73 protein-coding genes, 1 tRNA gene, 1 other RNA gene and 1 pseudogene (1 of these 76 only partly in view) are annotated in these 54,267 nt (G+C 63.7%); 55 read left to right on the top strand and 21 right to left on the bottom strand.

Translation table 11 applies throughout. The features are described 5' to 3' along the window. The 10 genes from BLQ10_RS05575 to BLQ10_RS05525 all read left to right on the top strand — a co-directional run. Positions 1-93, top strand: partial view of an AAA family ATPase gene (locus BLQ10_RS05575; protein ID WP_091559358.1) — the 3' portion only. 1,125 nt of this gene lie to the left of the window's left edge; the window shows 93 of its 1,218 coding nt (coding positions 1,126-1,218); its start codon lies beyond the left edge, outside the window; it ends in the stop codon at positions 91-93. Then, on the top strand, positions 71-583 hold the full coding sequence (locus BLQ10_RS22940; RefSeq protein WP_302847290.1) for an NUMOD4 motif-containing HNH endonuclease: 513 nt from the start codon (positions 71-73) through the stop codon (positions 581-583). The genes BLQ10_RS05575 and BLQ10_RS22940 overlap by 23 nt, the downstream gene beginning before the upstream one ends. 190 nt (positions 584-773) lie before the next feature. Continuing rightward, positions 774-1,259: a single-stranded DNA-binding protein gene (ssb, locus tag BLQ10_RS05560; RefSeq protein WP_091559355.1), complete on the top strand. Its 486-nt coding sequence runs from the start codon at positions 774-776 to the stop codon at positions 1,257-1,259. 41 nt (positions 1,260-1,300) lie between these two features. Then, the gene (locus BLQ10_RS05555) at positions 1,301-1,534 is read left to right on the top strand and encodes a hypothetical protein (protein WP_091559353.1); all 234 of its coding nucleotides are present in this window, start codon (positions 1,301-1,303) and stop codon (positions 1,532-1,534) included. Positions 1,535-1,639: 105 nt separating this feature from the next. Then, positions 1,640-1,939 carry a glutaredoxin family protein gene (locus BLQ10_RS05550; protein ID WP_091559349.1) on the top strand — a complete coding sequence of 100 codons (300 nt, stop codon included), beginning with the start codon at positions 1,640-1,642 and terminating at the stop codon, positions 1,937-1,939. Beyond that, on the top strand, positions 1,936-2,232 hold the full coding sequence (locus BLQ10_RS05545) for a hypothetical protein (protein ID WP_091559347.1): 297 nt from the start codon (positions 1,936-1,938) through the stop codon (positions 2,230-2,232). Before BLQ10_RS05550 ends, BLQ10_RS05545 begins: the two co-directional genes overlap by 4 nt. Further along, entirely contained in the window at positions 2,229-2,426 is a 198-nt protein-coding gene (locus tag BLQ10_RS05540; protein WP_091559344.1) for a hypothetical protein, read from the top strand. Before BLQ10_RS05545 ends, BLQ10_RS05540 begins: the two co-directional genes overlap by 4 nt. A gap of 48 nt (positions 2,427-2,474) precedes the next feature. After that, positions 2,475-3,611, top strand: coding sequence for a DNA polymerase III subunit beta (dnaN, locus tag BLQ10_RS05535; RefSeq protein WP_091559342.1), 1,137 nt, complete (start codon positions 2,475-2,477; stop codon positions 3,609-3,611). After that, on the top strand, positions 3,608-3,907 hold the full coding sequence (locus tag BLQ10_RS05530) for a hypothetical protein (protein ID WP_091559340.1): 300 nt from the start codon (positions 3,608-3,610) through the stop codon (positions 3,905-3,907). The genes dnaN and BLQ10_RS05530 overlap by 4 nt, the downstream gene beginning before the upstream one ends. Before the next feature lie 124 nt (positions 3,908-4,031). After that, positions 4,032-5,690: a DNA cytosine methyltransferase gene (locus BLQ10_RS05525; protein WP_254785407.1), complete on the top strand. Its 1,659-nt coding sequence runs from the start codon at positions 4,032-4,034 to the stop codon at positions 5,688-5,690. Positions 5,691-5,733: 43 nt separating this feature from the next. Here the strand turns inward: BLQ10_RS05525 and BLQ10_RS05520 are convergent, their stop codons facing one another. Both BLQ10_RS05520 and BLQ10_RS05515 read right to left on the bottom strand, forming a co-directional pair. Next, positions 5,734-6,441 (bottom strand): hypothetical protein, encoded by a 708-nt coding sequence (locus tag BLQ10_RS05520; RefSeq protein ID WP_091559338.1) that lies wholly within the window; start codon positions 6,439-6,441, stop codon positions 5,734-5,736. 104 nt (positions 6,442-6,545) lie between these two features. After that, complete coding sequence (locus tag BLQ10_RS05515; protein WP_175558485.1) at positions 6,546-7,157, bottom strand: DUF4145 domain-containing protein; 612 nt, start codon at positions 7,155-7,157, stop codon at positions 6,546-6,548. A 139-nt stretch (positions 7,158-7,296) separates the two neighbouring features. Between BLQ10_RS05515 and BLQ10_RS05510 the strand changes: the two genes are divergently transcribed. The 13 genes from BLQ10_RS05510 (at position 7,297) to BLQ10_RS05455 (ending at position 12,596) form a co-directional block, all read left to right on the top strand. Next, entirely contained in the window at positions 7,297-7,641 is a 345-nt protein-coding gene (locus BLQ10_RS05510) for a hypothetical protein (protein WP_175558484.1), read from the top strand. A gap of 211 nt (positions 7,642-7,852) precedes the next feature. After that, positions 7,853-8,230 carry a hypothetical protein gene (locus BLQ10_RS05505; RefSeq protein ID WP_091559331.1) on the top strand — a complete coding sequence of 126 codons (378 nt, stop codon included), beginning with the start codon at positions 7,853-7,855 and terminating at the stop codon, positions 8,228-8,230. 12 nt (positions 8,231-8,242) lie between these two features. Further along, positions 8,243-8,683 (top strand): hypothetical protein, encoded by a 441-nt coding sequence (locus BLQ10_RS05500; RefSeq protein ID WP_217635783.1) that lies wholly within the window; start codon positions 8,243-8,245, stop codon positions 8,681-8,683. Next, positions 8,680-8,835 (top strand): hypothetical protein, encoded by a 156-nt coding sequence (locus BLQ10_RS22285; protein WP_175558483.1) that lies wholly within the window; start codon positions 8,680-8,682, stop codon positions 8,833-8,835. Before BLQ10_RS05500 ends, BLQ10_RS22285 begins: the two co-directional genes overlap by 4 nt. 7 nt (positions 8,836-8,842) lie before the next feature. Next, entirely contained in the window at positions 8,843-9,301 is a 459-nt protein-coding gene (locus BLQ10_RS05495) for a nucleoside triphosphate pyrophosphohydrolase family protein (RefSeq protein ID WP_091559329.1), read from the top strand. A 2-nt stretch (positions 9,302-9,303) separates the two neighbouring features. Then, positions 9,304-9,501 carry a hypothetical protein gene (locus tag BLQ10_RS05490; protein WP_091559327.1) on the top strand — a complete coding sequence of 66 codons (198 nt, stop codon included), beginning with the start codon at positions 9,304-9,306 and terminating at the stop codon, positions 9,499-9,501. A gap of 154 nt (positions 9,502-9,655) precedes the next feature. Then, positions 9,656-10,072 carry a RusA family crossover junction endodeoxyribonuclease gene (locus BLQ10_RS05485; RefSeq protein ID WP_175558482.1) on the top strand — a complete coding sequence of 139 codons (417 nt, stop codon included), beginning with the start codon at positions 9,656-9,658 and terminating at the stop codon, positions 10,070-10,072. Then, positions 10,069-10,407 (top strand): hypothetical protein, encoded by a 339-nt coding sequence (locus tag BLQ10_RS05480; protein WP_091559323.1) that lies wholly within the window; start codon positions 10,069-10,071, stop codon positions 10,405-10,407. Before BLQ10_RS05485 ends, BLQ10_RS05480 begins: the two co-directional genes overlap by 4 nt. Next, positions 10,404-10,667, top strand: a complete 264-nt coding sequence (locus tag BLQ10_RS05475; RefSeq protein ID WP_091559320.1) for a hypothetical protein — start codon at positions 10,404-10,406, stop codon at positions 10,665-10,667. Before BLQ10_RS05480 ends, BLQ10_RS05475 begins: the two co-directional genes overlap by 4 nt. Continuing rightward, positions 10,664-11,176 (top strand): 3'-5' exoribonuclease domain-containing protein, encoded by a 513-nt coding sequence (locus BLQ10_RS05470; RefSeq protein WP_091559319.1) that lies wholly within the window; start codon positions 10,664-10,666, stop codon positions 11,174-11,176. The genes BLQ10_RS05475 and BLQ10_RS05470 overlap by 4 nt, the downstream gene beginning before the upstream one ends. After that, the gene (locus BLQ10_RS05465) at positions 11,173-11,391 is read left to right on the top strand and encodes a hypothetical protein (protein ID WP_091559316.1); all 219 of its coding nucleotides are present in this window, start codon (positions 11,173-11,175) and stop codon (positions 11,389-11,391) included. The genes BLQ10_RS05470 and BLQ10_RS05465 overlap by 4 nt, the downstream gene beginning before the upstream one ends. After that, positions 11,388-11,984 (top strand): hypothetical protein, encoded by a 597-nt coding sequence (locus BLQ10_RS05460; protein ID WP_091559314.1) that lies wholly within the window; start codon positions 11,388-11,390, stop codon positions 11,982-11,984. Before BLQ10_RS05465 ends, BLQ10_RS05460 begins: the two co-directional genes overlap by 4 nt. Before the next feature lie 540 nt (positions 11,985-12,524). Continuing rightward, positions 12,525-12,596, top strand: a tRNA-Asn gene (locus BLQ10_RS05455). Positions 12,597-12,819: 223 nt separating this feature from the next. On the opposite strand, the gene BLQ10_RS22280 is transcribed toward BLQ10_RS05455, so the two are convergent. Together BLQ10_RS22280 and BLQ10_RS05445 are read right to left on the bottom strand one after the other, a co-directional pair. Then, positions 12,820-12,957: a hypothetical protein gene (locus BLQ10_RS22280; protein ID WP_175558481.1), complete on the bottom strand. Its 138-nt coding sequence runs from the start codon at positions 12,955-12,957 to the stop codon at positions 12,820-12,822. A 310-nt stretch (positions 12,958-13,267) separates the two neighbouring features. Next, on the bottom strand, positions 13,268-13,579 hold the full coding sequence (locus tag BLQ10_RS05445; RefSeq protein WP_091559309.1) for a hypothetical protein: 312 nt from the start codon (positions 13,577-13,579) through the stop codon (positions 13,268-13,270). A gap of 63 nt (positions 13,580-13,642) precedes the next feature. Here BLQ10_RS05445 and BLQ10_RS23030 point away from each other — a divergent pair, with 63 nt between their 5' ends. The 29 genes and pseudogenes from BLQ10_RS23030 to BLQ10_RS05300 all read left to right on the top strand — a co-directional run bounded on the left by BLQ10_RS23030 (position 13,643) and on the right by BLQ10_RS05300 (position 37,298). Beyond that, entirely contained in the window at positions 13,643-13,948 is a 306-nt protein-coding gene (locus BLQ10_RS23030; protein ID WP_091559306.1) for an HNH endonuclease, read from the top strand. Between the two features lie 325 nt (positions 13,949-14,273). Further along, positions 14,274-14,798: a bifunctional DNA primase/polymerase gene (locus BLQ10_RS05435; RefSeq protein WP_091559304.1), complete on the top strand. Its 525-nt coding sequence runs from the start codon at positions 14,274-14,276 to the stop codon at positions 14,796-14,798. A 117-nt stretch (positions 14,799-14,915) separates the two neighbouring features. Beyond that, the gene (locus tag BLQ10_RS05430) at positions 14,916-15,314 is read left to right on the top strand and encodes a hypothetical protein (RefSeq protein ID WP_139164181.1); all 399 of its coding nucleotides are present in this window, start codon (positions 14,916-14,918) and stop codon (positions 15,312-15,314) included. A 10-nt stretch (positions 15,315-15,324) separates the two neighbouring features. After that, on the top strand, positions 15,325-16,833 hold the full coding sequence (locus tag BLQ10_RS05425) for a hypothetical protein (RefSeq protein ID WP_091559300.1): 1,509 nt from the start codon (positions 15,325-15,327) through the stop codon (positions 16,831-16,833). A 12-nt stretch (positions 16,834-16,845) separates the two neighbouring features. After that, positions 16,846-18,291 carry a hypothetical protein gene (locus BLQ10_RS05420; protein ID WP_139164180.1) on the top strand — a complete coding sequence of 482 codons (1,446 nt, stop codon included), beginning with the start codon at positions 16,846-16,848 and terminating at the stop codon, positions 18,289-18,291. A gap of 62 nt (positions 18,292-18,353) precedes the next feature. After that, positions 18,354-19,037 (top strand): VG15 protein, encoded by a 684-nt coding sequence (locus BLQ10_RS05415; protein WP_139164179.1) that lies wholly within the window; start codon positions 18,354-18,356, stop codon positions 19,035-19,037. A gap of 69 nt (positions 19,038-19,106) precedes the next feature. Continuing rightward, positions 19,107-19,736 (top strand): hypothetical protein, encoded by a 630-nt coding sequence (locus BLQ10_RS05410; protein WP_091559292.1) that lies wholly within the window; start codon positions 19,107-19,109, stop codon positions 19,734-19,736. Between the two features lie 12 nt (positions 19,737-19,748). After that, positions 19,749-20,135, top strand: coding sequence for a hypothetical protein (locus tag BLQ10_RS05405; protein ID WP_217635782.1), 387 nt, complete (start codon positions 19,749-19,751; stop codon positions 20,133-20,135). A 17-nt stretch (positions 20,136-20,152) separates the two neighbouring features. After that, positions 20,153-21,172 (top strand): major capsid protein, encoded by a 1,020-nt coding sequence (locus tag BLQ10_RS05400; RefSeq protein WP_091559288.1) that lies wholly within the window; start codon positions 20,153-20,155, stop codon positions 21,170-21,172. 66 nt (positions 21,173-21,238) lie between these two features. Then, entirely contained in the window at positions 21,239-21,547 is a 309-nt protein-coding gene (locus BLQ10_RS05395; protein WP_091559287.1) for a hypothetical protein, read from the top strand. Between the two features lie 2 nt (positions 21,548-21,549). Continuing rightward, positions 21,550-21,954 (top strand): Gp19/Gp15/Gp42 family protein, encoded by a 405-nt coding sequence (locus tag BLQ10_RS05390; RefSeq protein ID WP_091559284.1) that lies wholly within the window; start codon positions 21,550-21,552, stop codon positions 21,952-21,954. Positions 21,955-22,299: 345 nt separating this feature from the next. Further along, entirely contained in the window at positions 22,300-22,599 is a 300-nt protein-coding gene (locus BLQ10_RS05380; protein WP_091559280.1) for a hypothetical protein, read from the top strand. Next, entirely contained in the window at positions 22,596-23,000 is a 405-nt protein-coding gene (locus tag BLQ10_RS05375) for a hypothetical protein (RefSeq protein ID WP_091559278.1), read from the top strand. Before BLQ10_RS05380 ends, BLQ10_RS05375 begins: the two co-directional genes overlap by 4 nt. Positions 23,001-23,052: 52 nt before the next feature. Next, positions 23,053-23,718 carry a hypothetical protein gene (locus BLQ10_RS05370; protein WP_091559276.1) on the top strand — a complete coding sequence of 222 codons (666 nt, stop codon included), beginning with the start codon at positions 23,053-23,055 and terminating at the stop codon, positions 23,716-23,718. A gap of 84 nt (positions 23,719-23,802) precedes the next feature. After that, positions 23,803-23,967: a hypothetical protein gene (locus BLQ10_RS22275; protein WP_175558479.1), complete on the top strand. Its 165-nt coding sequence runs from the start codon at positions 23,803-23,805 to the stop codon at positions 23,965-23,967. 31 nt (positions 23,968-23,998) lie between these two features. Beyond that, complete coding sequence (locus tag BLQ10_RS05365) at positions 23,999-24,346, top strand: hypothetical protein (protein ID WP_091559274.1); 348 nt, start codon at positions 23,999-24,001, stop codon at positions 24,344-24,346. A 47-nt stretch (positions 24,347-24,393) separates the two neighbouring features. Beyond that, positions 24,394-24,777, top strand: a complete 384-nt coding sequence (locus BLQ10_RS05360) for a hypothetical protein (protein WP_091559272.1) — start codon at positions 24,394-24,396, stop codon at positions 24,775-24,777. A gap of 232 nt (positions 24,778-25,009) precedes the next feature. Continuing rightward, positions 25,010-27,757 (top strand): annotated as a pseudogene (locus BLQ10_RS23025) (tape measure protein); the annotation flags it as partial. Positions 27,758-27,810: 53 nt separating this feature from the next. After that, entirely contained in the window at positions 27,811-28,587 is a 777-nt protein-coding gene (locus tag BLQ10_RS05350) for a hypothetical protein (RefSeq protein WP_139164178.1), read from the top strand. An 8-nt stretch (positions 28,588-28,595) separates the two neighbouring features. After that, positions 28,596-29,903 (top strand): hypothetical protein, encoded by a 1,308-nt coding sequence (locus BLQ10_RS05345; RefSeq protein ID WP_091559264.1) that lies wholly within the window; start codon positions 28,596-28,598, stop codon positions 29,901-29,903. A gap of 9 nt (positions 29,904-29,912) precedes the next feature. Continuing rightward, on the top strand, positions 29,913-30,857 hold the full coding sequence (locus tag BLQ10_RS05340; protein ID WP_091559262.1) for a hypothetical protein: 945 nt from the start codon (positions 29,913-29,915) through the stop codon (positions 30,855-30,857). Next, positions 30,857-31,441, top strand: a complete 585-nt coding sequence (locus tag BLQ10_RS05335; protein WP_091559259.1) for a hypothetical protein — start codon at positions 30,857-30,859, stop codon at positions 31,439-31,441. The genes BLQ10_RS05340 and BLQ10_RS05335 overlap by 1 nt, the downstream gene beginning before the upstream one ends. A 7-nt stretch (positions 31,442-31,448) precedes the next feature. Next, on the top strand, positions 31,449-31,940 hold the full coding sequence (locus tag BLQ10_RS05330) for a SlyX family protein (RefSeq protein ID WP_139164177.1): 492 nt from the start codon (positions 31,449-31,451) through the stop codon (positions 31,938-31,940). Further along, positions 31,940-32,233, top strand: coding sequence for a hypothetical protein (locus BLQ10_RS05325; protein WP_091559255.1), 294 nt, complete (start codon positions 31,940-31,942; stop codon positions 32,231-32,233). Before BLQ10_RS05330 ends, BLQ10_RS05325 begins: the two co-directional genes overlap by 1 nt. Positions 32,234-32,241: 8 nt before the next feature. Then, positions 32,242-33,171, top strand: coding sequence for a peptidoglycan recognition protein family protein (locus BLQ10_RS05320; RefSeq protein ID WP_091559252.1), 930 nt, complete (start codon positions 32,242-32,244; stop codon positions 33,169-33,171). Next, positions 33,172-33,405, top strand: a complete 234-nt coding sequence (locus BLQ10_RS05315) for a holin (protein WP_091559250.1) — start codon at positions 33,172-33,174, stop codon at positions 33,403-33,405. A gap of 63 nt (positions 33,406-33,468) precedes the next feature. After that, positions 33,469-33,750, top strand: a complete 282-nt coding sequence (locus BLQ10_RS05310; protein WP_091559248.1) for a hypothetical protein — start codon at positions 33,469-33,471, stop codon at positions 33,748-33,750. 4 nt (positions 33,751-33,754) lie between these two features. Continuing rightward, positions 33,755-35,512: a glycosyl hydrolase family 28-related protein gene (locus BLQ10_RS05305; RefSeq protein WP_091559246.1), complete on the top strand. Its 1,758-nt coding sequence runs from the start codon at positions 33,755-33,757 to the stop codon at positions 35,510-35,512. A gap of 25 nt (positions 35,513-35,537) precedes the next feature. Then, the gene (locus tag BLQ10_RS05300; protein ID WP_091559244.1) at positions 35,538-37,298 is read left to right on the top strand and encodes a glycosyl hydrolase family 28-related protein; all 1,761 of its coding nucleotides are present in this window, start codon (positions 35,538-35,540) and stop codon (positions 37,296-37,298) included. Here the strand turns inward: BLQ10_RS05300 and BLQ10_RS05295 are convergent. After that, on the bottom strand, positions 37,268-38,170 hold the full coding sequence (locus tag BLQ10_RS05295; RefSeq protein WP_091559241.1) for a hypothetical protein: 903 nt from the start codon (positions 38,168-38,170) through the stop codon (positions 37,268-37,270). The genes BLQ10_RS05300 and BLQ10_RS05295 overlap by 31 nt on opposite strands. Before the next feature lie 77 nt (positions 38,171-38,247). Here BLQ10_RS05295 and BLQ10_RS05290 point away from each other — a divergent pair, with 77 nt between their 5' ends. Continuing rightward, the gene (locus BLQ10_RS05290) at positions 38,248-38,604 is read left to right on the top strand and encodes a hypothetical protein (RefSeq protein ID WP_091559239.1); all 357 of its coding nucleotides are present in this window, start codon (positions 38,248-38,250) and stop codon (positions 38,602-38,604) included. A gap of 83 nt (positions 38,605-38,687) precedes the next feature. After that, a complete protein-coding gene (locus BLQ10_RS05285; protein ID WP_091559693.1) occupies positions 38,688-39,383 on the top strand; it encodes a DUF3800 domain-containing protein in 696 nt (231 codons plus the stop codon). Between the two features lie 188 nt (positions 39,384-39,571). Here the strand turns inward: BLQ10_RS05285 and BLQ10_RS05280 are convergent, their stop codons facing one another. From BLQ10_RS05280 to galE, 16 genes are all read right to left on the bottom strand, one after another. Continuing rightward, positions 39,572-40,723 carry a tyrosine-type recombinase/integrase gene (locus BLQ10_RS05280; protein WP_091559237.1) on the bottom strand — a complete coding sequence of 384 codons (1,152 nt, stop codon included), beginning with the start codon at positions 40,721-40,723 and terminating at the stop codon, positions 39,572-39,574. Further along, positions 40,716-40,913: a hypothetical protein gene (locus BLQ10_RS05275; protein WP_091559235.1), complete on the bottom strand. Its 198-nt coding sequence runs from the start codon at positions 40,911-40,913 to the stop codon at positions 40,716-40,718. The genes BLQ10_RS05280 and BLQ10_RS05275 overlap by 8 nt, the downstream gene beginning before the upstream one ends. A gap of 100 nt (positions 40,914-41,013) precedes the next feature. Next, positions 41,014-41,382, bottom strand: a transfer-messenger RNA (tmRNA) gene (gene ssrA / locus BLQ10_RS05270). Positions 41,383-41,481: 99 nt separating this feature from the next. Further along, entirely contained in the window at positions 41,482-41,952 is a 471-nt protein-coding gene (gene smpB, locus BLQ10_RS05265; protein ID WP_090581234.1) for an SsrA-binding protein SmpB, read from the bottom strand. 103 nt (positions 41,953-42,055) lie between these two features. Next, positions 42,056-43,459, bottom strand: coding sequence for a peptidoglycan DD-metalloendopeptidase family protein (locus tag BLQ10_RS05260; RefSeq protein WP_091559691.1), 1,404 nt, complete (start codon positions 43,457-43,459; stop codon positions 42,056-42,058). A 35-nt stretch (positions 43,460-43,494) separates the two neighbouring features. Then, positions 43,495-44,409: a permease-like cell division protein FtsX gene (ftsX, locus tag BLQ10_RS05255; RefSeq protein ID WP_091559233.1), complete on the bottom strand. Its 915-nt coding sequence runs from the start codon at positions 44,407-44,409 to the stop codon at positions 43,495-43,497. After that, on the bottom strand, positions 44,406-45,224 hold the full coding sequence (gene ftsE, locus BLQ10_RS05250) for a cell division ATP-binding protein FtsE (RefSeq protein ID WP_091559228.1): 819 nt from the start codon (positions 45,222-45,224) through the stop codon (positions 44,406-44,408). The genes ftsX and ftsE overlap by 4 nt, the downstream gene beginning before the upstream one ends. A gap of 194 nt (positions 45,225-45,418) precedes the next feature. Beyond that, entirely contained in the window at positions 45,419-46,534 is a 1,116-nt protein-coding gene (gene prfB, locus BLQ10_RS05245; RefSeq protein WP_091559225.1) for a peptide chain release factor 2, read from the bottom strand. 141 nt (positions 46,535-46,675) lie between these two features. Next, positions 46,676-47,089 carry a pilus assembly protein TadG-related protein gene (locus tag BLQ10_RS05240; RefSeq protein ID WP_091559224.1) on the bottom strand — a complete coding sequence of 138 codons (414 nt, stop codon included), beginning with the start codon at positions 47,087-47,089 and terminating at the stop codon, positions 46,676-46,678. 164 nt (positions 47,090-47,253) lie between these two features. Beyond that, on the bottom strand, positions 47,254-47,646 hold the full coding sequence (locus BLQ10_RS05235) for a hypothetical protein (protein WP_091559221.1): 393 nt from the start codon (positions 47,644-47,646) through the stop codon (positions 47,254-47,256). A gap of 154 nt (positions 47,647-47,800) precedes the next feature. Further along, complete coding sequence (locus BLQ10_RS05230; RefSeq protein ID WP_254785423.1) at positions 47,801-48,184, bottom strand: TadE/TadG family type IV pilus assembly protein; 384 nt, start codon at positions 48,182-48,184, stop codon at positions 47,801-47,803. A gap of 45 nt (positions 48,185-48,229) precedes the next feature. After that, positions 48,230-48,481 (bottom strand): hypothetical protein, encoded by a 252-nt coding sequence (locus BLQ10_RS05225; protein ID WP_091559217.1) that lies wholly within the window; start codon positions 48,479-48,481, stop codon positions 48,230-48,232. 43 nt (positions 48,482-48,524) lie between these two features. Beyond that, on the bottom strand, positions 48,525-49,466 hold the full coding sequence (locus tag BLQ10_RS05220; RefSeq protein ID WP_091559216.1) for a type II secretion system F family protein: 942 nt from the start codon (positions 49,464-49,466) through the stop codon (positions 48,525-48,527). After that, positions 49,463-50,317, bottom strand: a complete 855-nt coding sequence (locus BLQ10_RS05215) for a type II secretion system F family protein (protein ID WP_091559214.1) — start codon at positions 50,315-50,317, stop codon at positions 49,463-49,465. The genes BLQ10_RS05220 and BLQ10_RS05215 overlap by 4 nt, the downstream gene beginning before the upstream one ends. After that, positions 50,317-51,540, bottom strand: coding sequence for a TadA family conjugal transfer-associated ATPase (locus BLQ10_RS05210; protein WP_091559211.1), 1,224 nt, complete (start codon positions 51,538-51,540; stop codon positions 50,317-50,319). The genes BLQ10_RS05215 and BLQ10_RS05210 overlap by 1 nt, the downstream gene beginning before the upstream one ends. Positions 51,541-51,697: 157 nt before the next feature. Next, positions 51,698-52,741 carry a UDP-glucose 4-epimerase GalE gene (gene galE / locus BLQ10_RS05205; protein WP_091559210.1) on the bottom strand — a complete coding sequence of 348 codons (1,044 nt, stop codon included), beginning with the start codon at positions 52,739-52,741 and terminating at the stop codon, positions 51,698-51,700. A 261-nt stretch (positions 52,742-53,002) separates the two neighbouring features. On the opposite strand from galE, the gene BLQ10_RS05200 reads away from it, so the two are divergent. Beyond that, positions 53,003-54,267, top strand: a 1,265-nt coding sequence (locus BLQ10_RS05200) for a GH25 family lysozyme (RefSeq protein ID WP_302847289.1), incomplete at its 3' end; no start/stop codon positions are given.

Genomic DNA, 54,267 nt, shown 5'->3' with positions numbered 1-54,267 from the left:
AAGGAACACGATTTTCAGGTTTGGATCGAGATGGTTGGCGACGGCGACGGCCGCGGCATTGTCATCGAGGATGGGTCCGTTGTCGGCGGCTGAAGACTGGCGTCCTATCCCGGGCTTTGACGGGTACGAAGTAAGCAATACGGGCCGCGTCCGAAGCGAGCGACGCGGCCCGTGGCGTGTCCTGGCAGCACACGAGGAGCGCGGCTACGTGCGAACGTCCCTGTGGAATGGCCGACGCATGGTGCGGCCAAGAGTGCATCAGCTTGTGGCCGCTGCCTTCCTTGGACCTGCACCACTGGGCACAGAGGTCAGGCACAAGGACGGGAAACGAAGCAATAACACACCCGCGAACCTTGAGCACGGGACATCCTCCGAGAACTCCTTGGACGCCGTCCGCCACGGCACGCACAACATGTCCCGCAAAACGCATTGCAAACGCGGCCATGAATTCACGCCCGAGAACACAAGTCGATTCGAACTGGCCACGGGCTCAATCGCCCGGCGTTGCAAACAATGCCAGAACGAGACAGCCAAGCGCTATCGCGCAAGGAAGACAGAAAACAGGAAAGTGAGAGCCGCCTAATGGCCGGAAAAGTGACAGTCCACGTAGAACTCACAGACGGAACGGTCGTCCAGCACGAAAGGGCCTGGTCCGGCGGTAACCCAGCCTTCGAGGGAGCCGAAGCGGAGCGTGCCGCTACCAAGGCAGCTGCGGCTGTGCGTGCCGCACTTGAGGCTACACATGGCACGCTCCCGAGAGGAGCTCACTTCTAATGAGCGGCGAGACGTTCGTGACAATCATCGGCAAGGTCCACGACGATCCGGAGTGCAAGTTCAACCCGTCCGGATCCGCAGTCACCAAGTTCACGGTCGTGAGCAACCCCCGCAAGTTCAACAAGCAGACGAACGAGTGGGAGAACAAGCCAGGCAAGTTCTGGGACTGCCGGGCATGGAACGCCGGCAGGATGCTGCTGGCCGAGAACGTCGCCAACCACCTCAAGAAGGGCGACAACGTCATCCTCTACGGCGAGATCGAAACACAAGTCTGGGAAGCCGAGGACGGCAAGAAGCGCCGCTCGGATCAGCTCAGGGTTGAAGCGATCGGCAAAGACTTCCGCTGGCACCAGGCGTATTCCAACGACGTCCCCGCGGCGACAACCACCGACGGCGGCTGGGGAAATACACAGAATTCACAGAATACACAGCCATTCACAGGCGGCTGGGGCAACGAGCCCAGCCAAGGCGGATGGGGCCCGTAGCCCAACCCCGCACCACTACCCACCATCACTAAGGAGACCAAATGTCAGAGTCCTACATCCGAGCCGAAATCGTCCGCACGAAATGGTCACCCGAAGATTGGTTCGCCCGGACCATCGGCGCGTTCCTGAGCCTCGCGCTCATCACTCTGGTGCTGTTCTGGTTCGTCGCGGCGTGGTTCCCCGAGCTCGGGCTCACCTACTGGCAGCTTGTCCTGCCCGTCTTCGCCTTCCGATTCCTGATCAGCCGTCCACTGGTCGGTAGGCAACTCAAATAGCAGTCCAGCACTAATCCCAAGCCCCGCACTCCGGGGCTTTTTTCATGCCCTGCGGCGCCCGGCCACTCCCCCAAGGCCGGGCGCCGCGCACACCCGAAGGAACCCATGACTACCGACCTCACCCAAGCTATCCAGGCACGCGACGGCGTCGCCGTCGTCGTCTACACCAAGAACGACTGCCGCTGGTGCGACATGACCAAGAAGCTCCTCGATCGCGAGCACGTGAACTACACCGCCGTCAACGTCGAAGAAGACGCCGCCGCCTACACCTACGTCACCGAAACGCTGAACCGCCGCGAGATGCCCGTCGTCATCGCCTCCGCCATCGAAGGCGACGAAATCTGGTCCGGGTTCCAGCCCGCCAAAGTCCGCGAACACATCACCCACCGGGCAGACGCCGCATGACCGCCTTGACAGCCAAGCAGAGCGCCGCGCTCGAACGGGTGGTGCGAGACGCCGTCGAGCACTTCGGCGTGGACATGCGCGTCGAAGACTTCAACATCCACTACGAGGAAGAAGTCCGGCCCGGCCGCGGCCACCAGATCAGGGCTGACTACATCAACGCCGACCACGCCGTCAGCGTCTACATGGATGTCTACGGCTACCCGAGCTGGTCCGTGGCGAACGTTGACTTCCTCCACAACAGCGGCGACGAGGAATGCGACTGCACTCTTTGCGACGGGGAGGCCACCGCATGACGCACGATCCTTGCTGCGTCCTCTGCAAGGGCCCGCACGACATCTGCCTCTCACGGCACACCTGCGAGCACCACAAAGCAGCCCAGGCGCAAGACGACGCCAACCACCGCGCCAGCCGAACCATCCGCGACCCCACAGGCGACACCGCCATAGCCAACATCACCCGCGGGCAGCGCGGACAGAACAAGAGATAAGAGGCCCCCGACCGGGGCCTTTTCCATTCCCGAATTCAAGGAGCAGCAATGAGCAGCAAGCAAGTAATCACGGCACCGGCGAAGGACTGGATCGCAGCCCTCAACCGGCTCGCCCCGGCGATGGCGGGGAAGAAAGCTGTGCCTGTCCTATACAGCGTCCACATCGACCCCGCGTCCGGGGTTCTGTCCGCATATGACTACGAGACGTCATGCGTGACCACGGTGGCCGAGGCTGAAGGTGAAGGCGCCCCGTTCCTCGTCATCTACCGGTGGTTGCTCGATGCCATCCGCACCACGACTGGCAAGACGAAAACTGCGCCCGTCGCGGTCGCCCTGGACGGCAAGAAGATCACCGTATCCGCATGCGGATATGAGCTCCACGCCGAGGCGATGCCAGTCGCCGACTACCCGGAGATCCCCAGCATCTCGCCGTCCACCTTCGCTGCGATCCCAGCTGGAGAGTTTCGGGCTGTGCTGCGTCGCGTATCCGTCGCCGCTTCAAAGGATGAGACCCTTCCGATCCTCGAAGCCGTCCGGGTCGAAATCAACGATGGCGCCATGGAACTGCTTGCAACCGACCGGTACCGGCTGGCCTATGACCACGTGGATGGCCAAGGTGATGGCAGCGCAGCGTTCCTGTTCAAGCTCCGGGCCATCAAAGCCCTGGACCGCTTCCTCACCGGAGCCGACGTCTTGATCGGCCTGAGTGACAACCGCATCAGCATCAAGACAGAACACGCCACGTTCACCTCGATGAACGTTGATGGCGACTACCCCAAGATCAAGTCCCTGTTCCCCTCTGACGTAACGGCTTCCTTCGAGGTTGACCGTGCCGCGCTCCTCGAGGCGGCAAAGGTAGCCGAGCGGATGGGAGAGCGGTTCTCGCCGTGCATCGTCCGCATGTTTGAAGGCGGCGCAGAAGTGACGTTCGACTACGGACTCTTCGGCCCTTCCCGCGCCCCAGTGGCCGTCGGCGAATTTGTGGCCGGGGCGAAGGAGGACGAAATCAAGTGCGCCTTCAATCCCCGCTACCTCGTGGAGACGCTGCAGCAGCTGACCGGCGACAAGGTGCGGATCTCCTACACCAGCGCCCCGAAGCCGTTCCTATTCTCCCCGGCAGGCTTTGAGACCAACGATCCGAAATCGCCCAAGCACCTGATCATGCCCGTACGGATGCCTTCATGACCAAACCCAAGCCCCGGCCCGCACCGCCCACAGCGACCCACACATTCCGGGCCGTCTGGCCCATCATCGACGGCTCTGGCACCGCACAGACCGACCAGGAACTGATACTCCAAGCAATCGGCGACCTACCCACAGTCGCCCACCGGCACAAAGCCCGCATAGTCGGGGCCCCTCGGGCTTGCATTGCCGACGGCCGGCGCGTACCCGGTTCCGGCGGCGCACTACAAGTCGTCGTCATTGAAGCCCCAGCTGTGCCCGCCAACAGCCGCGAATACCGGCACAACACCGGCGGCTGACTTTGGACGAGATCTTGGAAGGCCAGACCGACATTTTCGATCTGCTGGGCCCTCATGAACTCGAAACGCAGCCGCCCCCAATCATCGAGAAGACCAAGCATCCCTTGGCAGATAAGGACCCATCATGAGCACTGCAATGCTTGAGCGCCAAGACATCCTGACCGACCTGCAGCAGTTCATGCAGCAGGCCAACAACGAACTGACCGCAACGGACATGTTCTGCGGCGCCGGCGGATCCTCCACCGGTGCGCTGGAGGTACCCGGCGTAACCATCAAGACGGCCATGAACCACTGGGCCCGCGCCATCGAGACACACAACGCCAACCACCCCGAGACAGATCACGTCTGCGCCGACATCCAGATCACGGACCCCCGCTACATCGCCACGTCAGACATCCTCTGGGCAAGCCCGGAGTGCACCAACCACTCGGTGGCCAAGGGCCGGAAGCGGATCACCAACCAGGCTGACCTGTTCGGGGAATCCATCGCCGACGAAGCCGCCGACCGCTCCCGCGCCACCATGTGGGACGTGCCCCGGTTCGCCGAGTGGCACAAGTACAAGCTCATCATCACCGAGAACGTAGTGGACGCCGCCAAGTGGGTCATGTTCGACGCCTGGCTGATGGCGATGGACGCGCTCGGCTACCACCACCACATCGTTTACATGAACTCGATGCACGCCCAGCTCGGCGGACTCCCCGCGCCGCAGTCCCGCGACCGGATGTACGTCATGTTCTGGCTCAAGGGAAACAGCCGGCCGAACTTCGACCTGCTCATGCCGCTGGCTCACTGCACCGCCTGTGACGAGACGGTGCGTTGCGTCCAGTCCTGGAAGAACCCGAACTACCGGTGGGGTCGATACAAAGCCCAGTACGTCTACCGGTGCCCGAACTCGAAGTGCCGCAACTCCATCATCGAACCCGGGTGGCTGCCCGCAGCGTCCGCGATCGACTGGAAGCTCCGTGGCCAGCGCATCGGCGACCGCACCAAGCCGCTCGTGCCCAAGACCATGGCCAGGATCGCCGCAGGTCTCAAGCGCTACCACGGCAAGGCAGTCAGTATCGATGCCGTCCGCGGTGCCGAGATCATCAGCCCCGTCCACTCCGAGCCATTCCAGACGCAGACGACCAGCTACACCCGGTCCCTGCTCGTGCCGGTGGAGGGCCGCGAAGGCAAGGTGGCACAGCTGGCCAGCGACGTCATGCGGACGCAGACCACGCGCAACGAAACAGGCCTGCTCGCGCTGCCGCTGATCATGCGGAACAACTCGAGCCGCGGTAGTGGCGCAGAGATGTCCAAGCCAGCCACAGAGCCGATGGGCACGATCACGACGGCGGGTCACCAGTCGCTTATCGCGACACCCGGCAGTCACCTGCTGATGGAGTACTACGGCAACGGCCAGATGCACCCCGTGTCCAAAGCCATCCCGACGATCAGCACCACGGATAGGTTCGCCATGGTCACCACCATGCGCGGCACGTCCCCGGAGCACCTGGCGGCATCCAACGCACCCACCACCGATCCGTTCGGAACATTCAGCGCCGGCGGGCAGCACCACGGCATCACCGAATGGACCGTCCCCGACATCGAGGACTGCGAATTCCGGATGCTCGAACCCTACGAAATCAGCGCAGGCATGGCGTTCCCCAAGAGCTACATCATGACCGGCAACAAGCGCGAACAGGTCAAACAGGCTGGCAACGCCGTAACTCCGCCAGCCGCACGAGACCTGTTCATTGTGGCCGCCATGTCACTGGCTGGTGGCCGGGGTATGGCGGCATGAGCGAGAACGGCGCCCCTCCGAGCGGGAGTTCGCGACCGTCCTCTCAATCTGCGCGTTCGGCGATGAGTGAGGTGTCAAGCTGCCCCCAACCCACCTCCGCAAGGGACCCGAGACGCCGACCCGGGAGCATCGGACCGGCCATGTCACGGAAAGCATCTGACTGATTGGTGAATGCCCTGCGATTAGTACTCAACCGCTCCAAAATGACCGACTTCTGCCCGTCTGAGGACGCAGGCCAACCCCCGATGCACTCCGTAAACAATGCTGTTGCCCGCGCAAGACGACCTGCTGCGATACCTTCATCGTCGATGGCCGGCCGACCTTCGACGAATAGCCGATATTCGAGGCGGGCCTCCTCCTGCAGGGACAGCATCAGATTCGCCCATATCCTCAGTTCGGTCTTTAGGGCGAGAGAGTCCATATCCAGCGCCAGCCGAGATGCCGCTGATCTCATCGCAACGAACGAATCCGCAGCAACATCGTCTTCTTGATACTTCGCCAGGGCGAGTTCAGCCGCCGCAACAAGATCCGATATCGCGGCATATGCGCGGGCCTTCGACGCTTCCTCTCGCTGTTCCTCGAGCTCGAGTTTCAAGGCCTTGCTCTGGTGCTTGTTCGACAGCCAGACAACTAACAGTGCAACTCCTGCCGCCAGCAGAGCACTTGTGAAGGCGCCGAAGGCGCCGCTCCAGAACTGCAACCACGTGCCGCACGAAAGCCACAAAGCATCACCACAAACAATCAAATCCATCCCCGGATCATATACGCGGGCGGCCGCTTGGCCCGTTCGAGAAAGGACCATCAATGGTTAGGCAATACGGCCAGATCAACCAATCAGATTTACTGTGCCACTGTCTAAGATTCCACGCTGGATGCCGCCGCCTGTACTGCGGCCACGCTGCGCTCGTCGGCACGCTTCTGCAGACGCTCGGCCAGGTACGGGAGCTCGTACACCTCTCGAAGGATCAACTGCATCAGTTCGACGACATCTCTCGCCATGTCTTGCCCGACAGAAACCGAGAGATCACCGTGGGCCATGTCGTTCCCGAGATGCCGTATCGCGTCGGCAGCGCGCTTCGTGGACTCAAGGATCAGCCCTTCCTCCAGCATTTTTTTGATCTTCTCCACGAGGTTGCCACCGGTGATTTTATGATCCTTCGCGGTGGCCTCAATGGTCGTTCTAGCCATGAGCACCGCCGCAGTGTATATGCCGGCCTTGTAGCTCCTATAGGCGTCAGCGGATGCAATTTCCACGGCCGGCGGAAGATTCTGGATCATTGGCCCGGTGTTGCCAGGAAGCCACCTATCCACGCCGACCTGCCCCCAAAAATGCTCTGCCATGCTCTCGGAGACTTTCGATCCGTATGCCGGCATTCCGGGGATGAGATCCGTCGCGCCGAGGCTGATGAGGCCGCAGGCCGCGCATGCAAAGGCGGACTGAACAGTTTCCTGACCGCTCTCATCCACACCGGCTCGGTGCGGCCAGCCCACGGGAGTGAAATGGGCATGAACGTCGCAATATCCGCAAGCACGGGCCAGCATCCAAGAGTCCTTCCGAAGTGGGTGGGCACTTCCCGCCCACCCACAGCATACGGAATGAACTGACATGGCTTGGTTCAATGCCGACGACAAGATGCACTCCCACCCGAAGCCACGCAGGGCCGGTCTCGAAGCCATGGGTTTGTGGGTGCTCTGCGGCACCTACTGCACCGACTACCTCACAGATGGACTCGTGCCCGCCTGGTACGTGGAGTCGTGGCCTAAGGGCAAGCAGCTCGCGCAGAAGCTCATCAAGTCCGGATTCTGGGTGGCCGACGACGAAGACTACCGATTCCTCTCGTGGGAGGAATATCAGCGCACCAAGAAACAGGTCGAAATCGACAAGGCAAAAGCCCGCGAACGCAAGGCGGAATGGCGGAAGAACAGGAGCGGAACGGCGGAGGAACGCTGATGTCCCGCATGTTGTCCCGTGGGACAGAACGCGTCAGGAACAATGCCCAAGACCAAGACCAAGACCAAGTACTTAAACCTCACCTTGCGTGGTCGATCTTGGCTTTGTCTTCGGCTGGCTTTTAGAGAAGAGAAGAAACAGTTTCCAACCAATCGTCACCTTAGGTGATACGCGAGGTTTGGGACTTTTTTGGCTTGAAAGGAATCTGCCATTGATCATCACGGACCAGCAGGGACGGGCCATCGCCTACCTGCTCCACGAGATCCGCCCGGACTGGCCTGTCGCCTCGCTGGTGTCACTCATCGACAAGCACCGCGACGTCCCCAGCCTGGGCGCCCTGACCATCGCCGCGGCAACCAAGGCCATGGAACGCACATGCCAGACGCCGGCGCCGATCTTCCACCCCGGACCCCACTGGCCAGAAGCAGCGCGCGCCCAACTGCCGCGGCCGGAACCCTGCGAAGACCACATCGGCCAAGACGCCCACAACTGCAGATCCTGCTGGGCCGACGTCAAAGCCGGGATCCGCCCACAAACCCACATCGGAAAACACCACGAAGCCGTCTCGGAAGATGCGGCTTCTCGTTGAAGGAGACAAGCCATGAGCAAGCCCAAGCATTACCGCAAGAAGCCCGTCGTCATCGAAGCCATGCAGTGGCGAGGAGGGCCCAGCGAGGCCAGTGAGGTAATCGACTGGATGCTTGCCACCGGTGAGACTGGCGTGCGCTGGCACGAGAAGCAGCCGGAGCCCATTGGGCCGGACGGCATGCCACTACCAACCCTTCCGCAACACATCGCCATCGACACACTCGAAGGCACCATGCGCGCCGACGTCGGCGACTACGTCATCCGCGGCGTCCAGGGCGAGTTCTACCCCTGCAAGCCGGACATCTTCGCCAAGACCTACGAAGTAGTCACGCCGCACCAGGCACAGCCCGTGATCCACGACGTTGATTGGGCGCTGGCAGTCCTGCAGAAGTGCGGGATTGAAACCGCTGACCAGTTCGACGCGCTGGTGACGCTTCAGAAGCTGACGCCATGACCGCACGCATCAGGGCCGCCATCCGGATGCTCTACCCCAACCACATGACACCCACAGCAAAGAACGTCCTCGAAAGAATCCTGGACGACGAAGACCACAAAGCCGCCCCAGACGAGGCGTCTTCACTCATTCCAGACCACGAACGAAAGTAGGCCCACCATGGCAACCATCCCCAAAACGACCGTCGCCGAGCTGAAGCACCTCCAGTCAGTGTGCTGGCAGAACTCGGAAGACAAGGGCTTCCACGACAGCGAGCCAACCGATCCGGAAGAACTGGCCATCTACAACGGCAACCGCCTCATGCTCATCGTGAGCGAGGTGGCTGAGGCTCACGAAGAGATCCGCAAGGGCCACCCGGCGAACCACACCTACTACCCGGAGCCGGCACTGCCCAGCTCGCTCGTAGCTGAGGTCGGAGTCGAAAGGGCGCGCGAGCTCATCGCCAGGGACAACCTCGGCAAGATCCGAAAGCCGGAAGGCGTCCCCTCCGAACTTGCCGACATCGTCATCCGATGCTTCGACTTCGCCGAGTCCAACGGATTCGACCTCGGCCAGATCATCCAAGTGAAGCTCGCATACAACACCAGCCGCGAGCACATGCACGGAAAGAAGTTTTGACGATGAAATTCAAGCTCGGCGACCCCGTCCGCGTCATCGCCACCCCTAGTCGATTCTTCGACATGGTCGGCGCCGTCTGCGACGTCGACCGGCATCATCCGCTGCTCCCCTACCAAGTCACCGGCCTCGAAGGCCGCCCGCTCTGGTTCGGCCCCAACGAGCTCATCCTCGCCGAACACCAGATGGAGGAGGCGTCATGAGCGACCAGTCCGCAAGGTTCCAGGCGTGGCAATCCGTTGATTGTGCATGGTGCGACCGCAAAGCCACAGGCAACGCGCTCCACGTCTATGACGGCCAATGGTTCGCCTCGTGCGGGAAACACGGGCGGAAGTTCGAGCCATTCGAGGAGACGCCATGATCCACGCTTTCGTCCCTGGCACGCCCGTCCCGCAAGGATCCGTCGACGTCTACCGCGGCCGTGTCGTCTCCGTGAAAGCCCCACTCCGCGAATGGCGGACCAAGATCCGGGCCTCAACCATGGCTCGCCACGACGGGCCGCCCATGGACGGGCCCCTGAATGTCTCTCTCGTCTTCCAGCTCGCGCCGCCCAAGAAGCCTCGATGGTGGGCGCCGGCAGTGAAGCCAGACCTGGACAAACTCATCCGCGCCGTCCTCGACTCCCTCTCCACCACCAAGAACCGCAAGACCAAGGCCGTCATCAAAGGCGTCATCACCGACGACGCCCGAATCATCCACATCACCGCCGCCAAGACCTACCACGGCAACCCCGGCGTCCTCATCACCATCACCCACGCAGGAGAAACCCAATGAGCGAAAACACCCTGCTCGACACCCTCAATGCCCACCAACCCGACACCGGCCACCGCGACCTGCACCAGCACTGCACCTGCGGATGGTTCGGCAGGGCCATGCAGCGCGACTTCCTCCAGCACCAGGCAGACGCCCTCGATGCCGCCGGACACACGCAACAGCCCGAGACCGCGGAGGCCGAATGGGGAGTCGCCAACAAATGGGGTAGCAGGTCAATGATCAGCAAGCAGAGCGCGCTCGACTACAAGACGATGTGCGACGAGGACGACGAGCCGGCCCGCCTCATCAAGCGCCGCGCCGCCAGCCAGCCCGGGCCGTGGGAGGACGCCGAGTGAGCAAGCTCGAACCGTGCCACCGATGCGACGCGCAGGTCACCAACGAGCTCCCGCGCCCTGGTCTGTCCCGCATCCTCGGCAAGGTCTACCGGGAGACATGGCTGATCAAGTTCAACTACCTGCGCATGAACAGCTGGGACAACGCCGTGACGGCACACGACGTCGTTGCCTCGAACCTTTGGACCGAGACAAGCCTTTGCAGTGACTGCTGGGGAGACGTCCTGTCCTTCATCAACAAAAAGATCGAGAGGAAGTCATGAGGTACTTTTACGACACCGAGTTCCATGAAGACGGAACCACCATCGACCTGATCAGCATCGGAATCGTAGCCGAGGACGGCCGCGAGTACTACGCCGTCAATAAGGATGCCGACTGGGACCGGATCGCCGATCACCAGTGGCTCATGTGGAACGTCATACCGCACCTGCCACTCATGACGGACCCGGCATGGAAGCCCAAGGCCCAGATCGCTCGCGAGGTGAAGGAGTTCCTGCTGCCCGCCCACGGGCCACGACCCACGCCCGATGATCCGGAACTTTGGGCCTGGTTCTGCTCCTACGACCATGTGGTCCTCGCGCAACTGTTCGGCACCATGATGGACCTCCCGCAAGGCATCCCCATGTACACCAACGACGTCCGATCGCTCGTGGACTGGACCGGAGTGGAGCGGCTGCCCAAGCAGGCCGGCACAGAGCACGATGCCCTAGCTGACGCTCAGCACGTCAAGACCATGTACGAGGACATCATCCGTGCCCAGGCGGACCAATGAGCGCCCACAACATCGGAGGTGCAGACGTGAACCTCCAGATCCCAGACGACGCCGTCGTAACAGGCGCCGTCGTCATCGCCACCTACCAGCGTATGGACGGCGACAACATCGGCGCCGGCACAGTCTGGGGCTACTCGTCCATCCCCCACGTCCAAGCAGTCGGCATGCTCCGACTCGCTAGCAACGCCATCGAACAGATCGGAGACTACACGTGAGTCTTGAGTGCACCACCGTGGACTGCCTCAACCACACCAGCACCTACCTCTGCACCCGATGCGTCACCGACCTGCAAGCCTGGCTCAACAAGGTCCCCGTCCTCGTCACCGAGCTCAGCGTCACCATCGCCAGGCTCGACAACGTCCGGCCCGCAGGCGGCGGTGGCGGAGGTGGCGCCCACAAACCCGGATCCGCCGCGCCGATCAACCTCGACGCACTCCAACTGCAAGAGAACCTCCGCAGCGTCGGAAACGATGCCAAAGCCTACGCCCAAGACGACCGCGCCGCCGGCCTCGCATGGCTCATACAAGACTGGGTAACCAAAGCCGAACTCCTCGTCAGCGGACCCGACGAACCACCCATCAACCATGCAGCAAACCGCGAGCGCGTCAAGGACATCGCACCACCAATGCCCACCCGCCAGCTCGTGCCCTGGCTCAAAGAGAAAGCCGGAATCATCATCAACGCCAAGGACATCCGCAACTGGGCCCACCGCGGCAAACTCATCCCAGCCGAACGCTCATCAACCCCCACCTACCACCCGCACGAAGTCATCAGCGCGTGGCACCAAACGCGCAGGGAGGTCAATTGACGTGCGGTGATGCACAACGACACACCGTGATACACGGTGATTGGCAATAACCAACGAGATGATTTAAAGTGTCTCAAAGCGGCGTAATTGCCGTACCCACAACCAAGCCGGATCGCCAACGCGACCGGCTTTTTTCATGCCCAGATAGCACCTCACCCCCAGGAGGCCGCATCTCAGCTGGTGCGCCTGTCGCGGACCATGGGCCATGTCGAGAGACACGCCAAGGGCTGAGGATTGCATCGCTGGGTAGCGATGCCTTGACGACCTGAGATGGTCGAGCGGTTCGAATCCGCCCCAGCCCCCGGCGACCCCTATGCCGCTCCCATGAGTACGACCGTCGGACTATTCACCCGGCAGGAGACGCCAAGATGACGACGTTCCCCCGTCGCGGCAATGCAGACCCGTTCGAGCCGGGCCGTCCTCCACTACCCCAGTGACCGACACGTAGGAACTGGGAGAACAGCCGCCCAAGCTAATGAATGCCGGTAAACACGTAGGCCGGAACGGGTGCCCTATCCGAAAAGGGGATGCAGCGGCCAATGGTTACTAGCTCAACGGCAGAGCAACGCACTGTTAATGCGTCGGTTCGTGGTTCGAATCCACGGTAGCCAGCTGATCGAAAGCAGCCGACCAACCACTGGAAACGCGGCCCAGCAAGTAGATCACCACTCTCCTGCATGGAGACCGTAGGCCGGTACTGGGCAAGTCACCCAAACGTGCGGCCAAGGATCAACCCGGGCGCTTCGAGCGGCGAGGGTGGGATCGCTGATCTACGGCCTAAGAACGAGGCGACGCTACGCGCCTACTCCATGCAGGAGCTCAACGTAACCCAGCATCAGACCGCGAATATTGGCTGGCCAGCAGCATTCCATTCCGTGATGCGGTGACCGGCAGGGCAGAACGGCTTCCCGATCCGCTGCAGCTCGATGTTGCCCACCAAGCTCCCGTCGCGGACGGTGTCCCACTTCTCCACCAATTGCGCCTGGCACTTCGGACACTGGTGCTTAGACTCTCGACGTTCCATGGTTTCCCCATCGTTGTGTGAACAATTCCCTGAGCATACCCAAGGGGTGGCATGAGACTCTACAAAGCCATCTGCGCCTGGCTCGAAGCATCAGCACGACTGATGAACGAACCCGACGAGTTCCATCCCGAAGGCGGTGGCGAAGCACGAAGCGAGCACGCCCACGCATACACGTTGCCCCCAGAGCTCCACGTACGCAGCAATCGTGAGCCCCTCTACGATGACGAAGACCGCGGACACCGAAGACGGCCCGTTGGCTTCACTCGGCGGTGATGGATTCCTTAGCGGCCGACCTCACCTTCGCGGCGAATGCCTGGGCCTTAGCCTGATCGCCGCGCTTGACCTCGAACGTCCAAGCAAATTCAGGGCCCTCGATCAGCAGAAATGACGAACCGCCGGACTTCTTCTTCATCGCCAACGACAACAGCCCAAATGCGGCGAACCTCGTCAACGTCACGCGCTGAGACAAAGCCTCCCCCGACTCCACCACGGCGGTCACCCCGACAAGGGGATACTCGCCCTTCTGCTTCGAGTCGAGGCATCGCACCTTGTCCTTGTACAGCGTGAGCATCCCATACGTTGCTACGGGCGCCTTAGCAGCCCACTCCTTTAGTCCCATGGCAGGTGAGTCTACGTGGCAACATCACGCACAGGGACATCACAGTGGAAGAAAGTCCGCAAGCGGGCACTCCACCTAGCCCAAGCACAAGGCATCGAGCGCTGCCCATACTGCAAGGTCATCCTTGACTACGTCGTAAGCCGCACACCACCGAGTGCCGAGCCTGACCACGTCATAGCCCATGCCAAAGGCGGCCAGGACAGGCTAGACAACGTCGCCATCTGCTGCCGCAAGTGCAATCAGTCCAAAGGCAACCGACCAGCACCCAAAACAACGACCGTTTTGACCGCAAAACCCCTCAAAACCAGTCGGAAATGGTGACTGTGGACAACCTGTGGACAACCCCGAATAAGGCTTTTCCTTATCCCGGACCCCATAAAAAAGGGGGTGGGGGAGCACCCCTCCCCCACCCCCGCCGCCTCGCTCCCCGGGCATAGCGAAAAATATCCCCCCGAGCTCGCATCGGTGGGCGCTGGCGTGCTTTTCCCCGGGCCCTGGGCGCCTTCGTGACCGCCGCGCTGGTTGCTCGCAGGGCTTTTTGACCCTCGTCAATATTGCTCTCGCGGGCGATGTGGCCCCATTCTTGAATGCGCCTACTTCCCTTTATTTGCAAGGAGAAAGTGTGACATTGCGGTAGAATTGGAGCATGTCAGATCGGTGTTGCGAGGAGTGCGGAGGCCCGTTGAGGCTGTACCGCTCGCAAGCGCGGACGTGCTCGGCCACATGTCGTAAGCGGTTGTCCCGCCGGCACGTTCTCCCGACGGCGTTGACTGAGCGCGCGCGATGGGTGCGGCGTACTTCCACGAAGCGGCCGATTACGGTCGCGGGCAGGCCTGCGAGCTCGACTGATCCGGCCACGTGGGCAACGTTCGCGGAAGCCAAGGCGTCGTCGGCCGGTGTCGGCCTGGGCTTTGTCCTTGGTGGCGGTATCGGCTGCATCGATCTGGACCATTGCATCGTTGACGGCACACTGGCTGGATGGGCTGCCGAGTACATCCGAAGCGTCACTGAGCCGGTGATCTTCACTGAGGTGTCTCAGTCCGGGGAGGGAGTACACCTCTTCATCGAGGCGCCGGAAGCGCCTGGCCGGAAGATCCGCGACGGCCGGAACATCGAACGCTACACAACTGGCCGCTACATCGCGGTGACGGGAAACAAGTTGATCCTTTAGGGGGCGCCGTGCACGTTCGGACTGATCCAGCCTGCGCTAGGCATCGAGTGCCTCGGAGCGCAATTGCTCGATGGTGGTTTGATCGGCACCGCGGCAAGTCCTGCCGAAGGTGCAGTCGTGGATGAGCCGGCCGGTCTTGGTGAGCGAGGTTCTGCCATCTGGCTGGCGATGGCCACCACGGACGTTCCGCGAAATGCGCTGGTGCTGGAGGCGGCCCGCACGGCTGACCGCCTGGACGAGCTGGACAACATCATTCAGGGCAAGGGCGTCCTGAACTTGATGCAGTTCCGCGTGTTGGATAACGCGATCATAGACGACTCCCAGAACATCAACGTCGAGGTGAAGTTCGCTGCCCCGTTGGCTGAGGCCCGTCAGCAGGCGACTGCGTTGGCGAACATCCTGGCCAAGCTCGCCCCCGCAGACTCCAAGGCCGCGGCCCCACCGGTGCCAGTGCCGGCTGACCTTCCGGACAATGTCTCCCCCCTGCAGAGGTTGGCTCAGAAACTGAGCGGATAGGTGGTGTGGCGTGCTGATCGGTTCGCAGGTCGCACGCTTCAACACAGCACCTTCGCCGCGTGGCTACAGCATGGAGCACGCGGAGAACGCGCTCGAGTTCGCCGAGGGCTACAAGTACGTTGTGGATCCTTGGCAGGCTGAGGCTGTCCGGGCGTGGCTGCGCACAGATGATGCGGGATGGATCTCTTCTACGTGGGGTCTGTCCGCGCCGCGGCAGAACGGCAAGAACGGTGCGCTGGAGGTTGTGGAGCTCTACCTGATGGTGGCGCTCAACATGAAGATTCTGCACACCTCGCACCTTCTCAGTTCCGCCCGCAAGGCCTTCAAGCGCCTCATGCACTTCTTCGGGACGAAGATCAATGATCCTCACGCGAAGTTCCCCGAGCTGAATGCTCTGGTCAAGGAGATCCGCAAGACCAACGGCCAGGAAGCTATCGAGCTTCACGCTGGCGGCCTTATTGAGCTGGGTGCCCGTACTGGCGGTGCCGGCCGCGGTAGCTCCTTCGACGTGCTGGTGGTCGATGAGGGCCAGGAGTATGAGGAGGACGAGCAGGAGGCTTTGGAGCCGACGACGTCGGCCGCCCCTTCTGGTGATCCGATCACGATCTACATGGGCACTCCCCCGAAGGATCTGTCCGAACGTGGCGAGCCTTTCGTGCGGGTCCGGAACGCAGCTGTCACCGGCGCTGACAAGCGCTCGGCATGGGTTGAGCACTCCGCCGCCGGTGACGTCGACAAAATGACCGAGGCCGAGCTGAGAGTGTTCACGGCCGACCGCAAGAACTGGTCTGACGCTAACCCCGCCCTGGGTGGCCGCATCAAGCTCCGGACTGTGGAGACCGAGCATCACAAGTTCTCCCCGCGGTCGTTCGCGCGTGAGCGGCTGAACATGTGGCCAACACCCTCTGTCGCCGGAAAGCTGGCCTTCGCGAAGTGGGATGAACGGGCGATTGATGACCCGGATCCTGACTGGCCGGTCGCCGCGTATGGCGTGGACATGAATCCGGAGCGCACGAAGGTTTCCATCGGCGTCTCGACGTTCGCGGACGGTGAAGACATTCACCTCGAGCTGGCGGCCGATGCGCCGTTCGATGAGCGCGGGACGACAGCGCTCGTTGAGTGGTTGTGGGAGCGTGCCAAGCGTCGCATCCCGATCGTCATCGATGCCTACTCCCCGGCGCGCGATCCGCTCGAGGCCCTTTTGAAGGCTAAGAAGATGAAGGTCTTCATCCTCAGCGGGCAGGAATACACCCAGGCCTGCGCGGGCCTCCATGAGGCGGTGGAGAAACATCCGGCCATCACGCACTTCGGTCAGGAACACCTCGACCATTCTGCGAAGAACACCACGCAAGACCCGATCAAGAACCGCCCTGGCTCGTTCAAGTGGAACCGAGCGAGCCTGGACGTTGATCTGGCCCCGACTGTTGCAGTGACCTGCGCCCACTTCGGAGCGCAAAAGTTCGCCCGCCGGCCACCGAAAGCTTCTGAGAAGAAGGTTCGGGCCGCAATCGTTTTCTAGGAGGTGGCCTTCTTGGCTGGTCTTGATTTGGTGCGCCCCCTGACTGATGCCGAGTCGGCAACCTTCACGCGGATGCTGACGGCGATTCGGCGGAAGTCTGGCCGGAACCAGCTGCGGACATCGTATTTCGATTCGAAGAAGCGCCTGGACAAGATCGGCTTTTCGATCCCGCCGCACATGCGTGACTTTGCGGTGGCCATCGGCTGGGCCAACAAGGCTGTGAAGGTCCCGGCCCGCAGGATCCGCCCGGATGGCTTCACTCTCGGCCGCCCGTCCAAGATGTTGGCTGATCTTGACGAGGTCTTCGGGGATAACTACTTCGCCGCGGTGGAGCGCATGGCTATTGAGGCGTCGTTGCGGCATTCCGTGTCGTTCGTTTTCACAACGCCTGGCGATACTGCTGCGGGCGAGCCGGACGTCATTGTCGCGGCGCGCACGGCACTCGAGGCGACCGCTGAGATTGACACCCGCACTAACCGCGTGACGGCGGCTCTGGAGCTTGTGGGCCGGTGGGAAGCCTTGCTGTACCTGCCGGGCGTGACGCTCCGTATCCAGTACGTCGAGCGCCAGTGGCTGGTGACGCGTACGCATGTTGGCATCGTCGGCCGCGTGACGTGCACCCCGTACGTCTGGGCCCGCGCCCTTGATCGCCCGTTCGGCTATTCGCGGATCAGCCGCCCCTTGATGGGCTTCACCGACATGGCTGTGCGAACGATGCTCCGGCAGGAAGTCAACGCCGAGTTCTATGGTGCTCCGCAGCGGGCGCTGCTTGGCGCTGAGGAAGAGCACTTCCAAGACGCGACTGGCAAGCGCATCTCGCCACTCGACGCCCTCATTGGCGGCGTGTGGGCGCTGCCCAATACCCGCGATGAGGAAACCGGCGATCTGCTGAAGCCGACGCTGCAGCAGCTGTCGCAGGCGACCTTCCAGCCTCACGGCGAGATGCTGAAGACGATCGGCCTGATGGTCTCCAGTGAGACGTCCATCCCGGTCGGCTACCTCGGCATCATCCATGACAACCCGTCGTCGGCTGACGCGATCCGCGCATCCGAAGCTGATCTCGTGGCGGTCGTTGAGGGTGAACTGGACAGCATCGGCATGTCCCGTGTTGACCTCGCCCGCAACGTCCTTGCTGTGAAGTATGGCGAATGGACGCCGGCCATGGAGAAGGAGCTGCGCGGTCTGAGCGCGCACTTCAAGGATCCTGGGACGTCGTCGAAGGCCGCCCAGGCTGACGCTGGCCTGAAGTTCACGCAGACATTCCCTGATGGCGACCCTGAGGTTGCGATGGAGGTGTACGGCTTGGACAAGGGCCAGATTGAGCGGATGAACACGTACCGCAAGGGTCAGGCCGGCGCGAACCGGCTGGACGCGCTCCTGACCGCCGCAAAGTCGTCTCCGGCACCCGTGTTCAGCGACGCCGCTCCGGCCCCGGCCGCTGCGGCTCCGCAGGGCTAGCCGTGGTGGATCGGCAGTCGATTGAGCGGTACCGTGCGGCGACGTCTGAGCTTTCGGGCCGCGTGGCTGACGAGTTGGCCGCCTATTTCGCTGCGCTCGATTTGTCCCGGCCGGAAGCGGCTCGGAACGCTCTGCTGGAGTTCATGCCACTGCTGGTTGCCGAGTACGGGCAGGTTGCCGAGACGCTAGCCATGGACTGGTACGACGAGATACGCGCCGGGTCCGGCGCGGCGGCCAGCTTCCGGGTTACTGCCCCGGCCGCGGCGTCGGTCACGGCGGATCGAGTCGAGAAAAAGGTGCGCTACCTCGCAGGACAGCTTTGGACTCCGGAACCAGCCGCGATGCTGGCCGGTCTGACCATTGCGACTGACAAGTACGTGAAGCAGTCCGGTCGAGACACGATCGCTTGGAACGCTGACCGCGAGGGCGCGTTCTGGGCACGGGTTCCGTCCGGGGCAAAGACGTGCTCGTGGTGCCTGATCCTCGCCTCCCGAGATGCCGTCTACCTGTCTGAAAAGTCAGCGAAGACAAGGTCTGATGGCGAGACGTACCACGGTCGGTGCGACTGCCAGGCGGTGCCACTGCGATCCGGCGACGACTACCCGCCAGGCTACTTGCCGGATGACTTCTACGACATGTATTCGGTCGCGCGCGACGCGGCCGGATCGGGTGACATGAAGGACATTGCCGCGGCGATGCGCCGGGAGTTCCCCGGCCACGTGACTGACGGCGTCCACACCCACTAGGTTCCCTTCCGTGCGATGCGGGCAGGGTTATTCGCCGTGCGATGCGGCATTCACAAAGGAGCTTTCCCATTGAAAAAGCAGTTCCCCCACGGCATTGATATCACCGCCCCAGGCGGACTCACTGCGTTGATGGCGTTCCACCGGAAGACCTTCGGCGACGCCGTCATGGAGACGGACGAAGAAGCAGCCGCGAAAGCAGCTGCTGAAGCAGAAGCCAAAGCCGCCGCTGACGCAGCCGCGGCCAAGGCAGCCGACGAGAAGCTCGGCGAAGGCGGTATCAAGGCTCTGAAGGCCGAGCGCGAAGCTCGGGAAGCCGCTGAGAAGCGCGCCGCTGATGCAGAAGCCAAGGTCCAGGCCGCCGAGGACGCGAAGCTCTCCGACATTGATCGGGCCAACAAGAAGGCCCTCGACGCCGAAGACCGCGCCGCAAAGCTCGAGACGGCCAACGCTCGTCTCGCTGCCCTGGCCAAGCATCCAGTACCCGAGGACTACCAAGACCTCGTGACCGGTACCGATGCGGCCAGCTTCGAGGCCTCGGCCAAGAAGATCTCCGAGCTGCACGCTCGCGCTGAGGGGAAAGCTCCGAAGCCCGACCCGGTCCCCGGGTCCGGCGACCGCTCCGGCGACCACAACCCTGCCGGCGGCTCCATCGCCGCCGGTCGCGAACAGTACCACTCCAAGCATCCCAAGAAGTCCTAGGAAGGATTCATCATGCCTCGTCTTCGCACTGAAGTCACCGGCAGCGGGAACCTTGCATGGCTCGGCTCCGGGCACGCCATTGGCAACGCCCGCACCGAGACCATCAACGTCTCCGCTTTCACCGAAGCAACCCACTACCCGGACGGCTTCATCCGTTCCGGCCAGCCCGTCGCCAAGGTGGGCGGACTCCTCGTCCCCTACGACGCCACGGAGGCCACCGTCACCGGCGCTGGCATCCTGGCCGGTCACGTCCTGTTCGACCAGCAGGTCAAGGGCGCGACCAACGTCCCGGCGCCGCTGCTGGATCACGGCCGCGTCGTCGCTGCGAAGGTTCCTGGAACCTTCGTGAAGCCCACCGCAGCCGCGAAGCTTTCCGCCACGACCATCGTCTACGTCTAAGAAAGGAGTGACTGATCATGGCACTTTGGACTGATCTTGTTACCCCCGCCGAGGCGACCGGGTACGCTCGCGCTGCCCTGTCTGACCTCGAGGTAAACAACGCCTCCCTGGCCCGCTGGATTCCCAACGTTGAGGTCTCCGACCTGTCCGTCCGGTTCCGCAAGGGACAGGCTGGCTTCGTGCAGGAAGCGGCCTTCCGCGCATACGACGCTGAGCCCGAAATGGCCGGTTCGTCTTCGGGTCAGCGGGTCACCATCGACCTGCCCGCGCTGGGCCAGAACCGCCCGATCGGGGAGTACGACCAGCTCCGTCTTCGGAATGCGCCGGATGCGGTGCTCCGCGATTCGATCTTCAAGGAGATCTCGAACGCGGCCCGCGCCGTGGCTGACCGGATTGAGCGCCTGCGCGGCACGGTGCTTTCCACGGGCAAGGCGACCATCAACCAGAGCAACTTCGTTACCGACGACGACTTTGGCCGCGCAGGCGCCCATAGCGTCACGGCGGCGTCGCTCTGGTCCGACCCTGCGGTGAGCCGCCTGTCTGACCTGAATGCATGGTCGGACGTGTACGCGGCCACGAACAACGGCACGGCCCCGGGCGCGATGCTGATGTCACGCCGCGTGTTCCGTGCGCTGGCGTCCGGCAAGGAGTTCGCCACCCTGCTGGCCAACGGCGCCACCCGCCCCGGCCTGGAAGCTGACGTGCGCGGCCTCCTGACCGCATCTGGCCTGCCGGAACTGTTCATCTACGACCGCTCCACCTCCGGTGGCCGCGTGATCGCTGATGACAGGCTCCTGTTCCTGCCGGCGCCGGTCGATCCGCAGTCCGGCCAGTCCGAGATGGGCGGCACGTTCTGGGGTCAGACCCTGACGTCGATGGATTCCAACTACACCATCGAACCGTCCGAGCAGCCGGGCATCGTCGTCGGCGTGTACAAGAACGAGAAGCCCCCGATGATCGCCGAGGTCGTCTCGGATGCCATCGCGCTCCCCGTTCTGGCGAACGCGAACCTGTCCTTCGTGGCCAAGGTTCTCTAGTTGACCGCTGGGCGGCGCCTGGGCCCGTGCCCGGGCGCCGTTCGGCCCCAATCTTTAGGAGTCAAGATGGCGACTTTCGCCGCACATGTTACTGTCCATGGCGAGTCCGGGCCCGTGCACTTCGCCCCCGGTGATGAGCTGCCCGAGTGGGCTGAAGGTCTCGTCGGCAAGCACTGCCTTGAAGCTGAGGCCGAGATCGACGCCCCTGACTTCACCGCACCGGAGAATCCTCCAGCTGGTGACGCTGACGGCGATACGGCCGCCGAGGGCGACGTTGATGCCGATGTAAGCGGCGAAGAAGAGCCCGAGGCTCCCACCGACGCCCCTGACTTCACCGCACCGGCTCCCCGCCGCGGTCGTAACGCGAAGTCCTAACCATGGCGGCCGACTACGCGACGCTCGTCGATCTCAAGGCGCACTGGTCCGGCCTGCCCGCCGCGGATGAAGACGACGCCACGCAGAAGCTGCATGAGGCGTCAATCGAGGTGCGGGGCAACTACCCGGACGTCGACCAGCGCATCACCGTAGCTGTCGCGGATGGCGGCATGGATCCTGACATCCCGAAGCTCGTCGTCTGCCGGATGGTCAAGCGGGCCATGGATATCACCGAGGACGCGCCGACTGCCGGCTTTGAGTCGGTCCAGTTCGGGTCCGGTCCTTTCTCCATGGGCGGCAAGGTGCTCAACCCGGACGGCAATCTTTACCTGACGGCGGCTGACAAGCGGCTACTGGGTAAGTCGCGTCCACGCCGTCAGGCATGGACCATACGCCCGGGAGGCTGATGTGGGCATCGTTTCGCAGTTTCCGAAGTCTTGGCGCACTGATGTTGTCGTGCTCCGAGGCGGTGGTCGGGATGCTAAGGGGAACCCGTTCCCGACGCAGGAGATCCCAGTGACGAACTGCATCATTGGGCAGAGGTCCACTGCCGATCCCTTGGACCATTCGGACGTCGCGAGCTCGACGGCCGTACTGTACCGGGACCATGACCCGGACGACCTAACTTTCAGGTTCCTTCCTGCTGACCGGATCCGCGTTCCTGCCGGTAAGCGTATGGCTGGGACGTGGTCTGTGGATGGTCGTCCGGGCGATTGGCCCCTCGGCTGGGAAGTCGCACTGGTGGTCGCCTGATGGGGCTGCGTAAGGTTCCCGGCTCGAGGTCGTACCTTGCAGACGATTCCGGGCTCAGGGAACTGGGTACGTCCTCTGCGGTCGGCGCGGTAACTCTCGCGGCGGCGCAGCGGCTGGCGGCGAACGCTGCATCGGTGGGGCACGGCGAGTATGAGGCCGCGCCCGCGACGGTGACGGCTGGTTGGGCGAATGAGCGCCGGGCCGGAGCCGTCGTGCGCGAGTCCCGTAAGGACTGGCGCGATACCCGAGACGCGGTCCTGATGCGCGTTGCACAGTCCATGGAAGCGAGGGGCAAATGATCGACGCTCTGGTCTTCCCGGATACCCGGGATGCCCTGTTTGATCTGATTGACGGGGCGGTCCATTTGGGCGAACCTGTCCGGGCGGTCTATCAACTCCCGGCGGACGATTACGGCGCGTTGCAGGGCCCGTTCCCGATCGCGCTTATCTACGTCACTGGCGGCACCCGCGGCTTTGTGGATCAGGTCGACCGGGCGACGATCGAGGTTTACGCGCCCGGCCAGGACGCCGAACGGACTCTCGTGTCGATCGCCGCGTCCATCATCGGTTCCGACATCGAAACGCCGTCCGGCTTCATCGACAGTGTCGAGGCGGACATCACGGCCGCCGATGTCCCTTACCAGTCCGACACGCTCAACAAGGCCACAGCGACGTTCCTGGTAACGTCGCGGCCCCTCTAACCCCGTTCGGGGACGTAACCAACTCTGAGCCCTTGAAAGGGGTCAATTTACCATGCCTACGTTTGACACAATCCGCCAGGGCGCCGACGAGCGCGCACTGATCCGCAAGATTCAGAAGGCTGTCGGCTTCCTCGCGCCGACCAGCGTCGAGCTGCCGGAGAGCCTCTTCGACGTCGGCGGTTCGCTCGTCGACCTCAAGGCACTTGGCTTCCTCCCGATCGGTATCGTCTCCCCGGACGGTTACGAGTTCGGCCGCGACATCAACAAGGAGGACGTGACCGCGCTCGGCTACGCCTCCCCTGTCCGTTCGGACATCACCGAAGTAGCGCGCAGCGTGACCATGACGCCGCTTGAAACGGGCCGGAAGCACATGCTGGAGCTGAACTACGGCACGGACCTCTCCGCCGTGACTCAGGACGCCACCACGGGCGAAGTTGTCTTCGACGAGCCCGATCTGCCCGTCGGCGAGGAGTACCGGCTGCTGGTCCTCGGCTCGGACGGCCCGGCCGCCGAGAACTGGATCCTGGGCCGCGGCTACGGTTCCGTGAAGCTCGCATCGACCGATTCCCAGAAGTGGGGCACGGGCGACCCGGTGCAGCAGCCGCTCACGTTCGACGTCTTCACCGATTCCGAGATCGGCACCCCCGTCCGGCACTACATGGGCGGTACTGGTGCTGTGAAGAACAAGGCTGTGCTCGGCTTCACTGCCGGGGCCTAGCCTCCCACAAGCACGGGCGCGGCGTTTTCCGGGTGGGGCGCCGCGCCCGTTTACCACCACCACCCGCACACCTTAGGAGCCGACATGCCCCGCTTCACTTCCAAGGACGGCACTCACACCGTCGAGACCGCCATCCCTACCGAGGCCGCCGAGCTGCGACGTGATGGCTACGTCGAGCAGAAGGCCCGCACGACCGCAGTAAAGGAAGCCGACGCCGTCAAGGCTGACGCTTCCAAGTCCACCAAGTAAATCCACCCCTCACCACCCGGAGGTATTTCCCATGGCCGTTGATAAGCCGAATGTAAATCTGTCCCTCGCCGCGCTCGAAGCGGAGGCAAACAAGCCGGAGCCGTTCGTCCTGGCGCTGTCCGGCTCCAAGCGGATCACGTTCCCCGACCTCTTCGACCTGCCCGTCGACGAGGCAGAGGAATTTTTCCGCGACCTCGATCAGCCCGGCAAAAGTGACTTTGAGTTCCTCGCGAAGTGGCTGTCGAAGGCCGACTTTGATGCGTACAAGGCCGCGAGGGTTCCGCTGAGGGTCCACAAGGTACTCATTCAGCGAGTGCTGGCCTACTACCAGCAGACTGTCGGCAACCCGGGGGAAGATACCGCCTCCGCGAGCTCCTAACGCGCTACCGTCCGCAGATCCGCGCCGACCTCTTACGGGAGTTCGGCGTGGATCTCGCGGAATGGTACGCGGGCAGGCGTTGGGTGGCGTTGCTGGAGCTTATCGACAACCTGCCCACCGCTTGCAGGCTCAACGAGGCAATTGCCAACGATCCGGAGGCCGCCGCAGCACTCGCCGCGGCGCCGCGCTCCGAGGATCCCTGGTCTCCGCGTGTATCCGAGTTTGACCTCACGGCCACGATGCTCCGCGAGATCCTCCACGCCATCAAGGCACTAAAGCAGGTAAGCATCGCAGCGGCCGGCGGCAAGCCCGGCGAAGAGAAGCCGTTCCCGGCACCGTTTACCGAGATTGACCGCGCCATCGCCGCGGCAGAACGTAGCTGGGCCGAAGCTTTCGTCGGTCAGTTCGGGTTCTCACCCGACGACATCTAGCAGGAGGTCTACAGTGCCCGTTATCGGTCTCGCTGAGGTGCTGGTCAAGCCGAGTTTCAAGGGGATGCAGCAGTCCATCGGGCGGGAACTGTCCGGCCTCGACTCGAAGGGGGCGAAAGCGGGCCGCGACATCGGCGGCGGCGTTGCGTCGGGCATAAAGGCCGCGACTGGCATAATCGGCGGCGCCATTGCGGCGGTCGGTATCGCCTCGTTTGTCTCCGAAGCGGCCAAAGCGTCGGATGCCACGGACAAGTTCAAAGCAACGATGAACTTCGCCGGGATCGACACGTCCGGAGTGGAAAAGGCGACGAAGGCCGCGAAGGCTTACGCCGATCAAACCGTCTACGACTTGCCGACGATTCAGAACACGCTAGCGCAGCTTGCGTCTAACGGCGTGAAGGATTACACGGGTCTGACTAAGGCCGCGGGCAACCTTAACGCTGTGGCGGGCGGCAACGCTGACACGTTCAAGTCTGTCGCTATGGTGATGACGCAGACGGCCGGCGCCGGGAAGCTGACGACTGAGAACTGGAATCAGTTAGCCGACGCTATCCCTGGCGCGGCTGGGCCGTTGATGAAGGCGCTTGAAAAGGCGGGCGCCTATACGGGCAACTTCCGCACAGCGATGGAGAAGGGCCAGATCAGCAGCGACGAGTTCAACGCCGCGCTGCTGAAGCTTGGGACGAAGCCCGTGGCAGTCGAGGCGGCTAAGTCCACTAAGACGTTTGAGGGCGCTGTCGGCAACCTCCAGGCGACCATCAACGGCGGCCTCATGACGGCGCTTGACGCGATAAAGCCGGGCGTTACGGGCGCCGTTTCGGCCCTGTCTGATGGCCTCGGGAAGGCTATGAAGTGGGCCGGCGACGGGATCAGTGGCCTCTATGACCTGATCGTAAACGGCAATTTTTCCGGCAAGCTCCGGGATGCGTTTGGCGTAGAGGAAGATTCCGGGTTCGTGACGTTCATTCAGAACGCACGGACAGCGGTGATGAATTTCGCGTCCTATGTCCAGACGGATCTCATCCCACGGCTGCAGGACTTCGGCAAATGGGTAGTCGATAACAAGGACTGGCTCGGCGCGCTCGCTATCAGCGTGGGCGCCATGGTGGTCGGCATGAAGCTGTGGACTGGGGCTATCGAGCTTTGGAAGACCATCACGACGACCGCGGCGGCTGTCCAGCTTGCTTTCAACGCGGCAATGACAGCCAACCCAATCGGCCTAATCGTTATGGGCATCGCGGCACTCGTCGCCGGGCTCATCTACTTTTTCACACAGACGGAGCTCGGGCAGCAGATCGTCGCTAACGTCTGGTCGTTTATCCAGACCGCAGTCGGCGCTGTCGTGACGTGGTTCCAAACATACGTGCTACCGACCGTGCTGGCGATTTTCAACGGCGTCGGCGCGGTGTTCTCGTGGCTCTACACCAACATTATCCAGCCGGTTTGGAACGGCATCATGGTCGTGGTCAATGCGGCGTGGCTGGTCATCCGGGGCATCTTCCAGGTGCTCGTTTCGGTCCTGCAAAACGTGGTGGCCCCGGCGTTCCAGTGGCTCTACAACAACATCATCAAGCCCGTGTTCGACGCTATCGGCGCGGCTATCGGGTGGGTTTGGAATAACGTCCTCAAGCCGATTTTTGATACGTGGGTTTGGATCTTCCGCAACGTCGTCGGGCCAGCGTTCAACTGGCTCTATCAGAACGTCATCAAGCCGGCGTTCGACGGCATCGGGTCGGCGATCAAATGGGTTTGGGACAACGTGCTCAAGCCCGTGTTTGATTTCCTGTCAAACGCCATCCAGAAGGATATTCCGAAGGCGTTCGATACGGGCGTGGCCGCGGTCAAGAAGGTTTGGGAGACGATCCAGGACATCGCTAAGGCGCCTGTCCGGTTCGTGGTCGACACGGTCATCAACGATGGCCTGATCGGCGCTTTCAACACCATCGCCGGGATCCTGCCGGGCATCGACAAACTGCCCCGCGTGGCGCTCCCAGAGGGCTTCGCGACGGGCGGTTACACGGGCGACGGCGGCAGGGATGAGCCGATGGGCGTCGTTCACGGTGGCGAGTTTGTGCTCACGAAGGCGCAGACCCGCAAGGCTGGCGTGGCGAACCTTTACGCGCTGGCGAAGTCGCTGGACGGCTACGCGGATGGCGGGTTCGTGAATCCGCTCAAGTCGCTGGCACTGACTCAGGGTTATAACCGGGTCCACAAGGGCGTCGACTTCGCGGCGGGCGTCGGGACTCCGGTGTTCGCAACGGAGAACGGCCGCGTCTCGTGGTCCGGTCCTGGCGTCAAGTCGGGCAACGTTTGGGGCGGCAACGAGATCCACATCGACGGCCAGTCCGGCATTCAGGAATGGTTCGCTCACCTGTCCCAGATGGCCGTCAAGGTCGGCGACATGGTCCGCGCCGGGCAACAGATCGGGCTCTCCGGCAACACGGGCATCACGTCCGGGCCTCACCTTCACTTTGGCACTTTCGCCGGGGGCTGGCCTAACGACGTGAACCCGCTGAACTACCTCAGTGGCGCGGGCGTACCGTCTGGCGGCGGCTTCAATCCGTTGGCCGGGATCATCGACGGCCTGCTGTCGACGTTCCGGGATGCGTTCCCTGCCGGCGGATTCATCGCTGATATGGCCATCGGCGTCGGAAAGAAGCTGTTCTCCGGCGTGACGGACCTCATCACGGGCGGGCATGGTTCGGCGGCGGGCCCGGCACTATATGACCTCGGCGGCGTCCTGCCCCCGGGCGTCTCGCAGGTAGTGAACCGCACCGGCAAGCCCGAGGCGATCCTCAACCCGCAGCAGTGGGCCGACATCAGCCGGCTCGCTACGCAGGGCGGCGGTGTTGAACTCTCCGGCGCTGTCCGGCTCGTCGTTGATGGGCACGAGTTCGGCGCCTACGTGGACAACCGGGCCGGATCTGTCGTTTCCCGCGTTGACAACAATTCGCAGTACATGAGGACGGGGAGGCGCTAGTGGTTGCTGTATCGGTTGAGGCTTTGACGGATGCGCCGTGCCCGCGTGTGGGCGTGACGATCACGGGCCTCGGCGTCGGCGATTCGGTCATCTCAGTGTGGCGCACCGCGGACGGGCTGAGGGAGCCTGTCCGCGGCGCCCGCCGGGCCGCGCTCGTCGATTCGACGTACCTGCTCGACTACGACGCGCCGCTCGGCCGGCCGATCACCTATGAAGTCGAGGTCATCAGCGGCCCGTCCGGCGGCGCCCGGGTCACTTCGAAAGCGGTGACGGTAAACTCTGACGCCGCATGGATAATGGACCCGCTCGTCCCGCAGTCGGCAGTGTCCATCAGTCGGCGGCTGTCCCGTAACGGCGGCGCGGTGTTCATGGTGACGGCGATGCGCGACTTCGAGTATCAGGCGAATGTTTCCATGATCGACGTCATGGGCTCCGACCGGCCGATGGCTTTGATCGGCAGGCGGTCGGCGGCGAAGGGCGTTGATATTTCGTTGCTGTCGGACATGGCCGAGCAAAACTCGAAGATCCGCGCCCTGTTTGCTCAGGCTGGCCAGGTCCTCGTCCGCGTCCCGCCGTCACTGAGCGATACCCTCCCGGGCGCGTGTTTCCTGGCTGTGGCGACCGTGGGCGAAACTTCCCGGAAGCCGCACACCGGCAGCGAGGTCACGACTTGGACGATCAAGGGCGACACGGTCGCAGCCCCGGTCGTGAAGGTGCTCACGGCGACGTTCACCTGGGGAGACGTCGCGATCCTCTTTAGCACCTATCAGCAGAAGCAGGACGCCGCCACGGGCACCTATTTGGATGATCTGAAACACCCGCTCGGCTAGGAGCCCACATGTTGCCAATTGATGATGAGTCGCGGGCGGCGCTCGACGGCTCAAGGCCCGCGGACGGGCTCGTGGTCTGGGCGTGGTATGACGGCGACCTGGCGTGGCCGGAACCTCTGGGCATCGCCTCGTGGTCCCTGTCCGGGGCGTCCGATGCGTCGACGAAGGTCCAGCGGCAGCTCAGCTTAAAGGTTGCGGATCCTGACGGTGGCCTGTCGCCGTGGCTGTTCGATGACCCGCTCGGCGTCGGCGGCGTGGAACTGCAAGTCATTTACGTAATCGGCGGCGCCGGGGCTGTGAATACGGGCCGCTTCCGCGTCGTGGGATCCTCGCCGAACGGCTCCGTGAGTAGCTACACCATCCCGGAGTACGGCTACCTCGAACCGGATTCCGTGGCGGCCCCGCACGAGCGTCGGCTGTTCACGTTTGCCGGCGCCACGGTCGATGTCGAAGCGGTCGATCTGACGGCGGAAGTTGACCGTGACCGTTTCCTCGCGCCGCAGTCACCCAAGGGCTCATCCCCGACCGTGCTAGGCGAGGTTACGCGCCTCGTTCAGCGGCATTTCCCCATCGTGGTCGATGACGGCGTCACTGATTCCCCAGTGTCCCGGAAGCTCGTCTATGACCGGGAACGCCTCGAAGCCGTGCAGGACCTGCTGGCGAACATCTCGGCACGGTATCGCATGGGCGGCGACGGGGAAATGCACGTCTACCCGATGGGCCAGGCGGCGCCCGTGTGGCGTGTTGAGCCGGGCCAGGGCCTTGTCAGTGTCCAGCGGAAACAGTCGATTGACGGGCTGTATAACTGCTGGGTCGTGGAGGGTAAAGAGGGCGCGAACGGTAAGCCTGTGACGGGCACGACGTACCTCCGCACCGGCCCGCTCCGGTGGGACGGGCCGCACGGCCGCGTCCCCTACTACTACAGCTCGGAAATGATAACGACGTGGTCGCAGGTTGTCGCGTATGCGGAAACCCTCCGTGACCGGCAAGCCGCCTCCTACGCCGTCGAGCTCGAAGTCGAGACAATCCCGCGCCCTGAGATCCAAGCCGGCGACTGGGTCGAGGTCGGCTGCCCGATGCCCGCCGGACATGTTGCCTACCTACCCGGCGAAGTCGTGTCAGTGTCCGCGAGTGGTTCGCCGCTCCCGGGCCCGACAAAGCTCACAGTCTCGTGCTCTTACGAGGACGTCGCCGCGGCGATCGCCCGCACACCATTCGGGGACTACCTGACAGACGTCAAGCCGGACCTCACCTGGGACCGGATGCCCGGCAACTGGGGCCAACTGCCCGCGATCACTTGGAACAACTTGCGCTAGGAGGCTCCCGTGGCTGCTTTGAAGAAGACGCTGGAGGCCATCCCCGCGGGTGGTATCCGGCGCTTGTATGGGACCGCCTATTTTGACGGGTCGAAGTGGTGGGCGAACCTCAACGGGAACTTGGTTGACGCCCGGTGGCTGAACACTGTTTGCCCGGTGCAGGATGGCCCCATTGTCGTCGACTTGACGGATAACGGCGATGGGCAGTCCGGCGCCCTCGTGATCGACGGGTATTCGGACCAGCCACGCCCGGATACGGGCACTATATTGGCGGTCGGTGTGACTGAGATTGTGCTGGCCGGGGCAGACGGTATCTCCTACACGACGAACAGGTTCTCCGGGGCGTATGCGGTCGGGGATGCCGTGTATCTGGCACGCGGCGCGCAGGCCATCATCCTCGGCAAGCTCCCGTCGATCACGCCGACCCCGCCCACGGAGACACCTGTAGCGGCATCACCGATCATCCCGACCGGCACCGCGAAGGGCGCCGCCGGCAAGTCCAACACCTTCTGGTGGCCGGGCGGCTGGGGCTCGTGGTCCGGATCCCAGCGGGGCGGCGAGCAGGTTTACTCCGGCAATTATGGCTCCGGGCCGCTGTCGGGCGCGTGGTTCTACGGGGCGACGTTCACGAACCTGGGCGGGAAGACGGTAACGGCTGTCCGGTTCCGCCTACCTAAGCGCATCGATGTCGGCGCGTCGGGTTCGGCGACTGTCCACCTTTACGCGCACACGTCGAAGTACCAGCCTGGCGGCGACGTGGCCCGCACCGTGGGCCCGTTCGACGTGACTGTAACGGATGAACAGCCCGCGCACTGGATCGACCTGCCCCTCACCTTCGCCCCAGTCCTCACGGCAGGCGGCGGCATCAGCATATTCGGCGACCCATATGTCGGGTTCGACGGACGACTCAGAGACCCCCAAAGCGGCCGCATAGAAATGGATTGGAAAGCCTAATGCCACAGACACGAGATAACGGGATAGTCACCCCTATCCCCTCGGACGCCTACACCCCGACACAAGACCTCGCTAAGATGGCGGACACCGCCAACGTCGTGACCATCGTGTCCGGCACGACTGCCCGCAACGCTTTGGATAAGTGGGAAGGGCGCCTCGCTTGGAGGACGGATAAGTCGCAGATTGAGGCTGTCGTCGGCGGTGCCTGGCGCGACGGGACACGGGACTACTCGCCCTTGTCGCCTACTGGCTGGTCCGCGGCCGGCACAATAACCGTCACGCCGGAAGGCCCGAAGCTGAAGGTCATCGCTGACCTTATCCTCACCCGGACCGGCGGCGCTTACGTCCTCGGCTCTAGTGGCTGGTCAGTCCTCGGCACGGACGAGTACGTGCTGCCCTCGGCGGCGCGGGGGACGAGTCCGGTTAAGTATCTCTCCGTGCCCGCAGTCGGCGGCTCCAGCGGCAGCGCCGTCTCGATCTTGGCGGCGTACAACCCGACCGGCACAATCTCGATCCGCTCCATAAGCTCATTCACGTTCGCAACGGGGCAGTTCTTCACCGTTAACGTCGCGTACTACATCTAAGGCGGCCATGAGAAAACCTCAACCTGCGCGGCGCGTCATGATCGGCCGCAACATCATCCTGACAATGGGCGCCGTTTACGCGCTCCGGCAGTCCATCTATTACGCCACGATCGGGCCGGACGGACTGTCGCCCGCACAAACGATCATCGCCGGAGGCGGGCACTTACTCGGGGCATGGTCCGGGCTCTGGGGCGTCGTCGCGGTCCTCTGCGTCGTGGACATGGTCAACAGACACACCAGGCAAGGGCTGTCCCTGCTAGCGGGCGTGGCGCTCGGCTGGGGCCTCGGCTACCTGCTCATCTGGGTATTCGACGGGTTCCAAGACTTCGCCCTCGTGAACGCCGCTATTGGCTGGCTAGCACCGTCAGTGCTGATCTTCGGATTCGTCGCGAAGGTCAGCGCGCTGCAGGACATCATTACGGCGCTGCGGGGCACCATCGCGGAACAGCAGCGCACCATTGCGGCGTTGCAGGACCAGATCCGGGCCAAGGGGGACTGATGGACTGGGCACAACAGATCGGCCCCGGGGTCCTCGTCGCGGCCATCGGCTTCGGCGGGGCATGGATGACCTCCAAGATCCAGAACAAGGGGCGCCCGGAGAACGCGCTTATCGATCAGTTGCAGGAAGAGCTCACCCGCCACGCCGGCCGGATTGACGGGCTTGAATCCGAGCAGAAGAAAGCCAAACGCCGCGAAATGATCCGCGACAACTACATCAACAAACTCCGCGAACACATCAACGCCGGCAACCCACCCCCGCCGCCCGAATGGCCCGACGGCCTCTACGACTAGGAGCACGCATGAAACTATCCAATCTCGCGAACGTGCTACGGGCTGCGGGCCTGACCGTTGTCGAAACCCCAGGCTGGGCGACACGCGGCTACGCGGGGCAGGACTTGACCGAAATCCGCGGCGTCCTATGGCACCACACCGCCACAGCCAGCGCACGCGGCATGTCCGCCGGTGCGCCAACATTGCAGATGACCCTCAACGGCAGATCCGATCTCGCCGGGCCATTGTGCAACATCACTTTTGGGCGCGACGGGACCGTATACCTTGTCGCCGCTGGTGTCGCGAACCACGCGGGCCGGGGCTCCGCTCCGGGCTTCCCGCGGGATACCGGCAACCACTACCTCATCGGCATTGAGATGGAATCCTCCGGTGTCCTGCCGTGGGACTGGACGCTGGACCAGATCCGCGTTGCCCCGCACCTCGGCGCGGCAATCGAGCGGGCCTACCTGCAGGGGCTCCCCGAAGACATGCGCCTGCAGCTCGGCCACAAAGAATACAGCTCCGAAGGCAAGATCGACCCCGCCGGCTGGCCCGGTGACATGGACGGCCTCCGCGCCTCCATCAACGCGGTCCTCAACGGCTCCGCAGCCATCGCACCACAAAGCACCACGACCAAACCACAGGAGGACACCTTGTCCGCAGCAGAAGTGAATCAGATCATTGAGGCCGTTCAGGCCGAGGGCGAGAAGACCCGCGACTATGTGGCGAAGCTGCTGGTGAGCGAGTACAGCATCGGGGGCCAGAAGTTCCCCGGCGGTAACCGTGTCAGCATCGAGAACCAGCGCCGCATCACCGAAGCACGCGAAATCGTAAAGCAGATCGCCGCGAAGACCGGTGTTGAAATCGACTACGACAAGATCGCCGAGAGCGTCAAGCACGCCTTGGCCGATGGCATCACGGTCGAGGGCACCCTCACCGCATCGAACGGGGGCAAGTAGATGCTGACCAAAGCTTTCTGGAAAGCCGCCGCTGAGCGCGCCATCAAGACCGCCGCGCAAACACTGGTGCTGCTCATCGGCACGGGATCCATCGGCATTACCGCGCTGAACTGGCCCGAGCTTCTGAGCCTCACCGCAACCGCCGCGCTCCTGTCCGTGCTGACTTCCATCGTGTCCGGCGTGTCAGATGGCAACCCGTCCGCGACGAACGCCGAGACTACCCCCGCAGCCTGACCTAGCCAACCATCCGCGGCGTCCCCTTGGGGCGCCTTTTTTGTACCCAAGGAGACGCCGCACATGGCTATTGAAACAACCTCCCTCGGATTCCAGGTGCCGGACGGTGTTGAACTCGTCCGCAACGGTGACGACGTTATCGCCGCGAACGCGAAAACCTCGGAAACAGTCATCTCCAAAATTTCCGGCAGGCTCGGGCAAGCCGAAGTGAACATCTCCGCCGGCGGCGGCGGCGGCCCCGGAATCATCGAAGACCTGTTCCACCCCGGAACCTATTTCATCGCCGAAAGCTCGGTACTCCACGAAGACCCGGTAAACCCCGGCTTCTACCTGATCGGAGCGTAACCCCTTGGTAAACCGGCTTGTCTCCGTGGGAGACGACAACTACCTGGCCCCGTCAGTCCTCGTCGGGCCCACCAACCTTCCGACCGGGCTGACCGTCGCGGCCATCGCCGGGAAGGTCGCTAAGGGCGAACTTCTCATCAACGTTCAGGACTACGGGGCGAACGGCAACGGCGCCACGTCCAACAACACCCAGATTCAGGCCGCTGTTGATGCGGCAACGGCGCAGGGTAAGGCCTTGTACTGGCCGACCGGAACCTATGTGAAGTCGGTCAACATCGCCAACTTCCACACGGTACGGCACACCGGCCCCGGCGTCATCAAGCACGGCACGGACCTGTTCTACGTCGAACCGAAGCTCGGGCAGTCGAACACCCTGTACGTCTCCACGAGCGGGACGAACAGCAATGACGGGACGAACTCGGCGCTCCCCATGCGGCAGGTCAATTACGCGTTCGGCACCGTCCTACCCAACTACGGGCCCGTACTGGACGGCGTGTGGACGGTCAAGCTCGCCGCCGGGACGTACACTGACCGCGTCGTGTTCCCGACCGGCCTCGACTCGGTCAACACCGTCACCATCCAAGGCCCGATAGTCGGCTACCCGAACAACCCGACCGCCAAATGGTCGGAAGGGTACAACGTCAGCGCCGCAGCCATCAAAATGGTTGACACCAAAGCCGCCGTCACTTTCAGCGACATCGAATTCATCGGGTACAACGGATCCACCGCCAGCGCCGGCATCACCACATCAGGTGTTGAAGGTTCCGTCACCTGCATAAACACCTGGTTCACGGACTGCTACTGGGGTTTCAGCAACCAGGACGGCGACGGATTCTGGGTCAGTGGTGTGGCGAACCGTTGCGGGTTCCTCGGCGACACCACCACCGGCACCGCCCGATCCTCACGCAACGGAAACGGCGGCGCATACCGGGGCCTCATGCACTCCCGGCACACCATCGGCACCCAGAACGCCGGGGACAACAGCCTCGGCCCCAAGGTCACCAACAGCAAATCCGCGTTCTTCATCCAAGAACTCTGCACCGGCCACATCGACTGGGCAACCATCGAAGACTGCGATTTCGGGGTAAACCTCAATGTCGCATCCCGCGTCAACGTGGACGGAACATCGTTCAAGCGGAACAGCACCGACCTGAAGCTGCTCTCCAACTCGCACGCCTACATCTCCGCGAACGTGCAGTTCGGGACGGGCGCGGACGAAAGCGGCATCAAAGTCTCGGCGATGGGCGGATCCCAAGTCACGGACGAAAACCGGCTCTTCACCAACGTCTTACAGGGCAATGCGACGATGATGAAAATTGCTGACACAGTGTTCCCGGCACGGACGATCCAGGCGACCACCACCACGACGTTCTACACCGCCACACTGGCCGGCAACATGTGGCGGGACATCCCCAGCTCAACCAACAAAGTCAAAAGAGTCAACCTCAGAATTTACGGGGAACTCATCGGGTCCGCCGGAAACAAGCAGATCCTCGTGCGGCTCGGCTCCAACCTCGTCACTCTGTTGTTCACATCCGCGGACGAAGGCGTGTTCGAAGCCGACGCAACGGTCTTCTTCAACGGACAAACGGCGCAGTTCATGACCATCAGGGGATCCCGCCACCTCGGCCCCGCAGTCCGGCTCGGGTCCGGGGCAGCAGCCAATACACTGACAACCGACACGAACCTCACCGCAGAAGCCAGCGTCTCAGACGCCGCCGACTCCGTCATCATCAACGCCGTTGACATGAGCTGGGGCTAGAACATGACCGATTGGGAGACATCTAATGACTGACCGTATCCTCTCCGTGGGGGAAGACTTCACACTACGGCCCTCCGTGAAGGTCGCTGACGCTAACCTGCCCGCCCGGCTATCCAAGACATCCCTCGACGCGGCCTACTCTGACGCCGCCGCCACCACCACAGCACTGGCGGGGAAAACCGCTAAGGGTGAGCTGATGCTCAACCCGAAAGACTACGGCGCCAAAGGAAACGGCAGCGTGGACGACACCGTGGCGGTACAGGCAGCCGTCGCCGCCGCGTTCAGCACCGGGGCGGTCCTGTTCTGGCCAAACGGCGGCTACAAAACCACCGCGAACATCCCCAACCTCCACAGCGTCAGGCACCGCGGCAACGGCTACATCATCCGCAACGGCATCAACTTCTTCCCCGACCCCGCATCAAACCGGGTAAACACGCTCTACGTTGCACCCTCCGCGACCGGCGGCGTGGCGACGAACGACGGACTATCGGCGACCGAACCGAAGAACGTCCAGTCCGCCCTCGACGCGCTGTCCAACTACGGGCCGGTACTGGGTGGGCAGTGGACGATTCAGCACGCCGCCGGAACGTATGGCGGCGGGTATGGCTTCCCGCGCATCATGTCACGCGCCAAGATCAAGTTCCAGGGACCGGCAATGGGCGGGCCGCGCATCACACCGACCGCCGTCTACGACCGGGCCGGCGCCGCTATCGACTGGGGCGTCTACACCGTGGACCGGGCCCAGGTGTCCTTCTCCGACCTCAAATTCGTGGGATTCAACCGCACCGCGATCAACTCCGGCGGCATCAGGGTTGGTGAATACAACAGCATCGACCTGTGGAACATCCACACCGACGCCGCCGAAATCGGATTCTTCGCCCTCGACCACGCCGTCTACAACTGGGGCGGCTGCTACTTCAAAAACAGCAACTACGCAGGCATCCACGAACTCTACATGACGCTGCGGAACTCCACCGGCACATCCCTGGCTGACGGCACCGTATTCGAAAACTGCCAGTTCGGGATCAAAGCCAAGGAACTCGACACGGGCCACGCCGACTACAGCACGTTCACGAACTGCACTTGGGCTATCCACCTTTCCCGCTCGTCCACCATGAACTTCTCCTACTCGACGTTCAACGGCAACGGAACCTGTGTTGTTGTGGCAGGCTCAAGCACATTCGTTGACCTCTACACCACATTCGGGACCGGCGCGAGCAAGAACACCGTCAAGTACAGGTACATGGCCGGCGCATCAAATGTTGCCCTCGCCGCGACCGAAAACGCGCTTTCGGCGCCCTACGTCGGCATGAGTGAGAAATCGCTGGCCTACGGGCGAATGGCAACCAAGCACACCGGCACCCTGACAGACACCAACATTGTCCCCCTGGGCAAATTCATCCAAGGTGACTTCCAGGGCGAGGGCGCATGGATCAAATGGGACGCCTACGGATCAGCCAACATCACCGTAGCCGCAACCCTCCGACTGCGGGTAGCGGGTCAAGGCGTCGTAGTCATCACCATGCCCGTCGGCGTCTACTCGTTCAAATTCGAGGGACGCATGTACGTCACAGCCAGCGGCGCCGACACCCAGCGGGCAGACAGCATCATGTTCTGGAACAACACCGGAGCCGGCACCAGCGGCAACGTCATCGGCGGCGGCAGCCGCACCGTGCCACTCTCCACCACCTCGACGGATATGGTGATGGGCATCTTCTGCACCCTCGGCGCCACAGCAGACAGCGTGCAAATAGATCAGGCTGTCATGCTCACTTCCGACTTGTAGCCGGCGGCATCAAGGGCCTTCCCCCAAGGGCCGGGCTGGGCGGTGATGGACGCGATGATTTCGCGGATTTCGTCTGCGGGCGGCGGCACATGGCCGTCGCCCCAGTCGCCGAGCTTGACGTGTAGGCGGTCGTTTCCTCGCACCGCCTCCCAGAACGGGGCCAGGTGCTTCTCCATGTGGTCGTCCTGGGTGTTTTGCACGTAGAGGACATGGTTCGGGAACGACTCCGCGTAAGGTCGCCGCAGGTCAGAGCAGATCGCACGGTCCAAAACATCTGCCTGCGGGATGCCGGGGAAAGCGGCCTGCGTGTACTGGCGCAGCGTGTAGGAGGGGAACTCGCGCAGAATCGTCTGCGGATTGATCGCCACCGCCAAGGATTCCGGGAACAGCCGTGAGTAGTACATCGCGGCGAAACCTCCCCCGGACGCGCCAAAGAACATCAGGCGACTACCCCCAGCCGCATCGACAAGCTTGTGGATAATACCTGGCAGGATCTTCTGCAACGGCAACTCGCTCGCCCCGGCATACCAGGCCAACGTCAACGAGGGGTCAGAGTAGAGGCCCGGGTCGCTGACATAGATGCGATTCACCGGCCCGTCCTGCGTGACCCTGGCGCCCGTAAACATTGGCAGCGGCGCATCCGGGCGAGACAAGGCCGCGTGGAAGATAGCGACCGTCGTATCAGACCCGGCGGGCTCGTAGTAGACGTCGATGTCCAATTGGTTATGCGCGATAGTGTGCAGGCCTGGGAGAAGTTCACCCTTCCCGCGGAATGAGTCGTAGCTCGCATGGTCCCAGCGACGGCCTTCGAACTTCGACACGTCGCGGCGCGGATCAGCGAACGGGTTCTCAAACTCTCCAGAGTGCAGCATGCGGACCATCCTATCGTTTTGCCTCCCCACCATCGAAAGATGGTGGGGGCCTTTGTGCGTCCAGATACGATGACGCCATGGCATCGTTCACCCTCGACGGGACCACCTATGAGTATCTACGGCCGGACCCCGGGCACCCAGCGGAGGAGGCGCGCTCGTGGGAGTACGGGAACTACCCAAAGGTCATGGCCACCGTACCGCTGGCCGGCGGCGCCACGGTCGATGTCTACGCCGTCGCCGAACGCTGGAACCCCTCGTTCATACTCGTGGCATGGGGGGACGACGAGGACCACAAGCACTGGGCATGGATTCCAGCCGGCAACGTCCGACGAGTCACCGACTCCGAATGGGACATCGAAGAATACCGGCGCTGCCCGGAGAAGCTCCGCCCCATCCGGTGGGGCAACCGGCTCCCTGGCTTCCTCCCGGGTTGAACCTCGAATGCTCCAGTTAGACGGACTGGCCGGACACCGATGCTGGAAGTGTCTGCACATTAAGGGATGATCATCTGGTGCTCATGGCCTTTGTTGACGAATCTTACGATGACCGCGACTATCACGTTGCCGCCCTAGTGATCCCTCCAGCCAGCCTTCCGTCGCTGGACCGGGGAATGGCGCGAGCCAGCGAGTACGCATCGGAGAAGTTCGGGATTCCTCACGACGCCGAGCTCCACGGCTACGAGATCATGTCCGGGCGTGGCAGATGGAAGTCCATTCGAGGCAAGTACAGCGTGGCGTCCAGCATCTACATGCAGGCGCTCGAAGGTATTCGCGACTCGGGCGCGAAGGTGTTTATCCGCGGCGTCAACATTCCGCGACTCAATGAGCGCTACAGCTATCCGGATCCACCGCACCAAGTCGCACTTCAGCACGTTCTGGAGCGAGTCGATATTCACGCCAGGCCGCTGGGCAAGAAGGTCTACGTGTATGCCGATGAGGTCCCGGATCAGGAGCGGCACGCCATGACAATGGAGCTATACAGCAAAATCGGCACCCCTGGCTTTCGAGATTCGACACTTGCCTCAATTCAGCACCCCATCGAGTCACGGCCATCGAGTGACGTCCCCGGGCTGCAGGCTGTCGACTTGGTGGTGTACCTATATCGCAGGATGTATTTCCATGACCACAAGGACGACCGCGCTAGACAAGCAACACGAAAAATGTGGAAAATCATCGCTCCAGCCGTGGCGTATCGAAACCACTGGGTGCCTTAAGCACAAAAGCCCCTTACGGGGCTCTTGGCAGGCGACGGTCTGAATACTCAGCGCGTCGTGCCACCGACGATACCGTAAACGTAAACGGATTGTCTACACGCCTAGCGTGTACGGATTGTGCGGACAGCTAACATGTACGGATTGTCCGCACGGCTGAAACGAACCGGACACCACCGGTGGATTGGCGCCTAGCCGAGTGCGTCTGCAGCGGCGGCGTCGGACGCCTTGGCCAGTCGTGCGTAGACGCGCAGCGTGGTCTGCGGGTCCTCGTGCCCGAGTCGCGCCTGCACGACGTGGACGGGCACGTTGGCGTCCAGCAGGTGCGTGGTGTGCGCGTGCCTGATCTCGTGTATCCATGGCTTGCGGTCCAGCTCCTTGCCGACCAGCTGGCCCATGAGCGGCTGCCAGACTTCCTTGTGGAAGCGTGAGTTGCGGACGTAGTCGCCATCCGGGCGCTGGAACACGAAGTCATCGAGCTCGATCTCCTGCAGGCGGTCGGCCAGGGCGGACGAGAGTGCCGCGTTGCAAGTCACGGTGCGGTTGGCCTTCTTCGTCTTGGGCGGCCCGATCTCTTCGCCTTTGCCTTTGGACTTCCATGCCCTGCTGACGCGTACCGCGGCGCGCCCGTCGCGGATGGTGACGTCCCGCCGGCGGAGCGCAGTCGCTTCGGAGTAGCGGAGTCCGGTGCCGCCCAGGAACCGGATGAACAGCGAGTAGTGCGGGTCAATGCGCTCGGCGAGCATGACGAGATCCTCGGGTGACAGGTAGACGGCCTCGCGCGCTTCGTTGAGGTCGGCCTCGGCAACTCCCTTGGCTGGGTTGCGTGTCATGGTCTCGGCGTCCACGGCGGTGACGAACGCCGCGGAGAGCAGCGCGTGAATGTTCTGCTTGGACTTGCGGGAGAGTGGGGCTCCTTTGGTCTGGTTGGCGCCCTGCAGTACCTTGAGCTCGTCGAGCCAGTCGATGACGGCGGCCTTGTTGACCTTGTCCACCGGCGTCCGCCCGAGCTCACTTGCAGCGATGTGGCCGGCCGCCATGTTCCGGTACTTCGCGATCGTCCCTGGCTGGGGTTTGCGCAGCAGGTCGATATGGCGGACCACGACTTCGTACACAGTCGGCGCCGTGGAGTCCTTCCGGACCTTCGCAGTCGCCGCCAGCTTGTAGCTGTTCCCGTTGGCATCGAGGAACGCCTTGAGCTCGAGCGCCTTGTCCCGCGCCTCGCCGGGCCCGTAGTCCTTGTCCGAGAACGTGCGCGTCTTCAGACCCGTCTCTGGGTCCCGCCAGGTAACGGTGTGCGACGATCCGCCCTTCGTGAGCTCTCGGGTGCGGATGCTAGCCACGGGGCGCCACCGCCTTGCGGCGCGCGCTGAGTTCGCGGTACTCGGTAGCGAGCCACTCGGAAGGTTCGTCGCCCCGCTTCTTGAGGCTCCGGATCGTGGCGCGGTCTGCCGCCCAGTTCAGTTCATCGACGCGGCTCCAGGGCTCCCGCGCCCGTTCGCTCTGTATCGTTCCGTCCTCGTTCGCTTCCATGCCTGTCCCCTAGCTGAGTCGTTTCTCGCCAACAAAAACGGGCTCCTCGCCAACAAGCAAAAAGAAAAGCCCTAGATCACTGGGATCTAGGGCCTATCTTATGTGGAGATGGGGGGAATTGAACCCCCGTCCGATGTCGTGTTGTCAGGGCTTCTCCGGGCGCAGTTTGCGTTGGATTTTCTCGGCCCCAGCCATGCTACAAACAGCTGGCTGATCCGGGCCCAGTCATCTAAGAGTCCCGTTTACCCCGATGACGGAGGTAAACAGCAGTGGCTATCTAAATGACGCCAGGATCCGGGGCAATAGCAACCTCGGGCTGACGGACTGTCTTACTGCTTAGGCAGCGAGAGCGAAGTCAGTGCGTTTTGATTCGGCACTTATTGGTTTGCAGACAGCGTTTACGAGATAATTCTGCATCCTCGGCCCGCTTCACCTGTCGCGACTAACATCGTCGAAACCGATCATCCCCGTATTTTTTTATCAAACCCGGACCGGAGACTTCCGTATCCTTCCCGGACTACCAAGCATAACGCACCGCCTCCGAGAAACATTCCCAGGGCCCGCCGCGCTAGCGGCGGTTGCGTTCGCGCATGACCCGCTGCGCCTCGCGCTTGTCCTGCTGTTCGCGCAGCGTCTGGCGCTTGTCGTATTCCTTCTTACCGCGCGCGACGCCGATTTCAACTTTCGCGCGTCCGTCAACGAAGTACAGCTGCAGCGGCACGATCGTGAACCCTGATTCGCGGATCTTGTGCGAGATCTTCGTGAGCTCCTCGCGGTGCAGCAGCAGCTTGCGGCGGCGGCGTGCGGCGTGGTTGGTCCAGCTCCCCTGGTGGTACTCGGGGATATGGATGCCCTCCATCCACAGCTCGTCGTTGTAGAACGTGCAGAAGCCGTCCACCATCGAGGCATGGCCCTCGCGCAGGGACTTCACTTCCGTGCCCATCAGCGCGATGCCGGCCTCATAGGTGTCAAGGATGAGATAGTCGTGCCGGGCCTTGCGGTTGGTGGCCACTACCTTACGGCCACTTTCTTTGGGCACGGTAGGACTCCTAGGTTTTGTTGGTGGCTCACTCCGGCCAGGTGGCGCGGAGTCCTTCCAGTTTACGGCAGGGCAGGCGCCGCAACGGATGGCGCCGACCGGGTCAGAGCAGGGTCATGGGGTCCACGGCCCGGCCGTTAAGCCAGGTCTCGAAGTGCGCGTGGCACCCGCTGGAGTTTCCGGTTGTCCCGGAGTAGGCGATCAGCTGCCCCTGGTTGACGTGCTGGCCGACCGAAACCGTCACGGAAGTGTTGTGGTAGTAGATCGTGGTCAGCGAGTTGCCCTGGACGACGCCGTGGGAAATCTTCACCCGGTTGCCGCCGCCGTCGTCGCCCCAGCCAGCTGAGAAGACGGTGCCCGCCGCCGCGGCATACACGGGTGTGCCACACGTGGCGCCGAAGTCGATGCCGGTGTGCATGTAGCCGCCGGTGCCGTAGAAGTCGATGGTGCCCGGCGGCGTCGCGCGCCAGCCGAATCCGGAGGTGATGGGGATGTTGGCGTTGAACGGGTGCCGCAGTCCGAACGCCGACGGCGGCCCCTGGACCGGGACGTAGGGCTGGACGGCCTGTCCCCGGGCGCGGGCGGCGGCCGCCGCGGCCGCCGCGATGCGGCGCTGCTCGGCTTCCCAGGCTTCACGCAGTTTCCGGTCGCGTTCGGCGATTTCGGCGGCGACCGCGTCCTGCTGGGCCTTGACCTGGGCGAGCCGTTTCTGGATGCCGGGCTTGGCGGCCTGGAGCTGGGCGTCGAGCCTGGTGGTGTCGGCGATGAGCTTGTCCACCGCGGCCTTCTTGGCCTCGGCCTCGTCCCGGGCTGCCTTTTCCCGCGCCAGCGCGGCGTCGGCCTTCGCCTTGAGATCCGTGATTTCAGCCTCGACGGCCGCCAGCCGGGCCTGCGCGTTGACGTTGGTGGCGCTTTGCTGGGTGAGCTTGTCCATCGCGGAGTTCTGGCTGCGGAGGGCCTGATCCGCGAGGTCGATGGTGTCCGTCAGGCTGGCGCCCTGGTTGGAGCCGAAGAACAGCGAAAGGTTGGAGGGAACGCCGCCGGACATGTACGCCTGAGTGGCAATCTGTCCGATCAGCTTCTTGGTGCTCGAAATCTTCTGCTTGTCGGATTCGAGCTGCTGGGTGATTTTTGCCTTGTTCTGCTGCGCCAGATCCACGCGGGCCGCGAGGGCCTCCACTTCCTGGACTGCGCCGGCCACCCTGCCCTGGGCGTCAACGAGCGCCTTCTGGGCGCCCGGGAGCTGCCCCTGGTAGACCACGAGATCCGCTGCGGCCTTGGCGATCCGGCCATCCACGAATTCAAGGGAGTCCTGGACCTGTGCCGCCTGATCCTTCAGTGCGGCCTGCTGGTCCTCAAGGTCGTCGGCGAATGCCACTGGAGCCGACGCGCCCATGGTTCCGGCCAGGACCAGCGCCAGGGTGGCGCTGATCATCCGGCTGCGGCGTCCCACCAGGCGCGCCCGGAGGGAGGGCCGGAGCGATTGCCGGCGGGGGCGGCGGACCATCGGTGTCATAAGCATTCCCTTTTCGTTGCGCAAAGCTAGACCCGCAAGTACCGACGGAGGGTCAGCAGGGAGGAAATTCCGGCCAGGACGACGCCCAGGCCAATCAGGGCAGGAGCCAGGAGCAGGGTCTGCCCTGGCGAGATGAACGCGGTGTCCGGATACTGCTTGGACATGACCTCGCCGAGGAAGAAGTGGGCCACGGCCCACAGGGTGCCGGAGGCCAGGGCCGCGCCGATCACCGCGGCGATGACGCCTTCGAGGATGAACGGCAGTTGGATGACCATCTTGGACGCGCCCACCAGGCGCATGATCCCTGTTTCCCGGCGGCGGCTGAACGCGGACAGCCGGATGGTGGTGGCGATCAGCAGGATGGCGCAAATGATCATGACGCCGGCGATGCTGACGGCCACCAGGGACGCCGCATTCATGGCCGAGAACAACCGTTCCAGCAGCTGCCGCTGGTCGATCACAGTCTCCACGCCGGCCTGGGAGGAGAAGGTCTCGGAAATGATCTCGTACTTCTCCGGGTCCTTCATGTTGATCCGGAAGGAAGCCGGAAGCTGGTCCGGGGTCACCGAGTCAACAATCGGGGAATTGGAGAACTGTTCCTTGAAGTGCTTGTACGCGTCGTCTTTGGACTCGTACTGGAAGTCGTTGACGTACTGGGCCACCGCGGGCGACTGCAGGAGCTTGCGCAGGTTGGCCTCCTGCTCCGGCGTCGCCGGGCCGGTGGCGCAGCCGGGCGCCGTCGAACCGTCACTGCAGAGGAAGATGGCCACCTGGACTTTGTCGTACCAGTACCCCTTCATCTGGTTGATCTGCAGCTGCAGCATGCCGGCGGCGCCGACGAAGGTCAGCGACACGAAGGTCACCAGGATCACGGAGATCACCATGGACAGGTTGCGGCGCAGGCCGCTGCCGATCTCGCTCAGGACAAATGCAAGCCTCACGCCTGTCCCTCCCCTGCGGTGCGAAGCTCGGCGCGGGCTTCGGCGCGGGACCCAGCCCGGGGCGGGACGACTTGCGGCTCTTCCCGGCCGCTGGCGTCGCGCAGGCGGCGCGACTGGCCCACTACGGGAATCATGGAGGTGTAAAGGGCCTTGGCCTCGTCGCGGATCACGACGCCGTTCTTGAGTTCCACGACCCGTTTGCGCATCTCGTTGACGATGTCGTCGTCGTGCGTGGCCATCACCACGGTGGTGCCGTTCTGGTTGATCTTGTCCAGCACGCCCATGATGCCCATGGAGGTGGTGGGGTCCAGGTTTCCGGTGGGCTCGTCGGCCAGCAGGATGCCGGGGCGGTTCACGACGGCGCGGGCGATCGCCACGCGCTGCTGCTCGCCACCGGAGAGTTCGTGCGGGAGGCGGTTTTCCTTGCCTTCAAGGCCCACGGTCTTCAGGACCTCGGGGACGGTATCGCGGATGACGCTGCGGCTCTTGCCGATGACCTGCATGGCAAAGGCGACGTTGGCGAAGACGGTTTTCTGCGGCAGCAGGCGGAAGTCCTGGAAGACGACGCCGATTCCGCGGCGCAGCCGCGGCACGCGCCAGCTGGAAATGTTGGCGACGTTCTGGCCGGCGACGTAGACGGCGCCGGAAGAGGCGCGGTCCTCTTTGAGGACCAGGCGCAGGAACGTGGATTTGCCGGAGCCGGAGGCACCGACGAGGAAGGCGAATTCGCCACGGTCGATCTCAAGGTTGATCGAATCCAGCGCCGGCCGCGCCTTCTGGTCATAGACCTTGGTGACATTTTCGAAACGGATCATGGCCCTAAGTACCCTGCAGGGTGGGGCCGCGGGGGCCCGGTTCTGCCGCCGGGGCAAGGGCTTTCGTTTGGGGGAAGTAGAGCTCCGGCCCCTCGACTATACGCACGGGTAACGGCGGAACCGCCGGAACGACGGGGTGTGTCGCGCGATTGTCAGGGACCTCCCAGCCGGGGCACTCAGTCGAAGCGGCAAGCCTATTTCTCGGCGTTGCGGTTGTCCGTCCGCCAGCGGATGCCGGCGTCGATGAAGTCGTCGATCTCGCCGTCGAATACGGCCGAGGTGTTGCCGACCTCATGCTCGGTGCGGAGGTCCTTGACCATCTGGTACGGGTTAAGGACGTAGGAGCGCATCTGGTCGCCCCACGAGGCTTTGACGTCGCCGGCGAACGCCTTCTTCTCGGCGTCCTCCTGTTCCTTCTTCAGCAGCAGGAGGCGGGACTGCAGCACGCGCAGGGCGGCGGCGCGGTTCTGCAGCTGCGATTTCTCGTTCTGCATGGACACCACGGTGCCGGTGGGGATGTGGGTCAGGCGCACCGCGGAGTCCGTGGTGTTGACGGACTGTCCGCCGGGGCCGGAGGACCGGAACACGTCCACGCGGATCTCGTTGTCCGGGATGTCGATGGAGTCCGTCTGCTCGATCAGCGGGATGACTTCCACGGCCGCGAACGAGGTCTGGCGCCGGCCCTGGTTGTCGAACGGGCTGATCCGGACCAGGCGGTGGGTGCCGGCCTCGACGCTGAGCGTGCCGAAGGCGTACGGCGCCTTGACCTCGAAGGTCGCGGACTTCAGCCCGGCTTCCTCGGCGTAGGAGGTATCCATGATGGTGGTCGGGTAGCCGTGGCGTTCGGCCCAGCGCAGGTACATCCGCAGCAGCATTTCGGCGAAGTCCGCCGCGTCCACCCCGCCGGCGCCGGCCCGGATGGTCACTACGGCTTCGCGCTCGTCGAACTCGCCGGAGAGTAGCGTGACCACTTCGAGGTCGGCGAGCGCCTTGCGGACCGATTCGAGCTCCGCGGCGGCGTCGGCCATGGAGTCGGCGTCGTCCTCGTCCTGGCCGAGCTCCACGAGAACCTCGAGGTCGTCGATCCGGGCCGCGAGCTTGTTGAGGCGCTCAAGCTCGGTCTGCTTGTGCGAGAGCTTCGAGGTGATGACCTGTGCAGCGGCGGGGTCGTCCCACAGGTTGGGTTCACCGGCCCGCTCGCTGAGCTCGGCGATGTCTTCCTTGAGCGCCTCGACGTTCGAGACGTTCTCGATGGACGCATAGGTGGCCCGCAGCGCGCGGATTTCAGCGGGAAAATCAATGTTTGCCATGGTTTTTTAAGCCTACGCTATGCGTCCTAGCGCCCTGACCCGCTGGCGTTGCCCTATAGCCGGTTGCCCTATCACTTTGGGTTGCCAAAAGGCCTTGTTGGCAGCCCAAAATGATAGGGCAACAGGGGTCCTAAAGGCAGTTCAGCGGCTGAGGCGGGACCGCGCCGTCGACGTCGCCTCGATCCGGATGCCGTCCGGCACCAGGAAGTTCACCACCGGCGGGTGGACGGCAGCGCTCAGCACCACGACGGCGGTGGCACCGTCGGGGCTGCCAGTAGACGGCGCCACGGTCAGGCCGCTGAAGTGGTCGAACGCGCCGTTGCGGCCCAGATAATCGACGGCGGCGCTGCGCACCCCGGCCCCGCTGAGGACGGCCGTCGGTGTGCCGCCGGCGTTGCCAAGCTGGCCGAGGGTGAAACTGTCCGCGGCGGCCACCGAGGCCCCGTCCGCGAGGGAGAGCAGTTTCTTGTGCTCGAGGTAGACGCTGGAGACGGCCACCACCACGGTCGCGACCAGCAGGGCAACCACTATGAAGCCGATGCTCAGCACCAGCACCTGGCCCTCTTGCGGGCGGGCTGGGGGCTGGTGTCCGGGGCGCCGGGGTCTTGGGTGGCGGGATGCGGGCTGGTGCCCGGGGCGCCGGGATCTTGGGTTGCGGGATGCGGGCTGGTGTCCGGGGCGCCGGGGTCTTGGGTTGCGGGCTGCGCCGGCAAGGATTGTCACCGGAACCTGCCTACCAGCTGGGTTGCCGATGCGCTGAGCTGGCTCGCGTTCAGATGAAGCGCATCGCTGAAGGGCACAAACGGCAAGGGCACGGTGAGGTGGACGGTGACTGTCACCGCCGTGCCGGGGGCCAGGCAGTCGGCCGGCTCGCAGCGGGTGTCGACGCTGGCGTTTTCCGCCGGCTGGCCGTAGTCGGCGAGCGCCAGCAACACGGCTTGCTCGGCCGCGGCCCGGCCGCTGGCCGCGTCCGGTTGGGCAACGTAGACCTTGGCGGCCTGGTCAGCGGCGCCGACCACCGCGAACGAGCCACCCTGGATCTGGCCCACGGTGATGATGAAGTACACCAGCGGCACCATCAGCAGCACGGACAGGAAGACGAACTCGACCACGGCACTCCCCTGCTCCCGCGAAGCGCTGCGGTCCGAGGAGCTACCGTGTTCCGGGCAGACACCCGCCTTCCGGGAGGGAATGGGGTTCCGGGAGAGACCGCCTGCGCCTTTGGCAACGGGGGCGGAACGGAACCGTGACCGTGACCGTGACCGTTCAGGGCTGGATGGCTGCATGGCCCTTCACCTCCAAGAGCGCCCGGGGACCGATGAAGCCGATGACGGGCAAGGGTGCGCGGACTGTCACCTCCAGCGTGCGGATGCCCTGGTACGTCGATTCGCTGGTGGCCACGTCCCCCGCGAACTCGGAGTTGAGCGCCGCCGTGATCAGCTGGACCGTCCGGTCCCTGGCATCCCCGTCGTTGCGGTCGGCCAACGTGCCGTATCGGGCGCCCGAGGCGGCGGCGTCGATCAGCGTGTTCCGGACGTGAAGGACCAGGGTGAGCTGGACGATCGCGAGGAAGAGCAAGGTGAGCAACGCACCGATCAGCACGAAGTCCACCACGGCGGCGCCGCCCTCAACGTCTTGGCTGTGCTGCAGGTTCTTGTTGTGGCGCCCGTCCCCCTTGCCCTGGGCTGCCACCGGCTACTGTCCGACCTTGTCCATGGCCTGGTTGAAGAGTCCCTCAAGCGCAGGACCGGCGAGGGCCAGCAGGGCGGCCACGAGGACTGCCGACATAAGGGTAATCATCACCCAGCCCGGGACGTCCCCGCGCTGGTTAGGGTCGGCTTCCCCTTCTGGGTGGTCCGCCAACCGCGGTCGCGACGCATATGACCACCAGGTCAACATGCTGAGCGCGCAGGTCACCAACGCCACCCGAGTTCCGAAGTTCTTCACCGTGTCCTCTTTCCTGGTTATTTGGTTCCATGGTTTTTGTTTCCTAGAGCCCGAGACTGATTGCGGCCAGGCCGGGGAAGACGGCGAAGATGACCGTAAGCGGAAGGATCCCGAAGACGAGCGGCACCATCATGCCGATTTCTTTCTTGCCGGCGGACTCCATGAGCTCCCTCTTGGCCGTGTCCCGGACATCCTGTGCCTGGGCCCGGAGGACGTCGGCGAGGGGCGTTCCGCGCTCGACTGCCACGATCAGTCCGTCAACGAAACGGACCAGCGGCCCCTGATCGGTCCTGGCCGAAAACTCGTGGAGGGCTTCCACGAGGGGCTTGCCGGACCGGGTTTCGGCGAGGACACGAGCAAATTCCTGCGAGAGCTCACCCTGGGCGCTGCGACAGACCCTGTCCAGCGCACCGGTAGCGCTTTCTCCGGCGCTGACAGCCAGGGCCATGAGTTCGGCGATGCTGGGAAACTCCGCCATCATCCGCGTCTCCCGTTTCTTGATGTGCGCGCCCAACAGGTAGTCCCGGAGCAGGAACCCGCCAACGGCGCTTCCCACGACGGCCCCGGCCGCGATGAACGGGCTGAAGCGGCCGATCGAACCGGCGAGCGCCACAACGCCGACGGCGAGGACAAAGCCGCCGGCCGCCCAGAGGAGCTGCTCGGCCCGGAAGTCCACTGCTGTCTTGGCGGTGCCGGCGCGCGCCAGCCTGCGGTTCAACGCCGTGGCGCCAAGGTTGACCCGGCCCAGGGACCTGACACCGTCCTGGATCGCAGGGCGGAGGATTCGTTCCAGCGGCCCAAAGGGCGTGAGGTTCCTCGGGGCCGTGCGCAGGAGCCGGGATTCCACGTTGTGGGTTCTCAATTGCGGGCCGATACGTTCGACGAACGTCGTTGGGCGCATGAAGGGAAGCCGGACTAGGAACAGCCAGAGACCGGCACCGAGCACGGTCCCGCACAGCGTGGCGCCCGCCATCAGCCCCGTCATCGGAGGACCCGCTGCTCTTCCGGCAGCGCACCGATTCGGAGCATGATGGCGTAGGACACCAGGGAGACGGCGAGGCCGCCCAGAAGTACCGCAGCACCGACCGGGGTGTTGTACGCCATCACTGCCTCAGGACGGCTGGCCAGCAACACCAGGACAATCCAGGGCGCAGCGACGGCCAAGCGGGCGGCGTTGATGGTCCAGGATTGCCTTGCCTCCAGTTCACTCCGGGTCCGGGCACTCTCCCGCAGGAACTCCGCGAGGGTGCCCAACAGCCGCCCGAGGTCCGAGCCGCCCACCTCGCGGGTGAGCCGGAGGGCCTCCACGATCCGATCCGCCACGGGATCGGCCAGACGTTCCTTAAGCCGGGTGAGCGAGGGATCGAATTGGCCTCCCGACCGGTAGTCGGAGCCGAAGTCCACAAAAACGTGGCGAAGCTCCACGGGGCCCTTGTCGCCAAGCTGGATAAGAGCCTCGGGTAGTGACAGCCCGGCCCTGATGGCTGAGCGCAGATGATCAACGACGTCGGGCCAGAGCTGGCGGAGGACGGCCGTGCGCTTTCTCGCACGCCACCGGACCATCGCCATCGGCAACCAGCCGCCAAACAGGCCAAAGCATCCCGAGATCGGCCACGAGCCGGTAACTGCGAAGAACGCAAGAGTTGTGAATGCCCCGACCCCAAGGCATGAGGCGAGCAGCCCCGCCCCGCTGACTTTTTCGATGCCCGCCGACCGCAGGAGGTCCTCAAGCCGGCTGGTCCGGGACTTGCGCCGCGCGCCCTCTGGCTTCTCCCAAGCGGACCACCAGATCAGCAGAAGGCCGGCCCCGCCCAGCATCCCCAAGAGCGGCGCCATCAGCGCTGCTCCAGCAGCGCCGCGACGTCGTACCCGGAGCGGGCAAACTTTTCCGCGGCGGGCATGGAGTTGGCCTTGGGCAGAAGCTGCCCGCCCGACACCGTGAACACCATGGAAGACTCGATGATCCCGTTTTCCACCCGGCGCCCCAGTGACAGGATCTCGGTGACCTGCCGGCGCCCGTTGGTGTGCCTGCTGCAATGGACCACCAGATCGATGCAGGAAGCGACGGTGGGAACTACGAACGCGCTGGAGATGTTGTCCCCGGCGAGCAATGGCAGCGTACAGATTTTTGTCACCGCGTCGTGGGCGGAGTTAGCATGCACGGTGCACATCCCGGGAAGCCCGGAATTCAAAGCAATGAGCATGTCCAGGCTCTCGGCCTCCCGAACCTCCCCGACCACCAGCCGGTCGGGCCGCATCCGCAAGGCCTCCTTGACCAGGCGGCGCAGCGGAATCTGCCCCTGCCCCTCCAGGTTCGGCTGCCGGCACTGTAGACCCACGACGTCGCGGAGCGGCAACTGCAGCTCGAAGATTTCCTCCACCGTGATGACCCGCTCCCGGGTGCCGATGCTCGCGGCGAGGCAGTTGAGCATGGTGGTTTTGCCGGCCTGGGTGGCGCCCGAAACCAGAATGTTGAGACCGCTCGCGACGGCCGCACCGAGGAACCTGGCCGCCTGCGGGGTCAGCGTTCCCAGCTCCACCAGGTGTTCCAGCCGGCTGGCCTTCACCACGAACTTGCGGATGTTGATGGCCCAGTGACGCCGGGTGACATCCGGGATCACCACGTGGAGGCGGGAGCCGTCCGGGAGCGCCGCATCCACGAACGGGGAGGACATGTCCAGCCGCCGGCCGGAACTCTTGAGCATCCGTTCCACGAGGTCCCGGACCTGCCGATCCGACAGCGACACGGAGGTCAGTTCCGATTCGCCGTTGCGCGCCACGTAGATCTCATTCGGCGCGTTGAGCCAGATTTCTTCGATGCCCGGATCATCCAGGAGCGGCTGAAGCGCGCCAAACCCCGCCACAGCGTCGAACACGAATCTCCGTGCCTGCTCCAACGGACCCAAGGGAGGCAGTGGCGCGAGCAGCGCCCGCTCGTCGTAGTCGCTGATCGCTTCCTCTACGAGGTGGCGGACTTCTCCGCTCTGCCGCAGTGGATCCAGTCCGCGGCGACGGATCAACTCACGGACTTCGTCTTCGACGATGCGCACAGCTTCCACGGTGCCCCCACATGACCGCTACCCCTCCCCCTGGGGCAGTGCAACTGGGTTAAAGCTAGAGGAGCCCGGGCGTTCCGACAAGGGCGCCAAACGACGCTTGTGGATAAGTTCGCGGCAGCGGCACAGCCCCGTGCCGTCGGTCCGCCGCGCCGGGACGCTAGTCGGCCTTAACTCCGGCGGCCTCGGCAACGGCGGAGTAGCCCTGCGGGTTTCTGCTTTGCCAGCGCCAGTGGTCCTCGCACATTTGCGCGAGGTTGCGGTGCGCGGACCAGCCCAAATCGGCCAAGGCAGCCGAAGGGTCAGCGTAACTGACGGCGGCGTCGCCGGGACGCCGGGGAGCGAATTCGTACGGCACCGGGTGCCCGGCCGCCGTGCCAAACGCCTCGATGACTTCGAGTACGGAGGAGCCGCGGCCGGTGCCAAGGTTCCAGCGGAACACCCCCGCTTTGTTGCTGAGGTAGCCCAGGGCGGCCAAGTGGCCGGCAGCGAGGTCCATCACGTGGATGTAGTCACGCACTCCGGTGCCATCCGGCGTCGGGTAGTCGTTGCCGAACACCATTACTTTTTCGCGGCGCCCCACGGCAACCTGGGCCACAAACGGGAGCAGATTGTTTGGGATGCCGCTGGGGTCCTCGCCGATCAGGCCAGACTCGTGTGCGCCCACCGGGTTGAAGTAGCGCAGCAGGGCGATGCTCCAGCGGGGATCGGCGGCTCCCAGGTCGGAGAGGATGTCCTCGATCTGTTCCTTAGTGCGGCCGTAGGGGTTGGTGGCGTCCAGCGGCGCCTTCTCGATGAGGGGAACTTCATCCGAGGCGCCGTAGACGGTGGCGGACGAGCTGAAGACGAAGCGGCGCACCCCGGCGGCGTCCATGCTGTGCAACAGGTTAAGCGTGCCCACCACATTGTTCTGGTAGTACATCAGTGGCTTCTCGACAGACTCCCCAACGGCCTTGAGCCCGGCGAAGTGGATCACCGCCTCGAAGCCGCCCTCGGCAAAAACGGCGTCGACGGCGGCAGCATCCAACAGGTCGACTTCCCGAAAATCGACGCTCTTTCCGGTGAGCTGCTCCACCCTGCGAAGGGATTCGGGGTTCGAGTTCATCAGATTGTCGAGCACCACAACCTCGTGCCCCTCTTCAAGGAGGCAGAGCGTAGTGTGCGATCCGATGTAGCCGGCGCCGCCGGTAACCAATACCTTCATGTATGACAGCTTAGAAGGATCGGCCGGCCGCTGCGAACTCGACCGGGGCCCGCCGAGTCAGCATCCCGATAGCCGAATGGCTCGCGGACAGCCTAGTAATCTCAGGCTGCTGAGTGGTAGCCTCGATCCCACCCGTCACATGAGCAACATCAGGAAGCGATACGTCAGACATTCTCATCGTTCGGCGGCTCCCTCGCGGATCCGCATTTACCTGAGACATATATGCCGCGCTCGCAGCGCACCATCGTTCCGGAGCAGAAAATGAAGCGGACCCAACTTCCCCACCGCAACGATTTCGGCAGGCGCGCCGGAAGCGCATTGTTGCTCGTTTCGCTGTTGGCTGGTCCCGGACTGGCAACGCCGTCCACGGCCGCCGAGCCACCGATCCCAACTGTTGCGACGCCGACGTCGGCCACTACTTCAACGCCAACGCCAACACCAACCCCAACGCCCGTTGCTACAGCCGTTGCCACAACGACGCCGACCGGCCAGGCAACGATGCTGCCGGCTCCCGCACCCTCACCAACCACCACTGCCCCGACGCCGAATTCGTCTCCACGCACCGGCGCACCCGATAGGGCCGCGATGGCCGCGGCGGTCGGCCCAGGCGGCGCCGAGATGGGGCAACGATCGGCCCGCGTTGCGGGGACGGCCGCCGCAGGTCCCGGCACTACCAGCAAGACCCTGACCACCGAGGCTCTGGCAACGGAAGGCACATGGCGGCCGACGTTCGGCATCCAGGGTCTGGATGTCAGCGGCCATCAGGCCTCCGTCAACTGGCAGCAGCAGTGGAACCTGGGGGCCCGGTTCGCCTATGTCAAGGCAACAGAAGGCAACTACTACGCAAGCGAAACCTTCGCCTCCCAGTATCAAGGCTCCCGCAGCGTTGGGATGGTCCGCGGCGCCTACCACTTCGCGATTCCCAATTGGTCCTCGGGGGCAGACCAAGCACGCTACTTCGTCAAGAACGGTGGCGGATGGAGCGCGGACGGTTACACACTGCCTCCGGTCCTCGATATTGAATTCAACCCCTATGCCGGCCGCACCATCAATGGCTTCAACTTTGGAAACTCCTGCTATGACATGACTCCTGCCCAGCTAACATCCTGGGTCCGAGACTTCGGGAACACCATGCTGTCGCTAACGGGACGCTTGCCCGTGATTTACACCAACACATCATGGTGGAAGCAGTGCACGGCAGATGCACCGGGCCTCTTCGGGGACTACCCGCTATGGGTGGCCGCCTACCCGTCTGCCCCATCGGACTACGCCGGACTCCTACCCTCAAGTTGGAGCAACTACAGCATCTGGCAGTACAGCAGCACGGGGCCCTTTACAGGTGACTCGAATGTTTGGAACGGGGACTACGCCGGCCTGAGACTTTTCGCTTCCGGATACGGCGTTAAGGGAGGAATCGCGTCCGCATGGGCTGCAGTTGGGGGCGGTGACGGGAAACTAGGGTACCCAACGAGCAACGAGATCTGCGGCCTGGTCAACGGCGGCTGTTACCAGCGCTTCCAGGGCGG

The sequence above is a fragment of the Arthrobacter sp. ok362 genome (assembly GCF_900102785.1).
GTDB lineage: Bacteria > Actinomycetota > Actinomycetes > Actinomycetales > Micrococcaceae > Arthrobacter.
Note: the sequence above shows the minus strand (reverse complement) of the source record. Positions and strands in the feature narration are given on the sequence as shown.

Excerpts from the sequence above, each read along its gene's own strand:
- BLQ10_RS05545 (WP_091559347.1), top strand. The coding sequence starts at position 1,936 with ATGACCGCCTTGACAGCCAAGCAGAGCGCCGCGCTCGAACGGGTGGTG.
- BLQ10_RS05520 (WP_091559338.1), bottom strand. The coding sequence starts at position 6,441 with ATGGATTTGATTGTTTGTGGTGATGCTTTGTGGCTTTCGTGCGGCACG.
- BLQ10_RS05495 (WP_091559329.1), top strand. The coding sequence starts at position 8,843 with ATGGCAACCATCCCCAAAACGACCGTCGCCGAGCTGAAGCACCTCCAG.
- BLQ10_RS22940 (WP_302847290.1), top strand. The coding sequence starts at position 71 with ATGGGTCCGTTGTCGGCGGCTGAAGACTGGCGTCCTATCCCGGGCTTT.
- BLQ10_RS05530 (WP_091559340.1), top strand. The coding sequence starts at position 3,608 with ATGACCAAACCCAAGCCCCGGCCCGCACCGCCCACAGCGACCCACACA.
- BLQ10_RS05525 (WP_254785407.1), top strand. The coding sequence starts at position 4,032 with ATGAGCACTGCAATGCTTGAGCGCCAAGACATCCTGACCGACCTGCAG.
- BLQ10_RS05490 (WP_091559327.1), top strand. The coding sequence starts at position 9,304 with ATGAAATTCAAGCTCGGCGACCCCGTCCGCGTCATCGCCACCCCTAGT.
- BLQ10_RS05370 (WP_091559276.1), top strand. The coding sequence starts at position 23,053 with ATGCCTACGTTTGACACAATCCGCCAGGGCGCCGACGAGCGCGCACTG.
- BLQ10_RS05435 (WP_091559304.1), top strand. The coding sequence starts at position 14,274 with ATGTCAGATCGGTGTTGCGAGGAGTGCGGAGGCCCGTTGAGGCTGTAC.
- galE (WP_091559210.1), bottom strand. The coding sequence starts at position 52,741 with ATGAAGGTATTGGTTACCGGCGGCGCCGGCTACATCGGATCGCACACT.
- BLQ10_RS05395 (WP_091559287.1), top strand. The coding sequence starts at position 21,239 with ATGGCGACTTTCGCCGCACATGTTACTGTCCATGGCGAGTCCGGGCCC.
- BLQ10_RS05465 (WP_091559316.1), top strand. The coding sequence starts at position 11,173 with ATGAGCGCCCACAACATCGGAGGTGCAGACGTGAACCTCCAGATCCCA.
- BLQ10_RS05345 (WP_091559264.1), top strand. The coding sequence starts at position 28,596 with ATGTTGCCAATTGATGATGAGTCGCGGGCGGCGCTCGACGGCTCAAGG.
- BLQ10_RS22275 (WP_175558479.1), top strand. The coding sequence starts at position 23,803 with ATGCCCCGCTTCACTTCCAAGGACGGCACTCACACCGTCGAGACCGCC.
- BLQ10_RS05480 (WP_091559323.1), top strand. The coding sequence starts at position 10,069 with ATGAGCGAAAACACCCTGCTCGACACCCTCAATGCCCACCAACCCGAC.
- BLQ10_RS05260 (WP_091559691.1), bottom strand. The coding sequence starts at position 43,459 with ATGGTCCGCCGCCCCCGCCGGCAATCGCTCCGGCCCTCCCTCCGGGCG.
- BLQ10_RS05290 (WP_091559239.1), top strand. The coding sequence starts at position 38,248 with ATGGCATCGTTCACCCTCGACGGGACCACCTATGAGTATCTACGGCCG.
- BLQ10_RS05310 (WP_091559248.1), top strand. The coding sequence starts at position 33,469 with ATGGCTATTGAAACAACCTCCCTCGGATTCCAGGTGCCGGACGGTGTT.
- BLQ10_RS05295 (WP_091559241.1), bottom strand. The coding sequence starts at position 38,170 with ATGCTGCACTCTGGAGAGTTTGAGAACCCGTTCGCTGATCCGCGCCGC.
- BLQ10_RS05335 (WP_091559259.1), top strand. The coding sequence starts at position 30,857 with ATGCCACAGACACGAGATAACGGGATAGTCACCCCTATCCCCTCGGAC.
- dnaN (WP_091559342.1), top strand. The coding sequence starts at position 2,475 with ATGAGCAGCAAGCAAGTAATCACGGCACCGGCGAAGGACTGGATCGCA.
- BLQ10_RS05380 (WP_091559280.1), top strand. The coding sequence starts at position 22,300 with ATGGGGCTGCGTAAGGTTCCCGGCTCGAGGTCGTACCTTGCAGACGAT.
- prfB (WP_091559225.1), bottom strand. The coding sequence starts at position 46,534 with ATGGCAAACATTGATTTTCCCGCTGAAATCCGCGCGCTGCGGGCCACC.
- BLQ10_RS05300 (WP_091559244.1), top strand. The coding sequence starts at position 35,538 with ATGACTGACCGTATCCTCTCCGTGGGGGAAGACTTCACACTACGGCCC.
- BLQ10_RS05540 (WP_091559344.1), top strand. The coding sequence starts at position 2,229 with ATGACGCACGATCCTTGCTGCGTCCTCTGCAAGGGCCCGCACGACATC.
- ssb (WP_091559355.1), top strand. The coding sequence starts at position 774 with ATGAGCGGCGAGACGTTCGTGACAATCATCGGCAAGGTCCACGACGAT.
- BLQ10_RS05215 (WP_091559214.1), bottom strand. The coding sequence starts at position 50,317 with ATGGCGCCGCTCTTGGGGATGCTGGGCGGGGCCGGCCTTCTGCTGATC.
- BLQ10_RS05405 (WP_217635782.1), top strand. The coding sequence starts at position 19,749 with ATGCCTCGTCTTCGCACTGAAGTCACCGGCAGCGGGAACCTTGCATGG.
- BLQ10_RS05550 (WP_091559349.1), top strand. The coding sequence starts at position 1,640 with ATGACTACCGACCTCACCCAAGCTATCCAGGCACGCGACGGCGTCGCC.
- BLQ10_RS05325 (WP_091559255.1), top strand. The coding sequence starts at position 31,940 with ATGGACTGGGCACAACAGATCGGCCCCGGGGTCCTCGTCGCGGCCATC.
- BLQ10_RS05220 (WP_091559216.1), bottom strand. The coding sequence starts at position 49,466 with ATGACGGGGCTGATGGCGGGCGCCACGCTGTGCGGGACCGTGCTCGGT.
- BLQ10_RS05555 (WP_091559353.1), top strand. The coding sequence starts at position 1,301 with ATGTCAGAGTCCTACATCCGAGCCGAAATCGTCCGCACGAAATGGTCA.
- BLQ10_RS05285 (WP_091559693.1), top strand. The coding sequence starts at position 38,688 with ATGGCCTTTGTTGACGAATCTTACGATGACCGCGACTATCACGTTGCC.
- BLQ10_RS05375 (WP_091559278.1), top strand. The coding sequence starts at position 22,596 with ATGATCGACGCTCTGGTCTTCCCGGATACCCGGGATGCCCTGTTTGAT.
- BLQ10_RS05445 (WP_091559309.1), bottom strand. The coding sequence starts at position 13,579 with ATGCTCACGCTGTACAAGGACAAGGTGCGATGCCTCGACTCGAAGCAG.
- BLQ10_RS05500 (WP_217635783.1), top strand. The coding sequence starts at position 8,243 with ATGAGCAAGCCCAAGCATTACCGCAAGAAGCCCGTCGTCATCGAAGCC.
- BLQ10_RS05390 (WP_091559284.1), top strand. The coding sequence starts at position 21,550 with ATGGCGGCCGACTACGCGACGCTCGTCGATCTCAAGGCGCACTGGTCC.
- BLQ10_RS05320 (WP_091559252.1), top strand. The coding sequence starts at position 32,242 with ATGAAACTATCCAATCTCGCGAACGTGCTACGGGCTGCGGGCCTGACC.
- BLQ10_RS05315 (WP_091559250.1), top strand. The coding sequence starts at position 33,172 with ATGCTGACCAAAGCTTTCTGGAAAGCCGCCGCTGAGCGCGCCATCAAG.
- ftsE (WP_091559228.1), bottom strand. The coding sequence starts at position 45,224 with ATGATCCGTTTCGAAAATGTCACCAAGGTCTATGACCAGAAGGCGCGG.
- BLQ10_RS05470 (WP_091559319.1), top strand. The coding sequence starts at position 10,664 with ATGAGGTACTTTTACGACACCGAGTTCCATGAAGACGGAACCACCATC.
- BLQ10_RS22285 (WP_175558483.1), top strand. The coding sequence starts at position 8,680 with ATGACCGCACGCATCAGGGCCGCCATCCGGATGCTCTACCCCAACCAC.
- BLQ10_RS05485 (WP_175558482.1), top strand. The coding sequence starts at position 9,656 with ATGATCCACGCTTTCGTCCCTGGCACGCCCGTCCCGCAAGGATCCGTC.
- BLQ10_RS05365 (WP_091559274.1), top strand. The coding sequence starts at position 23,999 with ATGGCCGTTGATAAGCCGAATGTAAATCTGTCCCTCGCCGCGCTCGAA.
- BLQ10_RS05400 (WP_091559288.1), top strand. The coding sequence starts at position 20,153 with ATGGCACTTTGGACTGATCTTGTTACCCCCGCCGAGGCGACCGGGTAC.
- BLQ10_RS05275 (WP_091559235.1), bottom strand. The coding sequence starts at position 40,913 with ATGGAAGCGAACGAGGACGGAACGATACAGAGCGAACGGGCGCGGGAG.
- BLQ10_RS05330 (WP_139164177.1), top strand. The coding sequence starts at position 31,449 with ATGAGAAAACCTCAACCTGCGCGGCGCGTCATGATCGGCCGCAACATC.
- BLQ10_RS05510 (WP_175558484.1), top strand. The coding sequence starts at position 7,297 with ATGGCTTGGTTCAATGCCGACGACAAGATGCACTCCCACCCGAAGCCA.